At 61.4% G+C, this 47,949-nt stretch carries 48 protein-coding genes and 1 rRNA gene (1 of these 49 running past the window's edge); 21 read left to right on the forward strand and 28 right to left on the reverse strand.

Annotated features, from left to right (window positions below; all coding sequences use genetic code 11):
* The 5 genes from cysG to cysC form a co-directional block, all read left to right on the forward strand.
* Window positions 1–831 carry the 3' portion of a siroheme synthase CysG gene (gene cysG, locus OKC41_RS05595; RefSeq protein ID WP_029314805.1) on the forward strand. The gene continues 594 nt to the left of window position 1, outside the view, so 831 of the gene's 1,425 nt are visible here — the last part of the coding sequence; its start codon lies beyond the left edge, outside the window; the stop codon is at window positions 829–831.
* Window positions 832–935: 104 nt separating this feature from the next.
* A complete protein-coding gene (gene cysD, locus OKC41_RS05600) occupies window positions 936–1,904 on the forward strand; it encodes a sulfate adenylyltransferase subunit CysD (protein ID WP_104454738.1) in 969 nt (322 codons plus the stop codon).
* Window positions 1,905–1,927: 23 nt separating this feature from the next.
* Complete coding sequence (cysN, locus tag OKC41_RS05605; protein ID WP_270671776.1) at window positions 1,928–3,355, forward strand: sulfate adenylyltransferase subunit CysN; 1,428 nt, start codon at window positions 1,928–1,930, stop codon at window positions 3,353–3,355.
* A gap of 4 nt (window positions 3,356–3,359) precedes the next feature.
* Window positions 3,360–5,084, forward strand: coding sequence for an SLC13 family permease (locus tag OKC41_RS05610; RefSeq protein WP_261999482.1), 1,725 nt, complete (start codon window positions 3,360–3,362; stop codon window positions 5,082–5,084).
* A gap of 234 nt (window positions 5,085–5,318) precedes the next feature.
* Window positions 5,319–5,909: an adenylyl-sulfate kinase gene (gene cysC / locus OKC41_RS05615; RefSeq protein ID WP_270671777.1), complete on the forward strand. Its 591-nt coding sequence runs from the start codon at window positions 5,319–5,321 to the stop codon at window positions 5,907–5,909.
* A gap of 439 nt (window positions 5,910–6,348) precedes the next feature.
* Here cysC and OKC41_RS05620 read toward each other — a convergent pair whose 3' ends face one another.
* The 12 genes from OKC41_RS05620 to OKC41_RS05675 form a co-directional block, all read right to left on the reverse strand.
* Complete coding sequence (locus OKC41_RS05620) at window positions 6,349–8,046, reverse strand: AAA family ATPase (RefSeq protein WP_124812821.1); 1,698 nt, start codon at window positions 8,044–8,046, stop codon at window positions 6,349–6,351.
* A 386-nt stretch (window positions 8,047–8,432) separates the two neighbouring features.
* Window positions 8,433–9,386 carry a S9 family peptidase gene (locus tag OKC41_RS05625; RefSeq protein WP_270671778.1) on the reverse strand — a complete coding sequence of 318 codons (954 nt, stop codon included), beginning with the start codon at window positions 9,384–9,386 and terminating at the stop codon, window positions 8,433–8,435.
* A 144-nt stretch (window positions 9,387–9,530) separates the two neighbouring features.
* Window positions 9,531–9,878 (reverse strand): hypothetical protein, encoded by a 348-nt coding sequence (locus OKC41_RS05630; protein WP_104454733.1) that lies wholly within the window; start codon window positions 9,876–9,878, stop codon window positions 9,531–9,533.
* Between the two features lie 964 nt (window positions 9,879–10,842).
* Window positions 10,843–12,471 carry a PAS domain-containing methyl-accepting chemotaxis protein gene (locus tag OKC41_RS05635; RefSeq protein ID WP_270671779.1) on the reverse strand — a complete coding sequence of 543 codons (1,629 nt, stop codon included), beginning with the start codon at window positions 12,469–12,471 and terminating at the stop codon, window positions 10,843–10,845.
* 237 nt (window positions 12,472–12,708) lie between these two features.
* Window positions 12,709–13,557 (reverse strand): TIGR03899 family protein, encoded by an 849-nt coding sequence (locus OKC41_RS05640; RefSeq protein WP_270671780.1) that lies wholly within the window; start codon window positions 13,555–13,557, stop codon window positions 12,709–12,711.
* A gap of 120 nt (window positions 13,558–13,677) precedes the next feature.
* A complete protein-coding gene (locus OKC41_RS05645; protein ID WP_010675589.1) occupies window positions 13,678–14,154 on the reverse strand; it encodes a DUF3299 domain-containing protein in 477 nt (158 codons plus the stop codon).
* Window positions 14,155–14,185: 31 nt separating this feature from the next.
* Window positions 14,186–15,433 carry an ABC transporter permease gene (locus tag OKC41_RS05650; RefSeq protein WP_042880464.1) on the reverse strand — a complete coding sequence of 416 codons (1,248 nt, stop codon included), beginning with the start codon at window positions 15,431–15,433 and terminating at the stop codon, window positions 14,186–14,188.
* Window positions 15,434–15,491: 58 nt separating this feature from the next.
* Window positions 15,492–16,178 carry an ABC transporter ATP-binding protein gene (locus tag OKC41_RS05655; protein ID WP_039040841.1) on the reverse strand — a complete coding sequence of 229 codons (687 nt, stop codon included), beginning with the start codon at window positions 16,176–16,178 and terminating at the stop codon, window positions 15,492–15,494.
* A gap of 4 nt (window positions 16,179–16,182) precedes the next feature.
* Window positions 16,183–16,767, reverse strand: coding sequence for a DUF2796 domain-containing protein (locus OKC41_RS05660; RefSeq protein WP_270671781.1), 585 nt, complete (start codon window positions 16,765–16,767; stop codon window positions 16,183–16,185).
* Between the two features lie 36 nt (window positions 16,768–16,803).
* A complete protein-coding gene (locus OKC41_RS05665) occupies window positions 16,804–17,094 on the reverse strand; it encodes a hypothetical protein (RefSeq protein WP_080768013.1) in 291 nt (96 codons plus the stop codon).
* A gap of 43 nt (window positions 17,095–17,137) precedes the next feature.
* Window positions 17,138–17,680 (reverse strand): YtfJ family protein, encoded by a 543-nt coding sequence (locus OKC41_RS05670; RefSeq protein ID WP_010675585.1) that lies wholly within the window; start codon window positions 17,678–17,680, stop codon window positions 17,138–17,140.
* A gap of 204 nt (window positions 17,681–17,884) precedes the next feature.
* Window positions 17,885–18,763, reverse strand: a complete 879-nt coding sequence (locus OKC41_RS05675) for a hypothetical protein (protein WP_010675584.1) — start codon at window positions 18,761–18,763, stop codon at window positions 17,885–17,887.
* A 123-nt stretch (window positions 18,764–18,886) separates the two neighbouring features.
* On the opposite strand from OKC41_RS05675, the gene OKC41_RS05680 reads away from it, so the two are divergent.
* Entirely contained in the window at window positions 18,887–19,237 is a 351-nt protein-coding gene (locus OKC41_RS05680; protein ID WP_270671782.1) for a hypothetical protein, read from the forward strand.
* Between the two features lie 25 nt (window positions 19,238–19,262).
* Here OKC41_RS05680 and ppa read toward each other — a convergent pair whose 3' ends face one another.
* The gene (gene ppa / locus OKC41_RS05685; RefSeq protein ID WP_005335667.1) at window positions 19,263–19,793 is read right to left on the reverse strand and encodes an inorganic diphosphatase; all 531 of its coding nucleotides are present in this window, start codon (window positions 19,791–19,793) and stop codon (window positions 19,263–19,265) included.
* Between the two features lie 233 nt (window positions 19,794–20,026).
* On the opposite strand from ppa, the gene mpl reads away from it, so the two are divergent.
* Both mpl and OKC41_RS05695 read left to right on the forward strand, forming a co-directional pair.
* Window positions 20,027–21,397, forward strand: a complete 1,371-nt coding sequence (mpl, locus tag OKC41_RS05690) for a UDP-N-acetylmuramate:L-alanyl-gamma-D-glutamyl-meso-diaminopimelate ligase (RefSeq protein ID WP_270671783.1) — start codon at window positions 20,027–20,029, stop codon at window positions 21,395–21,397.
* Complete coding sequence (locus OKC41_RS05695; RefSeq protein WP_167826065.1) at window positions 21,394–22,005, forward strand: flavin prenyltransferase UbiX; 612 nt, start codon at window positions 21,394–21,396, stop codon at window positions 22,003–22,005. Before mpl ends, OKC41_RS05695 begins: the two co-directional genes overlap by 4 nt.
* A 73-nt stretch (window positions 22,006–22,078) precedes the next feature.
* Here OKC41_RS05695 and OKC41_RS05700 read toward each other — a convergent pair whose 3' ends face one another.
* Entirely contained in the window at window positions 22,079–22,693 is a 615-nt protein-coding gene (locus OKC41_RS05700) for a TetR/AcrR family transcriptional regulator (RefSeq protein ID WP_029314803.1), read from the reverse strand.
* A 201-nt stretch (window positions 22,694–22,894) separates the two neighbouring features.
* Here OKC41_RS05700 and hpt point away from each other — a divergent pair, with 201 nt between their 5' ends.
* The 3 genes from hpt to OKC41_RS05715 all read left to right on the forward strand — a co-directional run bounded on the left by hpt (window position 22,895) and on the right by OKC41_RS05715 (window position 25,225).
* Entirely contained in the window at window positions 22,895–23,425 is a 531-nt protein-coding gene (gene hpt, locus OKC41_RS05705; RefSeq protein ID WP_010675579.1) for a hypoxanthine phosphoribosyltransferase, read from the forward strand.
* A gap of 112 nt (window positions 23,426–23,537) precedes the next feature.
* Window positions 23,538–24,455: an ABC transporter ATP-binding protein gene (locus tag OKC41_RS05710; RefSeq protein ID WP_039040845.1), complete on the forward strand. Its 918-nt coding sequence runs from the start codon at window positions 23,538–23,540 to the stop codon at window positions 24,453–24,455.
* Window positions 24,452–25,225, forward strand: coding sequence for an ABC transporter permease (locus OKC41_RS05715; RefSeq protein WP_010675577.1), 774 nt, complete (start codon window positions 24,452–24,454; stop codon window positions 25,223–25,225). Before OKC41_RS05710 ends, OKC41_RS05715 begins: the two co-directional genes overlap by 4 nt.
* 60 nt (window positions 25,226–25,285) lie before the next feature.
* Here the strand turns inward: OKC41_RS05715 and OKC41_RS05720 are convergent, their stop codons facing one another.
* The 9 genes from OKC41_RS05720 to thpR all read right to left on the reverse strand — a co-directional run bounded on the left by OKC41_RS05720 (window position 25,286) and on the right by thpR (window position 32,385).
* Window positions 25,286–25,633, reverse strand: a complete 348-nt coding sequence (locus OKC41_RS05720; protein ID WP_010675576.1) for a putative quinol monooxygenase — start codon at window positions 25,631–25,633, stop codon at window positions 25,286–25,288.
* 20 nt (window positions 25,634–25,653) lie between these two features.
* Window positions 25,654–26,508, reverse strand: coding sequence for a pantoate--beta-alanine ligase (panC, locus tag OKC41_RS05725; RefSeq protein WP_270671784.1), 855 nt, complete (start codon window positions 26,506–26,508; stop codon window positions 25,654–25,656).
* A 96-nt stretch (window positions 26,509–26,604) separates the two neighbouring features.
* Window positions 26,605–27,399 (reverse strand): 3-methyl-2-oxobutanoate hydroxymethyltransferase, encoded by a 795-nt coding sequence (gene panB / locus OKC41_RS05730; RefSeq protein ID WP_039040847.1) that lies wholly within the window; start codon window positions 27,397–27,399, stop codon window positions 26,605–26,607.
* 20 nt (window positions 27,400–27,419) lie between these two features.
* The gene (gene folK, locus OKC41_RS05735; protein WP_039040848.1) at window positions 27,420–27,917 is read right to left on the reverse strand and encodes a 2-amino-4-hydroxy-6-hydroxymethyldihydropteridine diphosphokinase; all 498 of its coding nucleotides are present in this window, start codon (window positions 27,915–27,917) and stop codon (window positions 27,420–27,422) included.
* Window positions 27,918–27,927: 10 nt separating this feature from the next.
* Complete coding sequence (gene pcnB, locus OKC41_RS05740; protein ID WP_201894666.1) at window positions 27,928–29,418, reverse strand: polynucleotide adenylyltransferase PcnB; 1,491 nt, start codon at window positions 29,416–29,418, stop codon at window positions 27,928–27,930.
* Window positions 29,419–29,518: 100 nt separating this feature from the next.
* Window positions 29,519–30,421: a tRNA glutamyl-Q(34) synthetase GluQRS gene (gene gluQRS, locus OKC41_RS05745; protein ID WP_201894667.1), complete on the reverse strand. Its 903-nt coding sequence runs from the start codon at window positions 30,419–30,421 to the stop codon at window positions 29,519–29,521.
* Between the two features lie 109 nt (window positions 30,422–30,530).
* Complete coding sequence (gene dksA / locus OKC41_RS05750) at window positions 30,531–30,980, reverse strand: RNA polymerase-binding protein DksA (RefSeq protein WP_029314801.1); 450 nt, start codon at window positions 30,978–30,980, stop codon at window positions 30,531–30,533.
* A 119-nt stretch (window positions 30,981–31,099) separates the two neighbouring features.
* A complete protein-coding gene (gene sfsA / locus OKC41_RS05755; RefSeq protein WP_010675569.1) occupies window positions 31,100–31,843 on the reverse strand; it encodes a DNA/RNA nuclease SfsA in 744 nt (247 codons plus the stop codon).
* On the reverse strand, window positions 31,840–32,385 hold the full coding sequence (thpR, locus tag OKC41_RS05760; RefSeq protein ID WP_270671785.1) for an RNA 2',3'-cyclic phosphodiesterase: 546 nt from the start codon (window positions 32,383–32,385) through the stop codon (window positions 31,840–31,842). Before thpR ends, sfsA begins: the two co-directional genes overlap by 4 nt.
* Window positions 32,386–32,569: 184 nt before the next feature.
* Here thpR and hrpB point away from each other — a divergent pair, with 184 nt between their 5' ends.
* From hrpB to OKC41_RS05775, 3 genes are all read left to right on the forward strand, one after another.
* A complete protein-coding gene (gene hrpB / locus OKC41_RS05765) occupies window positions 32,570–35,023 on the forward strand; it encodes an ATP-dependent helicase HrpB (protein WP_270671789.1) in 2,454 nt (817 codons plus the stop codon).
* Between the two features lie 123 nt (window positions 35,024–35,146).
* Entirely contained in the window at window positions 35,147–37,468 is a 2,322-nt protein-coding gene (mrcB, locus tag OKC41_RS05770; RefSeq protein ID WP_010675566.1) for a penicillin-binding protein 1B, read from the forward strand.
* A 42-nt stretch (window positions 37,469–37,510) separates the two neighbouring features.
* Window positions 37,511–37,912: a VOC family protein gene (locus OKC41_RS05775; protein ID WP_270671786.1), complete on the forward strand. Its 402-nt coding sequence runs from the start codon at window positions 37,511–37,513 to the stop codon at window positions 37,910–37,912.
* Window positions 37,913–38,001: 89 nt separating this feature from the next.
* Here OKC41_RS05775 and OKC41_RS05780 read toward each other — a convergent pair whose 3' ends face one another.
* Window positions 38,002–38,322, reverse strand: coding sequence for an SMR family transporter (locus tag OKC41_RS05780; RefSeq protein ID WP_270671787.1), 321 nt, complete (start codon window positions 38,320–38,322; stop codon window positions 38,002–38,004).
* Window positions 38,310–38,702 carry a multidrug efflux SMR transporter gene (locus OKC41_RS05785; RefSeq protein WP_045521922.1) on the reverse strand — a complete coding sequence of 131 codons (393 nt, stop codon included), beginning with the start codon at window positions 38,700–38,702 and terminating at the stop codon, window positions 38,310–38,312. Before OKC41_RS05785 ends, OKC41_RS05780 begins: the two co-directional genes overlap by 13 nt.
* A gap of 157 nt (window positions 38,703–38,859) precedes the next feature.
* Between OKC41_RS05785 and OKC41_RS05790 the strand changes: the two genes are divergently transcribed.
* Window positions 38,860–39,741, forward strand: a complete 882-nt coding sequence (locus OKC41_RS05790; protein ID WP_039040858.1) for a LysR family transcriptional regulator — start codon at window positions 38,860–38,862, stop codon at window positions 39,739–39,741.
* A gap of 42 nt (window positions 39,742–39,783) precedes the next feature.
* Here the strand turns inward: OKC41_RS05790 and OKC41_RS05795 are convergent, their stop codons facing one another.
* Window positions 39,784–40,299 (reverse strand): DUF2937 family protein, encoded by a 516-nt coding sequence (locus tag OKC41_RS05795; RefSeq protein ID WP_010675561.1) that lies wholly within the window; start codon window positions 40,297–40,299, stop codon window positions 39,784–39,786.
* Window positions 40,300–40,501: 202 nt separating this feature from the next.
* On the opposite strand from OKC41_RS05795, the gene OKC41_RS05800 reads away from it, so the two are divergent.
* A complete protein-coding gene (locus OKC41_RS05800) occupies window positions 40,502–41,185 on the forward strand; it encodes a phosphatase PAP2 family protein (RefSeq protein ID WP_010675560.1) in 684 nt (227 codons plus the stop codon).
* 259 nt (window positions 41,186–41,444) lie between these two features.
* A complete protein-coding gene (locus OKC41_RS05805; protein ID WP_201894669.1) occupies window positions 41,445–42,347 on the forward strand; it encodes a sulfite exporter TauE/SafE family protein in 903 nt (300 codons plus the stop codon).
* On the opposite strand, the gene OKC41_RS05810 is transcribed toward OKC41_RS05805, so the two are convergent.
* Together OKC41_RS05810 and hemL are read right to left on the reverse strand one after the other, a co-directional pair.
* Window positions 42,262–43,083 (reverse strand): hypothetical protein, encoded by an 822-nt coding sequence (locus OKC41_RS05810; protein ID WP_201894670.1) that lies wholly within the window; start codon window positions 43,081–43,083, stop codon window positions 42,262–42,264. The two genes, OKC41_RS05805 and OKC41_RS05810, sit on opposite strands and share 86 nt — an antisense overlap.
* 199 nt (window positions 43,084–43,282) lie before the next feature.
* Entirely contained in the window at window positions 43,283–44,569 is a 1,287-nt protein-coding gene (hemL, locus tag OKC41_RS05815; RefSeq protein ID WP_103259584.1) for a glutamate-1-semialdehyde 2,1-aminomutase, read from the reverse strand.
* A 209-nt stretch (window positions 44,570–44,778) separates the two neighbouring features.
* Here hemL and clcA point away from each other — a divergent pair, with 209 nt between their 5' ends.
* From clcA to OKC41_RS05835, 4 genes are all read left to right on the forward strand, one after another.
* Window positions 44,779–46,173, forward strand: coding sequence for a H(+)/Cl(-) exchange transporter ClcA (gene clcA, locus OKC41_RS05820; protein ID WP_039040862.1), 1,395 nt, complete (start codon window positions 44,779–44,781; stop codon window positions 46,171–46,173).
* An 87-nt stretch (window positions 46,174–46,260) separates the two neighbouring features.
* Entirely contained in the window at window positions 46,261–46,953 is a 693-nt protein-coding gene (locus OKC41_RS05825) for a DUF6776 family protein (protein WP_201894671.1), read from the forward strand.
* A gap of 89 nt (window positions 46,954–47,042) precedes the next feature.
* Complete coding sequence (gene erpA / locus OKC41_RS05830) at window positions 47,043–47,393, forward strand: iron-sulfur cluster insertion protein ErpA (protein ID WP_010675554.1); 351 nt, start codon at window positions 47,043–47,045, stop codon at window positions 47,391–47,393.
* Window positions 47,394–47,884: 491 nt separating this feature from the next.
* Window positions 47,885–47,949: ribosomal RNA gene (locus tag OKC41_RS05835) — 16S ribosomal RNA — on the forward strand; the annotation flags it as partial.

Consider the following 47,949-nt stretch of genomic DNA (forward strand, 5'->3'; position numbering starts at 1 on the left):
GAGCAGTGGCTGAACGAGGGACTGGACAAAGCCCGTACCGAAGTGGGGGAAGTGGTGCTGGTGGGGGCGGGCCCGGGGGATCCTGGCCTGCTGACCCTCAAGGCGCTGCAACAGATTCAACAGGCCGAAGTGGTGCTCTATGACCAGCTGGTCTCCCCCGAGATCCTGGACCTGGTGCGCCGCGACGCCACCCTGGTGTCGGTCGGCAAGAAGGCGGGTGCCCACAGCGTGCCCCAGGAAGAGACCAACCGCCTCTTGGTGGAATACGCCAAAGCGGGCAACCGGGTGGTGCGCCTCAAGGGGGGCGATCCCTTCATGTTCGGTCGTGGCGGCGAGGAGCTGGAAGTGCTGGCCGAGGAGGGCATTCCTTTCTCCGTGGTGCCCGGCATCACCGCCGCCGCCGGTGCCACCGCCTATGCGGGCATTCCGCTCACCCACCGCGACCATGCCCAGAGCGCCGTCTTCATCACCGGCCACTGCCAGAAGGAGGGCAAGGAGCCCGACTGGCAGCAGCTTGCGGCCACCAACCAGACCCTGGTCATCTACATGGGGCTGATGCGCTCCGAGCATATCCAGCAGCAACTGGTGAGCCATGGCCGACGCGCCGCCACCCCTATCGCCATCATCGAGCGGGGCACCACGGCCCGCCAGCGGGTGCTGACCGGCACCCTGGCGGATCTGGCCGAACTGGCCCAGCAGGCGGTGAGCCCGTCGCTTATCGTCATCGGTGAAGTGGTGGCCCTGCGCCAGCAACTCGCCTGGTTTGGCGAGCAGGGGCAAGGGCAGGAGGCAGAAAGCGGCCACGAGCTCAAGCTGGTGAGCCTGGCCTGAGAGGCGAGACCCGAATCGATTTGACGGTGCGGCCAAGGCGGCACCGAACTGAACCAACACCGCGCCCTGACCAGGCGCGTTAGCAATGAACCGAGGACCCAGACATGGACCGTGAAAGACTGACCCAACTGCAGCCATCCGATGCACAGAGCATCCGTGCAGGTGTCACCCGCGAGCGACTGACTCACCTGCAGCAACTGGAAGCCGAGAGCATCCATATCATCCGCGAGGTGGCCGCCGAATTTGAAAACCCGGTGATGATGTACTCCATCGGCAAGGACTCCTCCGTCATGCTGCACCTGGCCCGCAAGGCCTTCTACCCGGGCAAGATCCCCTTCCCCCTGCTCCACGTGGACACCAACTGGAAGTTCAAGGAGATGATCAAGTTCCGGGACGAGACCGCCAAGAAGTACGGGCTGGATCTCATCGTCCACAAGAACCCGGACGGTCTGGCCATGGACATCAACCCCTTCGTGCACGGCAGCAGCAAGCACACCGACATCATGAAGACCGAGGGGCTCAAGCAGGCGCTCAACAAATACGGCTTTGATGCCGCCTTCGGTGGTGCCCGTCGCGACGAGGAGAAATCCCGTGCCAAGGAGCGCGTCTACTCCTTCCGTGACAAGTCCCACCGCTGGGATCCGAAGAACCAGCGCCCGGAGCTGTGGCGCGTCTACAACAGCCAGGTCAACAAGGGGGAGAGCATCCGTGTCTTCCCGCTCTCCAACTGGACCGAGCTGGACATCTGGCAATACATCTATCTCGAGAACATCGACATAGTCCCGCTCTACTTCGCGGCCATGCGCCCCGTGGTGGATCGCGGCGGCATCAAGATCATGGTGGATGACGATCGCATGCCCATCGGCCCGGAAGACGAAGTGAAGCAGGAGCTGGTGCGCTTCCGTACCCTCGGCTGCTACCCGCTGACCGGGGCCATCGAATCCAATGCCACCACCCTGCCGGAGATCATCGAAGAGATGCTGATCACCACCTCGAGCGAGCGGCAAGGGCGGCTCATCGACCACGATCAGGCCGGCTCCATGGAGCAGAAGAAGCGTCAGGGCTATTTCTAAAAAATGTTCTAAGGAATCGCAACATGAACAACCACATTCAGACCGCCATCAGCGAACAGGGCATTGAAGCCTACCTGCACGCCCAGCAGCACAAGAGCCTGCTGCGTTTTCTCACCTGCGGCAGCGTGGACGACGGCAAGAGCACCCTCATCGGCCGCCTGCTGCACGACTCCCAGCAGATCTATGAAGATCAGCTCAAAGCGCTGGAGTCCGACAGCCAGAAGCTCGGCACCACCGGCGAGAAGCTGGACCTGGCCCTGCTGGTGGACGGCCTGCAGGCGGAGCGCGAGCAGGGCATCACCATCGACGTGGCCTACCGCTATTTCTCCACCGCCAAGCGCAAATTCATCATCTCGGATACCCCGGGCCATGAGCAGTACACCCGCAACATGGCTACCGGCGCCTCCACCTGCGATCTGGCCATCATCCTGATCGACGCCCGCAAAGGGGTGCTGGATCAGACCCGCCGCCACAGCTTTATCGCGAGCCTGCTTGGCATCAAGCAGTTCGTGGTGGCAGTGAACAAGATGGATCTGGTGGAGTTCAGCCAGGAGGTGTTCGATCGCATCAGCTTGAAGTACCGCGAATTCGCCAAGAAGCTCAGCGTCGACACCATCCACATCGTGCCGGTCTCGGCCCTGGACGGTGACAACGTGGTGAACCCGAGCGACAAGCTGGCCTGGTACCAGGGCGAGACCCTGCTCTCCTTGCTGGAGTCTGCCGAAGTGGAGCGCGAGCTGGAGCGTCACCCGGTGCGCCTGCCGGTGCAGTACGTGAATCGCCCCAACCTCGATTTTCGCGGCTTCGCGGGCACCCTGGCCTCCGGCATCCTGCGGGTGGGCGACAAGCTTGCCGTGCTGCCGTCAGGCAAAGAGAGCACGGTGACCCGCATCGTCACCTTCGACGGGGATCTGGAGTACGCCCTGCCGGGTCAGGCCATCACGGTCACCTTCGCGGACGAAATCGACATCAGCCGGGGCGACCTGCTGGTGGATGCGGCGAAAAAGCCCCAGGTGACCCAGAACGTGCTGGCTCACATCGTCTGGATGGGGGAAGAGTCCCTGCAACCGGGCCGGGTCTATGACGTCAAGCTGGCCACCAAGAAGAGCCGTGGCCAGGTGGAGGCCATCCGCCACCGTATCGAGATCAACAAGCTCGACGAGCTGCCCGCCTCCGAGCTCAAGCTCAACGAGATCGGCCTGTGCGAATTCAGCCTGACCGACCCGGTGGCGTTCGACCCCTACAAGGAGATCCGCGACACCGGCAGCTTCATCCTCATCGACCGGCTGACCAACGTCACCGTGGGCGCGGGCATGATAGTGGAAGGGCTGGCGGCCAAGGTGATGGCAGGGCAATACAGCGAGTTCGAAGTGGAGCTCAACGCCCTGGTGCGCAAGCACTTCCCCCACTGGCAGGCGCTGACCATCAGCAACGATTCCGGCAAGGAGTAAGCCCATGACCTGGCAACAATCCCTGGTGCTGGGTCTGCTGGCTGCCCTCGTCGCCCTGCTGATCCAGGGCAAACTCCGGCCGGCGCTGCTCTTCTCGGGCGCCGTGCTCATCACCTACCTGAGCGGCCTGGCGGACATCAACGCCGTGGTGGCGGGCTACACCAACAGTGCCCTGCTGACCCTGGTGTTGCTGCTGCTGGTGTCGCTCGCGGTGGAGAAGACCCGGGTCATGAGCTGGTTTGCCAACCTGGTGGGCACCGGCTCCTTCAACAAGGTGCTGGTGAAGGTGTGGTTTTCCACCGCCTTCCTGTCGGCGTTCGTCAACAACACCGCCGTGGTGGCGTCCATGCTGGGGGCGGTCAAGCGCAACCCCAACCATGCGCCCTCCCGGCTGCTGCTGCCCATGTGCTTCGCGGCGACCTTTGGTGGCGTGCTGACCCTGATCGGCACCTCCACCAACCTCATCGTCAACAGCTTCCTCATCAAGATGGGGGCCAAGCCGCTCGGCATGTTCGACTTCTTCATGGTGGGGGCGGGGACCCTGCTGACCGGCCTTATCGCCGTGCTGCTGTTTGCCCGCCACCTGCCGGAGCAGGACACCGAGATGAGCCGGGAATCCGGCTATTTTCTCGAGGCCAAGGTGGGCCCCGGCTCGCCGATGGCCGGGCGCAGCGTCAAGGAGAACGGCCTGCGCAGCCTGAAAAGCCTCTATCTTGCCGAGATCATCCGGGGCAACCAGGTGATCTGCCCGGTGCAGCCGGAACACGAGCTGCACGAGGGGGACATGCTGCTGTTCTGTGGCGACGTGGAGAGCGTCGGCGTGTTGCAGGAGCTCAAGGGGCTGGATCTCTACGGCCAGCACCGCCTCAACGGCCAGCATCTGGTGGAGGTGATCGTCAGCCACAGCTCGCGCCTGGTGGGGCAGACCATCAAGGATGCGGAGTTTCGTACCCATTTCGATGCGGTAGTGCTGGCGGTGCGCCGGGGCGAGACCCAGCTCACCGGCGGCCTCGGCCAGATTGAACTGCACGCAGGGGACACCTTGCTGCTGGCCCCCGGCCCCAAGTTTGCGGGCAACAAGTCCCTCTCCCGCGAGTTCGTGGTGGTGAGCGGGCTGGAGGCCTCCACCCGGCTCGATGCCACACGCAGCGCCGCCGTGGTGGCGGGGTTCCTCGGGGTGCTGACCCTGTCGGTGCTCGATCTGGTGCCGCTCTTCAAGGGGCTGCTGGTGATGCTGGTGGCGCTGCTGTTTTCACGGATCCTGACCCTGGACGAGATCCGCCGCCGCTTTCCCCTGGATATCTGGCTGGTGGTGGGCGGGGCGCTCGCCATCGCCGATCAGCTGGAGAAGAGCGGCCTGGCCAAGCTCATCGCCGACTGGCTGATGGGGGAGTTCAACGGGGCCAGTCCCTTTATCGCCTTCGTGGGTATCTATCTGTTTACCCTGGTGCTGACGGAGCTGATGAGCAACAACGCGGCGGCGGCCCTGGCGTTCCCCATGGGATTCCAGCTGGCGCTCAGCATGGACGTCTCCACCATGCCGTTCATTCTGGCGGTGCTGTTCGGGGCGAGCTCCAGCTTTATCCTGCCCTACGGCTACCAGACCAACCTGATGGTCTATGCGGCGGGCAACTACAAGATGCCGGATTATCTCAAGCTGGCCCTGCCGGTCTCCCTGGCCTACAGCATCGGGGTGATCGTCATGGTGCCCCTGCTGTTTCCGTTTTAAGGTCTGATACCGGGGGATGTGTTAAGGGCTGCTTATGTTAACGCAGCTTTTATCAAGGCTGCTTATGATGCAGGGGAGTGCCAGGGCACTGGCATCCGGGCGTGAGCGCCAATCAGGGGGTGTTGCATGCGCAATATCAGGGCATCAGCACCTTGCCGCCTCATCGCGAGGCGGCTCCCCGCGGTAGCGGACAGTGTCAGTATTGAGGCGTGAGCGCCAATCAAGGAGTGTTGGATGAGCAATATCGTGTGGCATCAGCATGCCGTCGACAAACAGAGCCGGGCCGAGCAGAAGGGGCAAAAGCCCCTGGTGATCTGGTTCACCGGGCTCTCCGGGGCGGGCAAGTCCACCCTGGCGGGGGCACTGGAGCAGGCGCTGGCCGCCTCGGGCAAGCACACCTATCTGCTGGATGGGGACAATGTGCGCCACGGCCTGTGCGGCGATCTCGGCTTCGATGACGCCGCCCGCCAGGAGAATATCCGCCGGGTCGGCGAGGTGGCAAAACTCATGGTGGATGCGGGGCTTATCGTCCTCACCGCCTTTATCTCGCCGTTCCGTGCCGAGCGACAACTGGTGCGCAATCTCGTGGGTGAAGGGGAGTTCGTCGAGGTGTTTGTGGATGCGCCGCTTAGCGTCTGTGAAGAGCGTGACCCCAAGGGGCTCTACAAGAAGGCGCGGGCGGGGGAAATTCGCAACTTTACCGGTATCGACTCCGCCTACGAGGCGCCGGAAAATCCGGAAATCCATCTGCTGAATGCCGGCAAGCCGGTCGCTGCGCTGGTGGATGAGCTGCTGACCGCCCTGCGGCAGGGGAACTACCTGTAGTTGTTGAGTTGCGCCATCTTAGGAGCTGGGTTGTTATCCCGGCAACTGGGTAATCACCTGGGCAGTAAGCAGTAAATAGAGTGCAGGCGGGGGTCGCAAGGGTAAAGCGACCCTCTTTTTGTCTGAGCGTGTTATGGAATCGGTAGCACATCTGGCAAGCGACCTATGGCCGATAAGTGTGCCTCAACAAGCATTTGTGTGCTGGCGGCAACCACTATAGGCAAAAAATGGGTCATAGCGGAAAAACTATAAATTCAGCTTATAGTGGCACCGGTGAACCAAGAGCCACCTCAAGGCTGCCAATATCAGCCCCGCAAGGGGATTTCCCGATCCTTGCTGATGCCGTAGCGGGATTATTCGCGATTATCCGAATACGCTGCGCTATTCTACCCTAAGTACTGTGACGTCAGCTGTTGAAGCGTCCATCTCGACGCGTTTGTTAGCCATTTTGCGGCCATACCTCATTCTTAATTTCTTGAAGAATTGGTGCTGTTAGGGCGGGGCTGCTTGCCACTAACTTTGAATTAGCACCTGTTTTTGCACGCAGTGCAGAATTGACGGATCGCAGCAAGAGTTTTCCATGGGAGAAATCTATGGGACTATTGTTGAAGTTAGTTGTGCACTCCACCGCTACGGCTCCTTCGTTTACTTTTTCCCCTCTTTTTCGAAGCGCATCAATTCTTGTGTTTATTAACTTCTCGAGAAGTTCGGCCTTTTTTTCGTTAATTGATGCATCAATGATTTCATTGTAATCATCCGCCGTTAATTCAGGGTATACCGAAAGAAAATGATGCTGTCGCAAGAAAAATGCCTCTAAGTCATTCTTTTCTGGAACAAACAGACGTGTTTTATCGTCGCCAATGCGCAACGCATAGTCATCAAGCTCCTGTTGACTCAAGAAATCGCGGTCTCGATGAAGCATTATTAATTGCTCGGGTCTTTTCCGGCGTATGTACTTGATTAGAGCATTTGCGACCTGAACGTTAGAGCAACCTTGATAAGGCCATATTTCAATATCGTCCATGTTCCAGTCATTGGACGCCAGTAATAACTTTATGTAACTTGCCTCTTGGTCCTCTGTAATAACGGTTACCTTTGCGTCCTCCGCGCCGAGGTTTTCGCCTTCGGAAAGCGCACCTATTTCCATTAGAGACTTAAGAACATATGCCTCTTCACTGTTATCAATTTTGTCTACAACGGCACCTTTATTGATCCAGAAAATAGCAGCGCTATCTAAAAGTTCGTCAATTATATACTTTGAGTGTGTAGAAATAATAATCTGCGCGCCGTTTTTAGATTGTGCCTTTAACAATATTTCAACTAGCTTTCTCTGGTTGTTAGGGTGCAAATGGCTGTCTGGCTCATCCAGGATTAATAATTTTGGTTTGAATAGAAAAACATACGAAAGTATCTGTATTGCTTGGAGAACCCCTGTTCCTGATGCATCAATCGGCAATGTTATTCCAGCTTGAGTAGTGGTTGCATTTATGAATTCGTCTGCTTGTTCATCAAATGAGACCGCGACATCAATGCCAGGATATATTTCTTCAAGTAGTTCAGCGAATCCTTCCCAATCAGCAGGAAGCTTCTTTAACTGAAGTAAAATATTCCTGAATACGGAATTGGAGTCACCGCGTGCCGCTAGCCGCCTTACTACCGTTGGGGTTTTGTAGGTTTCTTGAGCAGGAATACCCGCGAGGCCAGGAACGATGATGCAGAACGGTTCCTCTAAATTTCTGAGCTGTTCACCGAGTACCCTTCCTTCTATGGCTATCGTAATATTCTTATTCCGGCCTTTACGAACTATTACTTTTGTTTGGTCGATTTCAGACTCAAATGCAATTTGAATTGCTTCGGCCAAATCTTCTTGGAGCAAACCATTGAATCCAAGTGAGTAGATGTCATTAATTGGGGAATAAATCAGGTCACTGGAGCTAAGCGACGAAGGCATACGATTCCCTGTCCATCGCGTATTTTGTGTACTGGTTGTCTGAGCCACGGATACAGCGAATTGAACTGCTTGGAGAACGGAGCTTTTGCCAGCATTGTTGCCGCCAACGAGAACATTGATTTCCCCAAGCTGTAGATCTATCTCGTGAATCCCCTTGAACTTTTGGATGTTTATTGATTTGAGCATATTTTTCCGTTGATGTGACTAACAATGATTAGATGGAAGATAGTATTAAAATGTTAGTACTGTCTCATGTATAACACCGTCTCGCTCTGGTAATTACACTGAAAAGTAAATTTCAAAACAACGTGTTATCAGTCAAGCTCTAAAGTAGGACGTGTTCGTTTGACGTTCTTTTTAATGCAACAATTACCGCAATATAAAAATTCATGTAGCCGGTCATGGGAAGCGAAGACATTGCTACGCCTTCTCCTCTGAGTTCCAGCCTCCAGTTTGCTGTGCTCTCCCTGTGGTGTGGCTCTTGTCTGACTCATAGCTGACTCCGGCGAGAGTGAATTAATAAATTTTTATCACAGTATAAATAGGGCAATTACCAGCCAGTCTAGCTTCAATCAGTTATCGCTGGATTTATTGGCTGGGTTACCTAGCTTCGACCTTAACCAAAAATTTATATCGCTCACGACTTTTTTGCGCAGGCTTTTCCCGTCGCGGTCTTTCAATCCATGATCGAGTGCTTCGTAACGCCGATATTCGATATTGTTCTTCCCGAGTTCTTTAAGGCGCTGCACCAACTCATCTGTTTTTTGCGGTGATACCGAAGTATCCATTCCACCCTGAATGATCAGTAAAGGAGAATTGACTTTTATAAGGGTATCCAGCTGATCGATGGAGAGCATCTGCTGCCACCAATGATAGCCATGCCCGCTGACGTCAATCTCAAAGGGGTTGCTGTGAAGAACATGCTCGGCAAACCCTTTAAAGTCATCGATCTCTTTTTTCGCCGCAGCGGGGTTTTTATGCTTTACCGCGATGCTGTGTGAGACGTCATCGATAAACCAGCGGCCACCGCCATTAAAGGAGATAGCGGCATCGATATAGTCAACTTCTGCGCTCACCCGGTTGGCGATAACGGCACCTTCACTGCCGCCCAAGAGGATAAATGTCTTGTATTGCCCATCTTTTCTAACGATATCGAGCACTGTTTTGATATCCGCGACCCGCTGCGCAGGATTGTCCTTTTCAAGGTACTGGGCAGGGCAATCCTTGCGTTCGGCACCTTTACTGTATTTTAATTTGCGATTAATGCCGTACTTTTCGATTAGCAACACATCAGCTTCTGGCCAGACATTTTTATACTCGGTGAGTATGGACTCTATTTTCAAGACACTATTGCAATCAGAGCCTTGCAGGATCAACAGCAGTGTATCTGTGTCATGGAGATGTTGGACAAGATAATAGGAGATAAACGAACCATCATCCCTGCTAACTGTGCGAGTCATGATCGCTGTTGCGCTTACCGAGCAGGAAAAAATGAGCAAGAGTAAAGATATTGTGCGGACTTGCATATTATTCCCTGATAGTCATGATAGAGGCAGTACGTTAATCAGTGCTGAAACCTTCATTCCTCTTGAATGGAAAAGGGCTGAGGAAGCGTAGTGAAAACCGCCCCAGCCCGGCTTTTATTGGTTCTCGCACCTTGTTATCAGTGATTAACCACCAAATTCACGGCTAATAATTTGTGTGGGGACCACATTCTCTGGCAAGTCACTCGACATTTTTTGAGCAAGTTCACCAGCCAAACCAAACGCGTTGTCAATGGGGTCGACCTTCATTCCGCTTTCGACAGCCAACTCCAAAAACTTCTTGCCAATCTGATTGCACGTATCAACCCAGTTTTTGGGCAGCTCCCCCATGGTGAGCTTGGGTTGACAGACCAGTTGAAATGTATTTTTTCCTTCTTGTATTTGAAATGCCACATCAACAAATTCACTTTTATATGGGTTGGCTAGCGCACTTGAACTAAGTAAAAACACAGCACCAATAGAGGATTTTTTCATGACACGTCCTTGTGAATAGTAATGCCCACCAAGGGGCTGATAACATACAACCGCTAAACTCTGCGGCAACAAAAATAACCATTTAGGTCAATGGGACTGAAAACACCGAGCGATGACAGTTTCTCTTGGCACATCGATTATGCATCCGTTTCTCGACCAGGTTCCCTCTGGATTTTGGTCTCATTGCCAATCAATATACTCTTGAGGTGGTCGTTCAATATCGATCATGTGTGCAGCAGAAAATAGAATTTCAACGCCAAAACCGAGAGGGACATCAACCTCACCATGAGCAATACAACGTGGCTGGAAGTCCAGTCTGACTTTGGTTGCATCACCAATTTTTAGTTACCGTTCGACCCCATCCATCTTTATCCCACTCTGGTTCATGTGACCATGCTCGTCTGTTGGGCGCCGCTGCGCTCTGCACCAACCGGCAGAAAACACGCTACCGCCCCTGAATTTCAGCCTCCAGCCTGCTGCGCTTTTCCTGTGGCTCCGGTCTGGTTCATGGCTGACTCCGACAAGAGGTGATCCCGATTGCCATGTTACCGAACGGAGCTGGTTAGGGAAGAGGGATCGGGCGATTTCTCGGGCAAGATCAATAAATTGGGGGGCCAGCGGGGCCTGCGTCAGGTTGGATAAGAGGGATCTCAAGGCGCAACGCTCAACGCTCAACGCTCAAGGCCCAACGCCCAACATTCACGGTGTATGGATGGGGGAGTGAGCGAGGTCATTGCCCTGCCGAGGGTCATGCGGTGCAGCCGAGAGGGTCGGCGTGGCAAGGGCGAGCAGGTGGTTGGGAGGGGGCGAAAGAGCCGCGAGTTCAGTCGAGGACTCGAATTTGAAACCCGCTCAGACTCCTATGCTCCACCCAAAAGAGGGGCCCGCTGCCGGTGACGGCAGGGGCCCGTTTTTATTGTTAGCGCACGGTCTTGATATGGGATTTGCTTTCCTCCGTGAAGGCTTAGCGGGCCAGCAGGGGTTGGCTGCTGGTCAGGGCGGTGCTGGTTGGTCGGGTGGCGGGATGCTGCTGGAACTGGCGTACCAGCCGCTCCAGATCCCCGAGCTGCTTCACGAGGGCAATGATGCCTTGCACGGCGTGGCGGCTGCCCTGGCTGGAGTCGTCGGCCAGACGCTTGATGTCCAGCACGCTGTGGTGGATGTCCTGGGTGACCAGGGACTGCTCCTGCACCGCCTGGGCTATCTGGTTGCTGCCTGCGGTCACCTGCAACAGGCGTTCGCTTATCTGTTGCAGGATATCGCCGGTGGCGGCGGCCTTGAGGCGGCAACTGGCGGAGAGCTGTTCCCCTTGCGCCATGGCCTGCTGGGCATCGTCGGCGCTGGCCTGCAAGAGGCTTATCATCTGCTGTATCTCGCCGGTGGAGGATTGGGTCTTGATGGCCAGGGTGCGGATTTCGTCCGCCACCACCGAGAAGCCGCGACCGGACTCGCCCGCCCGGGCCGCCTCGATGGCCGCATTGAGGGCCAGCAGGTTGGTCTGGTTGGCGATGTTGTTGATGACGTCCAGGATGCCGTCGATGGCGCGGCACTGGCTGGCTAGCGCCTCTATCACGGCGCGGGAGGTGAGCAGCTCGCCGTGAACCCCTTCCACGGCCGCCACGGTATCGAGCACGCTGCGATTGCCCTCCCGAAACAGCACGGCGGTGTTGTCCAGGCTGTCCGAGGAGGCACTCGAGCTGTGGGAGACCTCGCGAATGGACGCCGTCATCTCGGTGATGGCGGTCGCGACCTGGTTGGTCTGGGCCTGCTGTTGTTGCAGGTTGCCGGTGATGGACTCGGCATTGTTCAGATCCGTCTGCGCCGCCTGCACGATCTGCTGGCAGGTCTGCTGGGTGCGTGCCAGCACCGCATTGAACTCGGCCTGATTCATCTTCATGGCGAGCTCGACGGCAGCCAGACGATCGACCCGGCCGGTATACAGCAGTTGCATCAAGGGGTTGTCGAAACGGTGGCGGGCCAGGGTCTCCAGCCGGGCGAGGCGCCGGGAGAGGATCTGGCAGATGATGAGCGCAACCACCAGGGGCAGGGCGCCGATGAGCAGAGGCCAGCCCGGGCCGTGCTGATAGCCGAGGGTGACCAGGCTGGCCAGCAGCGCCATCAGGCAGAGGTGGATCCCCAGGGTGTGGCAGCAGGGAGGCAGGCGCAGGGCCCGGGGGGTCTTGCCGCGGCGCATCTCTTCATAGACCCGCTCCGCACGCTGCTTGATCGTGTCGTCCGGCGCCGTGCGCACCGACTGGTACTCCACCACCTTGCCGCTTGCGTCCTGAATGGGGGTGACGAAGGCGTTGACCCAGTAGTGCTCCCCGTTCTTGCAGCGGTTCTTGACCGGGCCCATCCAGCTTTTGCCTTCCCGCAGATGGCGCCACATGTCGGCAAACGCCTGGGGCGGCATGTCGGGGTGGCGGACCAGGTTGTGGGGCGCCCCTTGCAGCTCCTCCAGGGTGAAGCCGGCTATCTGGCAGAACTCGTCGTTGGCATAGGTGATGCGGCTCTCCAGATCCGTGGTGGAAATCAGGTTCTGGTGCGACGGGTAGAGGCGCTCACGCTGGGTAACGGGTTGATTGACTCTCATGGTACTTCCTGCCTGACAGAGGAAAGAGAGTCTGGTTGCAATTCGTACACCAGAGTGCCCAAAAACGCTTAAATTGCGCTCTATATGTCTCTTTTGCGCTCAAAACCCGCAGAGGGGGGAACATGGCCCGGGCTCGCGTCCGCCCCTGCCGTCAGGATTCGCTTTTTGGGAGCCGTTTTGGCAATGGCGTGGCGGGTTTCGCAATTTGGCAAGGCGGGGCCGGGGCCTCCGCCAGCCTCAGGCGGGCAGATCCGGCTCGCTGACCTGGGCCGGCATCTGGGTCTCTATCTGCAGGTGAGTGGAGAGCAGGGTCTTCAGATCCTGCAGGTACTCTTCCAGGGGGGGCTCGTCCAGCAGCAGGGCAAGCTCGTTGCCTACGGGGGTGAGCCGGTAATAGAGCAGGGTGAGGTTGCTCTGGCGTTGGCGCAGACGCCAGCGCTGGTTGCCAAAGGCCAGCTCAACCCCGTCGGCGGGCAGGGGACCGGATTCGAGCTCGCCACGGTGCAGCAGCCCGAGATCGCACAGCAGCAGCAGGGCGCTGTAGGGCACCCGGTATTTGCCGAGCCCCATCCGGGTGACCTTGGCGCGACTGAGCAGGCTGGCCCCCTTGTGCATGCCCAGCAGTAGGCGCTGCTCGTCGCTGCCCTCGTAGTGGCAGGAGAGGGCGCAGATGCGCTGGAACAGCTGGGCTTCGCGCTGGGTCATCTCCTTGAGGGTGTTGAGGGCCCGGATGGAGAAGCGGCCCGGGGTCGCCACTTCCAGGGCGAAGATGCGGCCCCACAACTGCTGCATGGGGGTCATGCTGATGTCTTCGGCCAGTTGCAGGAAGCGGGTGAGCCAGTCGCTGTCTATCTCGCCGCCGGCGGCGGTCTCTTCGCAGTGGCGCGCGGCCATCACCATGATGGATTCCAGATTGCGCTGGCGGGTGGCCTGCTCCGCCAGCTGGCGGAAGGTGGCGCGCTGCTCGAAGGTGCTGTCGCTGTTGCGGGTGAGCATGCCATCGATGCCGCGGCTGCGGGCCAGGCGCAGGGTCTGCTCCTGGCTGCTCAGGATGGAACTCTCTTTCTTGGGGGGCAGGTCAGCCATGCTGGCTCCGTGATGGCAAGGTCTGGTAGTGAATGTTACTCCAACCAGATCCATGAACAATCCCTTTGCCGGGGTCGTCACGGGATAAAAAATGGCCTCCCGGGGGAGGCCATCAGGGGCTCACTCTTCGTAGACGCTGACCTCGACCGCGTCCATGGAGTAGGAAGCGGTGGCCATCTCGTGGCTGGAGCTGACGGTGTGCATCTTGCCCTTGACCCAGATGGCGTCCCAGAGGTCATCCACCGGCGCTCCCTTGGGGTAGCTCACGTAGATCACCTGGTTGGTGGGCGGGGGCGGCACGTGAATGCAGGCACCGAAGTAGGGGACCAGCAGGAAGGCGGTGATGGTCTTGGCATCCCCTTCTAGGGGCACCACGAACCCGGGGATCCGTACCTCCTGATTGTCCAGCTTCTTGTTGACGCCCCCCACCGGCTGGGGCACCGAGGAGAAGTCGCCGTCATGGCTGACCTGGGGCGGTGGCAGCAGTTTTTCCCCCTCCGGGATGAGGATATCCCAGTCGATGGTCTTGTAATCTGCAGCCATGGCAGGCAGCACCAGCAGGCTGGCCAGCAGCGCCACTATTTTCCACTTCATCATCTGTTCTTCTCTCTTGGTCGGATGCGTCGGGTCAGACGCGAATGCTCATGCCGTCGCTCAGGCTGTAGCGGTAAGCGCGGGCGGCAGGCAGCAGCCCGATCACCATGCCCGCCAGCCAGACCAGGCCCAGCAGTTGCCACTCATAGGCGCTCGGCAGACCCAGGCTCATTTGCAGGCCATAGTGGCTGAGCAGCCAGGGGCTAGCAAGCCCCTGACCGAGATAGAGCGCGGCCACCCCGAGGGCGATGCCCGCCGTGGTGAGCGCCATCGCCTCCAGCGCCAACAGCAGGAAGAGGTGGGCAGGGCCCGCCCCCAGGGAGCGCAGAATGGCGAGCTCGCGGCGCCGCTCGTTGAGGCCGGCGAGCAGGGTGGTCAGCATGCCGATGAGGCCCGCCACCACCACGAAGCCCGCGATCACCGACAGGGCGGTCTCCGCCACGCTCATCAGCCCCCAGAGCTCCTGCAGAGCGGCTCCCGGCAGGATGGCCATTAGGGGCTCCCTGGGATAGGTGTTGACGCTGCGCTGCAACTGGAACGCCAGGATCCGGTTGCTCAGCCCCACCATGAAGGCGGTGATGGTCTTGGGGGTGAGATCCAGCGCCATCGCCTGTTCCGGGGTCACGTTCTTGCTGTGACGACCGGTGTCCCAGCCCAGGTGGATCGCCTCTATGCCCGCCAGCGGCACATGAATGGTGCGATCGATGGGGGTGCCGGTGGGGGCCAGGATCCCCACCACCTTGAACGGCATGTTGTCGTGCTGGCTGAACGAGGTGTTGCCGGCGCCATGGGCGATGACGATGGATTGATCCAGGTGATAGCCGAGCTTTTCGGCCACCTGGGCACCCAGCACCGCTTCAAACGGTGTTTCGAAGGGGCGGCCTTCGCGCAGGACGAGCGCCTGCTGCTTGCCGTACTTCAGGTGGGTGAAGTAGTCCCCGTTGGTGCCGAGCACGCGAAACCCCTTGTGGGAGTCGCCGAGGGAGAGGGGGATGGTCCAGGCGATACCGGGCCTGGCCTTGATTGCCTGGTAGGAGTCCCAGCCCACGTTGTTGGTGGGGTTGCCGATGCGAAACACCGAATAGAGCAGCAGGTTCACCTGGCCGGAGCGGGCGCCGACGATGAGATCGGTGCCGGAGACGGTGTTGGCGAAGCTGTCCCGTGCCTGACTGCGCACCCGCTCCACCCCGAGCAGCAGGGTGACGCTGATGGCGACGGCCAGCAGGGTGAGCCCGGCGGTGAGGCGACGGGCCCAGAGACTTTGCAGGGCGAGTTTCAGCATGAGAGCCTCCGCAGTGAAGGGGAGATGGCCGGACGGGCTGCGAAATGATGGCGTGTGGTCATGCCGCCCTCCGGTTGAGCTGTTGCAGGTTCTCCACCCGGGGGAAGAGGGGCTCCAGATAGGGATCGTGACTGACGAAGACCAGGGTAGACCCCTGCTTGTCGCACTCCTCGAACAGCAGTCGGATGAAGGCGGCCCGGTTGTCGGTGTCCAGGGCCGAGGTGGGCTCGTCGGCGATCACCAGAGGAGGGGAGCCTATCAGGGCGCGGGCGGCGGCAACCCGCTGCTGCTGGCCGATGCTGAGGGCGTGGACGGGGCGATGGAGCGCCTCATCCGGCAGTTGCAGTTCTGCCAGCAGGCGGCGCGCCTCCTGCTCGGGGCTCCCTGTCAGGCGGGCCCGCTTGGCGGGTGAAAAGGTGAGGGCAGCGGTGACGTTGTCCTGCACCGAGAGAAACGGCAGCAGATTGAACTGCTGGAAGATGTACCCCAGATTGGCCGCCCGGAACTGGTCACGGGCGCGGCCGGAAAGCCGGGCCAGGGGCTGGCCCAGCACCTCCAGGGTGCCGTGGTTGGCGGTCTGGATACCGGCCAGCAACCCGAGCAGGGTGGACTTGCCACAACCCGATGGGCCCTTGATGAAGACGCGCTCACCCTCGTGGATGCGAAGGGCGGGCAGATCGAGGACGGCTTCGTGACCCGGCCAGGCAAAGGCCAGATCACGGATCTCAACCACGGCATGTTTCATGGTGTTACCAGCCCAGTTTGTTGGCGGACGGAGTCAGTTCGGCGGCGGTCTGGCCGGTGGGCAGTATGCCCTGCACGCTCAGCTTCTCCAGGCTCGGGTAGAGGCTGAACAGGGTGGCCTCGAGACCGGTGAGCTTGGCCGGGGTAGCGCAGGTATAGGTGTACATGGCCCCCATATCCGCATGGCCCGCGTCGTCGTGATGGTGTTCATCGTGAGCGCCATCAGCCTTGTCGTGCTCGTGCTCGTGCTCGTGCTCATGGTCATGATCTTCCTTGGCGGCCTGCAGCTCCTGCTGGATCAGCTTGCAGCCGGCGGCCGGGTCGAAACGGAAGAGGGCGTCGGGCTGCTGGAGGCGGGCCACCGCCTTGGCATACTGCGCTTTCTCCTCATCGGTGTTGGCGGCATGCTCGAAGCCCACCAGATCGGCGGCAGGGGCCTGCAACTCGATCATCAGCTGGTTGCCGTCGAGTACCAGGTTGAGGTGACCGTGACCGTGCTCATGGGCACCGTGGCTGTGGCTTTCGTGTTCGTCGTGATGGGCCTGGGCGCCGAAGGCGGCAGCGGCCAGCAACAGGGTGACTGCTTTCATCGTTAATCCTTTTGAATAAATAGAGAAAAGATTGGTTCAAAAAAAGAAACAATGAAGGGGCGGCGGGGCGCGGATACGGCGATGTCCCGTGGTGCCGGTGGCCGCCCTCGGTTGGGGAGTGCCGATATACCGGTCGATGCCAGAGGAGAGGGGAGGGAGTACGGGGGTCGGCGTCAGTGCCAGCTTGCCATCCAGATGCAGGACGCAGAGGGTGCAGGCATGACCGTGATCGGGCAGGGCAGCTTCAAGAGGGTGCTGTGCCAGCGCCGGTTGCATCCACAACCAGCCCAGCAGCAACACCCAGATTGTCAGTGTGGAACGACCCATAGACCCTTGTGGAAAGGGCGCCATCAGCGCCCTTCTCTCTGATTCAGAGATGGGACTGGATGAGCCCCATCACCTTGGTTATCTCGGCGGCATCGAGCTGGCCATCTTTGGCAAACAGCACCTTGCCCTCTTTATCCAGCAGTATGATGGCCGAACTTTCCGGGGTGAGCGCCCAGGCGTTGCGGGCCATCCCCTTGGCATCCAGCACCATGGCGGACCAGGGGAACTCCTTCTTGCTGTCCTCGGCACTGCTCTTCACGAAACCGGACGTGCCCCAGATGGCGTCATTGCTGTTGATGATGGTGACGGTCTGGTACTTGTCGTGGGGCAGCTTGGCCGCCTTGATCGCCTCGATCATGGGGGCATTGAGCTCCTTGGCGCTGGAGCGACCCGCAATGTGCTGGATCAGGAAGACCTTGCCGGTCAGGACCTTGCTCTGCCAGGGCTGATAGCTGATCTCCTTCTCCTTGAGCACCAGCTCCCCCTTGTCGCTGATGTTGACCAGCGGCACCTGGGTTGATTCCTTGATGTTGTGGGCCATGACCAGGGTTGGCAGCAGCGCCAGAGTAAGCACGAGATGTTTCATCCGGATGACACTCCTTTGTGATGTTATAACGATTTTTGGGTCGAGGGAATGGGACCCTGAACATCCTAAACTGATCGGATCTGTTTAAAAAGTGTTAAATAATGCAGGGTGCGACGGTGATCTTGTCAACATGGGCGCCATCCCCCAATGACGGCGGCAAGGATGGCATGTCATCCATCAAAAGCAAGTGATGGTCAGAAGAGGCTAGTAGAGCGGTTCGCTGATCAAGGGAATCTGGGCCATGGTCATCTGCTGGGCCAGCAGGGGAGAACCGGTGAGCAGCACGTGGCGCTGATTGCCGATCACCAGGGTGTCTCCCTCAAGGCCGCTGTCGGCCGTGATGGCGAGCCAGGCCGGCGAGACGCTGCCGATGCTGATGTTCGGATAGATGATGCTGAGGCTGTACTGGGGCGCCAGCTCCGCCAGCAGACTGGCCATGAGCAGCGCCTTCTCGTCGCTGTCGGCCTTGTTGTCCTGCAGGGCCTGCAGGGGCGGAGCGAAGTGGTCCATCTGCTCGGGCGGGGTGGGGATGCCGCTCAGCCACTCCTGCAGCAGGGTGACGCTGGTGGCGAGATCCTTGGCCGAAAACTGCTGTGCCAGGGGTTTGAGGTCTCCCTTGAACTGATAGAACAGCTGGGAGTAGTTGGGGCGCACACAGGGCAGCTTCTGGTTGGCCGGGTGCACGCAGGGCTGGACCCGCATCTCGTAGAAGGCGTCCTCCTGATATTGCCGGTAGGCCTGCCAGAACTGGGCGGATTCGAGGCTGCTGTCGTGCAGGGTAAAGGCCTGTTCCAGGTTGCGGAACTTGGTGGCCGTCTCCGGGCTGTGCTGGTTGATCTGGTTGATGCTGTTGTAGAGGCGCGGACTGATGTAGGAGTAGAGTGTTTCCAGCGGGAAGTTGAGGGCGGTGTCGAGCTGTGTCATCTCGTGACGGCTGGCTGAAAAGGTGCGCTCATCCGCCGTCAATTGCAGGTGCTTTTGCTGACCATCCGCAGATTGCCACTGCCAGCTCAGGTTGATCTCGTTGGCCTGTGCCATGGTGCCGAAGAGCAGACTGCACAGAAAGCCTTGTGCCAGTTTCATGGTGCGCCTCCGCCTGGGTTGATAATAAACAACTAGGTGAGTGACCGGCATTTGGATTGGTCTGGTGACAGATATATTGGTAATTATCTGATCTGACTTTAAATTTAATTCAGGAAATAAGTCATGGGGGAAATCATCATGAAGCTTGTTTCACGGTTTCTGCTGATATTGGTGGCCACGCCGGCGCTGGCGGGGCAGGTCATCGTCAATCAGGGATTGTCCAGCGCGGATACCTTCGCCCTGCGGGATCAGCTGGCCCGGGAGCATGAATGGCAGGAGTGGCTGCGCTTCCAGCAGGCCATCAAGTGGCTGGAGGTGCTGCCGGTCAACTGCGATCTGGTGGGAAGTGCCGGTCAGGAATATCGCTGCGGCGATGACTATTACCGCCCCTATCGGCAAAACGGGCGCGACCTCTATATCCAGGGGGATCCCCCCGGAGCGTCCCCGCAACGACCAATAAAAAAGGCGCCATAAGGCGCCTTTTTTGCGAGGAATACGCTTATTTTGCAGCGTAACGCTCGGCAGAGGTCTTGATCTCGGCTTCGGCAGCGGCCTTGTCGCCCCAACCTTCCACCTTGACCCACTTGCCCGCTTCCAGCTCTTTGTAGCGCTCGAAGAAGTGCTGGATCTGGGCTTTCAGCAGCTCGGGCAGATCGTTCACATCCTGGATGTGATCGTACTGCTTGGTCAGCTTGGAGTGGGGAACGGCCACGATCTTGGCGTCTTCACCAGATTCGTCGGTCATCTTCAGCACACCGACCGGGCGGCAGCGGATGACGGAGCCGGCCAGCAGCGGGTAGGGAGTCGGAACCAGCACGTCGACCGGATCCCCGTCCAGGGACAGGGTGGCGTTCACGTAACCGTAGTTGCACGGGTAGAACATCGGGGTGGACATGAAACGGTCAACGAAGATGGCGCCGCTGTCCTTGTCGACTTCGTATTTGATCGGGTCGGCGTTCTGCGGGATTTCGATGATGACGTAGATGTCGTCAGGCAGGCTCTTGCCGGCCGGTACCAGGTTCAGGCTCATGACGTTTCCTTTGAGTGTTGGAGTCAAGTTTGCAGGCCGACATTATAGCGATGTCCCGTCAAATGACCATATTTCAAGGGCCGGGTGGCGTGCTGGAGGGTGGCTTTTCCCCGCGCTTGCCCGATTTCTGTCGTCTGCGGGCACCGATGCCTTCGCTCCCCATGGGCGCGGCTTGTGCCACCGGGTCAACAGACCCTAGAATGCGCACTCCCTTTACTGGAAAAGGCAGCGGTATGCACATTCACATTCTCGGGATCTGCGGCACCTTCATGGGTGGTCTGGCGGTGTTGGCAAAACAGCTTGGCTATCGGGTGACCGGCTCCGACGCCAACGTCTATCCCCCCATGAGCACCCAGCTCGAGCAACAGGGCATCGAACTGACCGAAGGCTACGACCCCTCCCAGCTCGATCCGGCGCCGGATCTGGTAGTGATCGGCAATGCCATGAGCCGTGGCAACCCCTGTGTGGAATATGTGCTGGACCGCAATCTGCCCTATATCTCCGGCCCCCAGTGGCTGCTGGAGCACGTGCTGAAAGATCGCTGGGTGCTGGCCGTCGCGGGCACCCATGGCAAGACCACCACCGCCAGCATGCTGGCCTGGGTGCTGGAGTATGCCAAGCTGGAACCCGGTTTCCTCATAGGCGGCGTGCCGGGCAACTTCCCGGTTTCCGCCCGTCTCGGCTCGGCTCCCTTCTTTGTGATTGAAGCGGACGAATATGACTGCGCCTTCTTCGACAAGCGATCCAAGTTTGTCCACTACCACCCGCGCACCCTGGTGATGAACAACCTGGAGTTCGACCACGCTGACATCTTCCCGGATCTCGCCGCCATCCAGCGCCAGTTCCACCACCTGATGCGCACCGTGCCGAGCAACGGCCGGGTGCTCTTCCCCAAAGGCGATGACAACCTTACCGCCGTGCGCGAGATGGGCTGCTGGAGCGAGGTGGAGCTGGTGGGCCAGGACGACGCCAAGTGGAAGGCGGTGAAGCTGGCCGATGACGGCTCCGCCTTCGAGGTGTGGCTGGATGGGGTCAAGCAGGGGGAGGTGCACTGGGAGTGCATCGGAGAGCACAACGTCAACAACGGTCTGATGGCCATCGCCGCCGCCCGTCATGCCGGTGTCATGGTGGAGCACGGGCTCAACGCCCTCTGCCAGTTCAAGTCCCCCAAGCGGCGCATGGAGCTGAAAGGGGAAGTGGCCGGCATCAGCGTCTACGATGACTTCGCCCACCACCCCACCGCCATCGAGACCACCCTGGGTGGACTGCGCGCCAAGGTGGGCAAGGCCCGCATCCTGGCAGTGCTGGAGCCCCGCTCCAACACCATGAAGCTCGGGGTTCACAAGGAGGAGCTGGCCGGTTGCTTCGACGGTGCCGACCAGGTGTTCTTCTTCCAGCCCCCCAACATCGGCTGGGATCTGGGGGAGGTGACGGCCCACATGACCCGGCCTGCCCGGGTATTCGAGGCCCTTGATGCCCTGATTGGCGCCCTGGTGGCCGAGAGCCGCCCAGGGGATCATATTCTGATCATGAGCAACGGCGGGTTCGGCGGCATTCACGACAAGCTGATCGCCCGCCTCAAGGAGCTGCAGAGCGCATCATGAACAAGGCCATCACCCTGGCGCTGACCGGCGCCTCCGGCGCTCCCTATGCCCTGCGCCTGCTGGAATGCCTGGTGCAGGCGGACTATCGGGTCTTCCTGCTCGCCTCCTCGGCGGCCAGGGTTGTGCTCAAGACCGAGCAGCAGCAGGATTGGCCGGGCTCCCCCAAGGAGCTGTCGGCGTACCTCTGTCGCCATTATGGTGCCAAAGAGGGTCAGATCGTCGCCTGTGGCAAGGAGGAGTGGTTCTCGCCGGTGGCTTCCGGCTCGGCGGCGCCCAAACAGATGGTGGTCTGCCCCTGCTCCATGGGTACCGTCTCGGCCATTGCCAACGGCACCTCGGACAACCTGCTGGAGCGCGCGGCGGACGTGGTGATCAAGGAGCGGGGCCAGCTGATTCTGGTGCCCCGGGAGAGCCCCTTCTCGGCGATCCATCTGGAGAACATGCTCAAGCTTGCCCGTCTTGGCGTGACCATCATGCCGGCGGCGCCAGGGTTCTACCATGAACCCAAAAGCATCGAAGATCTGGTGGACTTCATGGTCGCCCGCATCCTCGACCACCTGGGTGTCGAGCATGAGTTGACCAGTCGCTGGGGTTATGCAAACCACTGATACGGCGGGGAGCGGACAAAAAAGCGGCGCCGGGCTGTAAAGCCCGGCGCCGCTTTGTCAACATCTGCGCGAGTCAGCTGGCCTGGATGGGGGCCGTCACGTACTTGAACAGGAAATCCGTCACCTCTTCCCGGCTCGGACGCTGCGGCTGATTGATCATCTGCATCATCACATAGCCAAAACCGGTCAGGGAGCGGGCCAGATCCTGCGCCGACAGCACGCTCTGGATCTCGCCGTTGTCGATGGCCCGTTGCAGGTGGGGGGCAATGCGCTCCAGCGCCTTGTCCAGCAGCCGGGTGTAGCGAGGCCACACTTCTTCCCGCACCGAGGAGCTCCACTCCAGCCAGATGCTGGCGTGATCGGGCTTGTCATAGGCGGCGTCAACGAACAGCTTCACGTGGCGGTGAATGCTCTCCCTGGCGGAGCCCTGACCGTTGTAGGCCTGTTCGAGGATCTGCTGTACGAAGGCTTCGATTTCTGTCAGCACTTCGTCGACCAGATCTTCACGAGTATTGAAATAGTTAAAAACGGTCGCAACCGAGACCTTTGCCTGTTCGGCTATTTCGGCATGCCCCGCACGGCCGATGCCGCGACGGGAAAATACCTCGACGGCACACTCCATCAATTGATCACGGCGAGCCTCCGGCGAAAGCCGGGTTCGACGTCTTATTTCTGCGCGTGGTTCCATAGTTTTTTCATCTAATAGTTATTGATTATGGTGTTTATAGTATTGTCACCGATAATGCCCGAAGGCTTGCTAACTCTATCAATTAAAATAAGCCGATAAAAGCATCACGTATGCCTGACGCCCACTGGTTGGAGTGGTAGAATCCTCGGTTTTGACGTTAATGAACGGCCAATAACCCTTTGGTCATTATTGGAGTATGTGATGAAACACATTGTCGAGGTGATGATCCCCGAGGCCGAGGTTGCAGCCCGGATCGCCACGCTGGGTGAAGAGATTACCGCCCGTTACCAGGGCTCCGAGGAAGTGGTCATGATCGGCCTGCTGCGCGGCTCCTGCGTCTTCCTGGCGGATCTCTGCCGTCAGTGCCAGTTGCCCATCACTCTGGACTTTATGACTGCCTCCAGCTATGGCTCCGGCATGCACAGCACCCGTGACGTGCGCATCCTCAAGGATCTGGATGACGACATCAAAGGCAAGGACGTGGTGATCGTGGAGGACATCATCGACACCGGTTACACCCTCAACAAGGTGCGCGAGATCCTCTCCCTGCGCGAGCCGAAATCCCTGGCCATCTGCACCCTGCTGGACAAACCGTCCCGCCGCGAGGTTCAGGTACCGGTGGACTGGCTTGGCTTCTCCATCCCGGACGAGTTCGTGGTGGGCTGTGGCATTGACTACGCCCAGAAGTACCGTAACCTGCCTTTCATTGGCAAGGTGGTACCGCAAGAGTAAGCCGGGTCCGAAGTAGCAAGGCAGGCTGGCCGGCCCGCCATCGACTGTCTTCAGGCGGCGTCACAGCCGCCTTTTCTGTCTCGAGATGGGCTCATCCATCACAGGGGTTGCAATGAACGCATTGGAAATCAGCGGTCTGAAGAAGACCTATCAGGGGGGCGTCGAAGCCCTCAAGGGCATCGATCTCACCGTCAAACAGGGGGATTTCTTCGCCCTGCTCGGTCCCAACGGGGCGGGCAAATCCACCACCATCGGCGTGATCAGCTCACTGGTCAACAAGAGTGCCGGCAAGGTGAAGGTATTCGGTCATGACATCGATACCGATCTGGAGCTGGCCAAGTCCCAGCTCGGTCTGGTGCCCCAGGAGTTCAACTTCAGCCAGTTCGAGAAGGTGAGCCAGATAGTGACTCACCAGGCCGGTTTCTATGGAGTGCCGCGGGCCGAGGCCAAGGTGCGCGCCGAGAAGTACCTGCGCCAGCTCGATCTGTGGGACAAGCGCGACATGGCGGCTCGCACTCTCTCCGGTGGCATGAAGCGCCGATTGATGATCGCCCGCGCCCTGATGCATGAGCCCAAGCTGCTGATCCTGGATGAGCCGACCGCCGGGGTGGACATCGAGATCCGCCGTTCCATGTGGAGTTTCCTCAAGGATCTCAACGAGCAGGGGGTGACCATCATCCTGACCACCCACTACTTGGAAGAGGCCGAGATGCTGTGCCGCAACATCGGCATCATCGACAAGGGGCGCCTCATCGAGAACACCAGCATGAAGAGCCTGCTCGGCAAGCTGGGTCGCGAGACCTTCCTGCTGGATCTGGTGCCGGGTTCCACCGTACCGGCCCTGCCCGAGTTCAACGGCCGGATGCAGGATGAGAACACCCTGGAAGTGGAGCTGGAGAAGAGCCAGTCCCTCAACAGCCTGTTCGAGCAGCTCTCCGCCCAGGGGGTGAAGGTGCTCAGCATGCGCAACAAGGCGAACCGGCTGGAAGAGCTGTTCGTCAATCTGGTAGAGGAGGGTCGCAAAGCATGAACCCCATGACCTATTACATCGCCTTCAAGAGCATTCTGGCCAAGGAAGTGAGCCGCTTCACCCGGATCTGGATCCAGACCCTGGTGCCGCCCGCCATCACCATGAGCCTCTACTTCGTCATCTTCGGCAACCTCATCGGCTCGCGCATCGGTGACATGGGTGGCTTCAGCTACATGGAGTTCATCGTGCCCGGCCTCATCATGATGTCGGTCATCACCAACTCCTACTCCAACGTCGCCTCCTCCTTCTACAGCGCCAAGTTCCAGCGCAACGTTGAGGAGCTGCTGGTGGCGCCGGTGCCCAACTACATCATCATCGCGGGGTATGTGGGCGGTGGCGTGGCGCGCGGCCTCTGTGTCGGCCTCATCGTCACCCTGGTGTCGCTGTTCTTCGTGCCGCTGCAGATCCATCACCTGTTCAGCGTCTGCGTGACCGTGCTGCTCACCTCCATCCTCTTCTCCCTGGGGGGGCTCATCAACGCGGTGTTCGCGAAGTCGTTCGATGACATCAGCATCATCCCGACCTTCATCCTGACTCCCCTGACCTATCTGGGGGGCGTCTTCTACTCCATCACCCTGCTGCCGCCGTTCTGGCAGGGGGTTTCCCAGGTGAATCCCATCATCTACATGGTGAACGCGTTCCGCTACGGCTTCCTCGGGATCTCCGACGTGCCCCTCGGCACCGCCTATCTCATCATCATCGGCTTCATCCTGGTACTCTACGGGATGGCCTGGTGGCTCATCTCCCGCGGCACCGGTCTGCGCCACTGAGGCGCACACCTGCCAGCAAAAAGGCGCCCTCGGGCGCCTTTTTATTTGCACATGTCGGCCTCAGAGGGCCGGGGCATCGTAGTCCGCGGGCTCGTCGCTGTAGACGCAGACGTTCCACTTGGCCGCGAGGCCATCATCTGCGAGGCAGTAGCGCTCGAAGAAGGCCTTGATACCGGCGCGCTGGCAGTGGGCCTCGAAGCTCGCCATGTCGCGCCAGATCTCGTTGAAGACGATGGGGAAGCTCTCCCCCTCGGCAAAGGGGCTCTGGATATGGCGGGTGACGATGTACTGCAGGCAGCCATCTTCACGCAGGGTGTCGGGTTCGAGCCCTTGCAGGACGCGGAACAGGGCCTGCTCCTGGCCCGGCTTGGGCTGGAACTGGGCGATGCAGTAAACCTTCTTGGACATCGTGGTCTCCTTGCCGTGTCTCAACCCCGCAGGGCGACGACCCGGTTGTCGATGAGGCGGGCCTTGCCCAGATAGGCGGCCATCAGGATCACCAGGCGCTGGCTCTCGGCGCTGGCGGATTCCAGGGTGTCGGCATCGACGATGTCGATGGCATCCGTCCTGAATCCCGCGTTGTCGAGGCGTTGGCTGGCCTGGGCAACCTGGGAGGGGAGGTGACTGTTCCCCGCTTCAATCTGCTCGGCAATCCAGTTCATGGTGCGCGCGAGCTCGGGGGCGATGGCCCGTTCGGCAGCGGTCAGATAGCCGTTGCGCGAAGAGAGGGCCAGCCCGTCTTCGGCCCGCACGGTCGGCACGCCCACGATCTCGATGGGCATGGCCATGTCGGCCACCATCTTGCGAATGAGCGCGAGCTGCTGGTAATCCTTCTCGCCAAAGCAGGCCACGTTCGGTTGTACTAGATTGAACAGCTTGGTGACCACGGTACTGACCCCGCGAAAATGCCCCGGACGCAGCGCCCCTTCCAGCAGGCTGGAGATGCCGGGCACCTCGACGAAGGTGTGGCTGGCGAGCCCCTGGGGATACATGATCTCCGGCGTCGGGGTGAAGACCAAGTCCACACCGGCGGCCTCCAGGGCGGCGCAATCCTGCTCCAGGGTGCGGGGGTAGTTGGCGAGATCCTCGGCCTTGTCGAACTGCAAGGGGTTCACAAAGATGCTGACTACCACTTTGTCGCCATGGCGGCGGGCCTCCTCGACCAGGGTGAGATGACCCTGATGCAGATTGCCCATGGTGGGCACGAATGCGATGGCGCGGCCTTCGCGATGCCATTGACCGATCTGCTCGCGCAGCGCGGCGGGATTGTTCACAACCAACATCGTCAGTTCACCTTCAGATGAATCAATAAAAGAGGGGGTCGTCAGGGGGGAGGGCGAGACGGGGGCACAGCCCCCCGCGCTCATGACGACAGAAAGTCAGTTGAAGCAGTGCTCGGGGCCGGGGAAGGTCCCCTCGCTCACCTGCTGCACGTAGAGACGAATGGCGGCACGCATGTCACCGGTCTCGGCCAGGAAGTTCTTGGTGAACTTGGGCACATAACCGGAGGTGATGCCGAAGGCATCGTGCATCACCAGGATCTGGCCGTCGGTGGCAGGGCCGGCACCGATGCCGATCACCGGAATGCGCAGCGCCTTGGTGATGCGCTCTGCCAGAGAGACGGGCACGCACTCGAGTACCAGCAACTGGATGCCAGCCGCTTGCAGCTCCAGCGCCTGGCGGTAGATCTCCTGGGCATGGAACTCGTCGCGCCCCTGCACCTTGAAGCCGCCAAACACGTGGACGGATTGCGGGGTCAGGCCGAGATGGCCGCACACCGGCACCCCGTTACGGGTCAGGTGGCGGATGGAGTCGCACAGCCAGTCCCCCCCTTCCATCTTCACCATGCGGGCACCGGCCGCCATCAGGCGCGCCGCGTTCTGGTAGGTCTGCTCCGGGGTGGCGTAGCTCATGAACGGCATGTCGGTCACCACCAGGGCATTGGTGGTGCCGCGCACCACGCAGCGGGTGTGATAGACCATCTCGTCCATGCTGACCGCCAGGGTGTCGTCTCCGCCCTGCAATACCATGCCGAGGGAGTCGCCGATGAGCAGCACCTGGGCGCCCTCGTCGTCGAACAGCTTGGCGAAGGTGGCGTCATAGGCGGTGATGGCGGTGATTTTCTGTCCGTCCTGCTTCATCTTCTGCAGGTGGGTAGTGGTGATCTTGCTCATTACGTTGTTCCTACTCTTCTCTACTCGCCTGCTGCACCGGCCAGGATCGCGAGTCCATTGCGCGGGCAGCGGGCAACCAGTTCGGTGAGCGGGGTGCCGCAGGGCAGCACCAGGGAGGGGGCTATCTCGGCAAGGGGGAGCAGGACGAACTCCCGCTCCTTCATGCCATAGTGAGGCACCGTCAGGCGCTCATGCCGGATGACCTCGTCGCCGTACAGCAGCAGATCGAGATCCAGGGTCCGGGGGCCCCAGCGCTCATCCTTGCGCACTCGCCCCTGTGCCTGCTCGATGCGCTGCAGCTCGTCCAGCAGCGCCAGAGGGCTGAGGCGGGTGGCAAGGCGCGCCACGGCATTGACGTAGTCCGGCTGATCCGCAGGGCCCATGGGGCGGCTGCCGTAAAGGTGGGAGGTCTGCAGCAGCTCTGACTCGGGCAGGGTCGCCAGCGCGGCGATGGCGCGACGAGCCTGGCCGAGGGGGTCGGCCAGGTTGGAGCCGATGGCGACGAAGACCTCGATCATCGGCGGATCCTTACTCTGCCGACTTCGGCTTGCGGCGACGGGGGCGACGGCGGTTGCGGCCATTGCCGCTGCGCTTCTCGCCATCACCGCTGCGGGAGTCGGCGCGCTCGCCGCTCGCCGGGCGGCGGGTCGCCTCCCGTTGCAGTTGCGGGCGCACATCCGGGTTGGAGGCAACATAGCGCTCCCACCAGCTCGCCAGCTCGCCGAGGCCGCGCTCGACCCGGTTGCGCAGCAACAGGAAGTCGAAGGCCGCACGGAATTTCGGGTGCTCCATGGCGCGCTCGGGGTGCTTGCCCTGGCGGCGGGTCAGGCGCTGCTGCAGGGCCCAGATGTCGCGCACGTCCGTGGTGAAGCGGCGTGGCACGGCGATGATCCGCACCTGGTTGTCCAGCACCTCGTTGATGGCCAGCATGAAGGCGTCGTACCAGGGCAGACCGCTCTCGTTTTCCAGCACGCGGCCGCGGGCCTCGACGGCGCCCCACAGCAGGGTGGCGTAGAGGAAGGCGGGGGTGACGCGCTTATCTTCACGGACCCGGGTATCGGTGTCCATCAGCGCCTGCTCGATGAACTGCTCGTAGGGCGAGTTGCCGTGGGGCGTGAACAGGGCGGCTACCTGGGGGAACAGCGGCTGGAACAGCCCGTATTCCCGCAGCAGCTTGTAGGTGGCCAGACCGTCCCCCGCCAGGAACAGCTTGAGGGTCTCCTCGAACAGGCGGGCGGCCGGGATGTCCTGCAGCAGCGGGGCGAGCTCCCGGATGGGGGCGGCGGTGCGCGGGCTGATGGTCATGTCGAGCTTGGCGGCGAAGCGCACGGCGCGCAGCATGCGCACCGGATCTTCCCGGTAGCGGGTCTCGGGGTCGCCAATCAGCTCCAGTCTGCGCGCGGCCAGGTCTTCCAGCCCACCCTCGAAATCGTGCAGGGTGAAATCCTTGGCGCTGTAGTAGAGGGCGTTGACGGTAAAGTCGCGACGCTCGGCATCCTCTTCGATGGTGCCGTAGACGTTGTCCCGCAGCAGCATGCCTTCATCGGACTGGGCCGACACATGCTTGCTGGTATTGACCTGATGGTGGTGACCCCGGAAGGTGGCCACTTCGATCACGTCACGACCAAAGACGATGTGGGCCAGGCGGAAACGGCGGCCGATGAGGCGGCAGTTGCTGAACAGCGCCTTGATCTGCTCCGGCGTCGCGTCGGTGGCGATGTCGAAATCCTTGGGGGTCTTCCCGAGCAGCAGGTCACGGACACCGCCGCCGACCAGGTAGGCCTCATAGCCCCCCTTGTTCAGGCGATAGAGCACCTTGAGGGCATTCTCGCTGATCTCTTTGCGCGAAATCGGGTGCTGGTCACGGCTCAAGGTACGGCGCTGTCCGGCGACACGGGCCGGAATGGGGGACTCCACCGACTGCTCGCCGTCTTCCTTGCCGAGCACTTTGCGGCAAAAGTTTGCGATCTGGGAAAAAATGGTACACCTCGTTATGACTTCAAATTGACGGGAGGCCAAAAAAATAGCGGCCTATCATAGCTCAGCCCCAACCAAATGAGAAACGGTGTGGCCTGCTTCCCCTTGATTGGTCCTTTTGGGGCAAGAAATGCAGCCGGGGCTAGCTTTGCCCTTGCGGGCTCTTCTGCTGGCGGGGCACCCGGGCCAGCTGCCAGTGGGCGATGCCCCAGCCGATGATCTCGTCGATCCGGCTCGCCATCAGCTCGGGCGGCGGGCACTGACCGAGAAAGTGCAACGCCTGCCACAGGGCCGGTCGTACCTCGTCCTGCGACAGCGCCGGCGCATGGTTCTGCTTGGAGAGCTTGTTGCCATCCGCTTGCACCGCCAGCGGCAGGTGCACCCAATCGGGGACGGCAGCCCCCAGAGTCTGGTAGAGGGCAATCTGGCGCACCGTGGGTTCCAGCAGATCGGCGCCGCGGACGATCTCGGTGATGCCGCTGTCCATGTCATCCACCACCACCGCCAGGTTGTAGGCGTAGAGCCCGTCCCGGCGGCGCACGATGAAGTCCTCCTCCGCCAGCGCCGCGGGGACGGAGATCTCTCCCTGAAGCGCATCCTCGAACCGATAGACCGGGTGGTGCTGGCGCAAACGGGCGGCACACCCCTCGGCGGTCAGCCCCAGGGCGCGGCAATGACCGTTGTAGAATCCCCCTGCGGCCATGATTTCGCGCCGGGTACAGCGGCACCAGTAGAGATCCCCGGCCCGATAGAGCTGATCGATGATCTCGTCATAGCGGCCATGGCGCGCGCTCTGGAACATCACCTCCCCATCCCAGCCAAGACCGTGTGCCTCCAGGGTGGTGAGGATAAGGTCAGCCGCTCCCGGCATCTCCCGCGGGGGGTCGATGTCTTCGATGCGCACCAGCCAGCGGCCCTGCTGCGCCCTGGCCTGCAAGAAGCTGCCAAGGGCGGCGACCAGGGATCCGAAGTGGAGCGGACCGGACGGCGAGGGGGCGAAGCGGCCCACATAGGGGCGTCGGGAGGGGGGGGAGGTCATGACCATGGCAGTTCGGGTAGGCGATGCATTGAGGCTGCATTCTGGGACGGCCCGACCAAAAGCTCAATAAAAAAGGGAGCCTAGGCTCCCTTTTCGTTTCTGTGGATGGGCGGCATCAGCCAGCCATCTGTTTTTCCTTGATCTCGGCCAGCGTCTTGCAGTCCACGCAGAGGTCTGCGGTCGGACGGGCTTCCAGACGGCGGATGCCGATCTCGATGCCGCAATGCTCGCAGTAACCGAAGTCATCTTCTTCGAGCAGCAGCAAGGTTTTCTCGATCTTCTTGATCAGCTTGCGTTCACGGTCGCGGGTGCGCAGTTCGAGAGCAAACTCTTCTTCTTGCGCGGCGCGATCCACGGGATCCGGGAAGTTGGCAGCCTCATCCTTCATGTGGTCGACGGTGCGATCAACTTCCTGCATCAGTTGGTTGCGCCAGGCTCCCAGGATCTTGCGAAAATGTACCTTCTGTTGGTCATTCATGTACTCCTCACCGGCTTTCATCTGGTAAGGCTCTACACCCGCAATGGCCAGGGGGCCCAGAGATTTCCTGTTTTCGCCTGTTGGCATGCCCTGTCTCCTAATTCAGCACGCTACCCGTGCCATCCATAAATTGAGGGCGACATCTATAGCAGAAGGGTCAACGGGAGGCAAACAAGCCTTATCAATAATGTTACCCACTTCTGCATTTATTCTCTGCCCTCGGGTAGCATATGGTCAGATTCAAATGGGATAAAATCCTGAGCCACCATGCCCTGCACCCCAACATGGGGGCGATAGCATAAAATTTCAACCCCTGCCGCCATCGCCTGTTCAACAAGCTGACTATAGTGCGGATCGATATGGGCTGCAGGGCGCATTCTCGCGATGCCGGAGTGCAATACCATGAACAGCAGCACGGCCCGGTGCCCTGCCGCCTTCATGGCCATCAATTCACGCAAGTGCTTGGCGCCGCGGGTGGTGACCGCATCGGGGAAGTACCCCATGCCGGGTTGCTCCCGCTCGTCGAGCAGGGTGACGGATTTCACCTCGATGTAACAATCCGGCCTGTGGTCATCTTCCAGCAGCAAGTCGATGCGGCTGTTCTCTTCCCCGTATTTCACTTCGGTGCGCAGCCTGGCATAGCCTGCCAGGGGGGCGAGAGCGCCCTGTTCGATGAGCTCCCGGGCGATCTGGTTGGCACGGGCCGTGTTGACGCAGATGAAGTGACCCGCCGGGCTCTCGGCGATTTCCCAACTGTTTGGCAGCTTGCGCTTGGGGTTGTCGGATGTGGAGTACCAGACCCGGGTGCCCGGCAGGGCGCAGCCGGTCATGGCACCGGTATTGGCGCAGTGGATGGTGATCACCTCGCCGTTGTCGAGCGCGACATCCGTCAGAAAGCGCTTGTAGCGGGAGATCAGCTGCCCGGACTGCAGGGGGGGATCGAAGATCATGGGGTGAGCTCCTCGCGGTGCGGGTTTTTGACGCGGGCCCGCAGGGGCCAGCAGGCGAGCGGTTCGTAGTGGACGCCGTCCGGCGTGCTGACGGATTGATAGAGGCAGAAGCGATCGGCCCTGAGCAGAAAATCCGGCGCAGGCAGCTCGCCGGGGGCCTCGCCCGCCTTGCGCGACAGGGTGACGTGGGGGCGATAGCCCTGCTCGCCGTTGCCCAGCCCGAGTGTTTCTCCGTGGCGGCGCAGTGCCCTCGCGAGCACGGTCAGCTCGTTCGGCCACTCACCGGGGCCCACCCAGGCGGCTTTGGCGCGCTGAAACCAGCCGGTCTGATCCAGATGGACGCTGAAAGGGGGGCAGTGCTGTCGCTCGGCGGCCGCGATCAGGCGAGCCTGGGTCGTTTCGTCGGCCTCCCCGAGAAAGGCCAGGGTCAGATGCAGGTTGCTCTCGGGCACCGGCTGGCCGGGCCAGGGGCGCTGGTCTCGCCAGGTCGCAAGCTCGGGGGCAAGCTCTGGCAGGGGCAGGGCAAAGAAGAGTTTGGGCATGCGGCGTGTCGGTCCTCGTGATGGGCATCGGATAATGGCCATTCTATGGCAGCCGCTCCCGGGATGTCTTGCCGTGTTGCACCTGACGCTTCCTGCCCCTGCCCGGCAGGGGCGCTTACGATGGCCGGGAGGCTGTGGCAGAATGGACCCCTTTTCAGAAGTGTCACAGAAGGTGCCCATCGCTTTGTCTTCCCTCCCCATCGTCCCGGTGTTGCCCGAACTCTTTGCAGCCCTCGACAACCATACCAGCGTGATCCTGCAGGCGCCCCCCGGCGCGGGCAAATCGACCCTGCTGCCCCTGGAGCTGGTGCGCCAGCACCGGCTGCCCGGGCGCATCATCATGCTGGAGCCCAGGCGCCTTGCGGCGCGCAACATCGCGAGCTTCCTCGTGCGTCAGCTGGGGGAGAAGGTGGGCGAGCGCATCGGCCTGCGAGTGCGCGGGGAGAGCCGCACCAGCAGCCAGACCCGGCTCGAGATCGTGACCGAGGGGGTGCTGACCCGGATGCTGCAGCAGGATCCTGAGCTCACCGGCGTGTCGCTCGTCATCTTTGACGAGTTCCACGAGCGCAGCCTGCACGCCGATACCGCGCTGGCCTTCGCCATCGAAAGCCAGCAGGGGTTGCGTGATGATCTCAAGCTGCTGGTGATGTCCGCCACCCTGGATGGCATGGCCCTGGAGCGCCTGCTGCCAGGCGCCCCCGTGGTGCGTTCCGAGGGGCGCGGCTTTCCCATCGAGTACCACTATCGCCCCGCCAATCGCCAGCAGTGGTTGGAGCCCCAGGTCGGCGCCGTGGTGCTGGAGGCGCTCGCCAGTCAGGCTGGCAGTGCCCTGGTGTTCCTGCCGGGACAGGGGGAGATAGAGCGGCTGGCACAGTGGCTGGAAGGGCGGTTGCCAGGGGATGTGACCCTGGCTCCCCTCTATGGCCGTCTTGACCTCGCGGCCCAGCAAGCGGCCATCGAGCCTGCGCCTGCGGGTCGTCGCAAGCTGGTGCTCACCACCAACGTGGCGGAGACCTCCCTCACCATCGAGGGGATCTCCGTGGTCATCGACAGCGGATTGGAGCGGCGCGCCACCTTCGATATCAAGAGCGGCGTCACCCGGCTGGAGACCCGGCCCATCGCCAAAGCCTCCGCCACCCAGCGGGCGGGGCGGGCAGGGCGGCTTGGCCCCGGCGTCTGTTACCGCCTCTGGAGCAGCGAGGTGCAGGAGCGCCTCGCCGAGCAGAGTCCCCCCGACATCCTGACGCAAGAGCTCACCGGCCTGCTGATGGACGCCGCCCAGTGGGGGGCCCGGGTGGAGGCGCTGCCCCTGCTGGACATGCCTCCCGCCGCTGCGGTGGCCAGCGCCCGGCGGTTGCTGGTGGCCCTGGGCGCCATGGCCCCGGAGGGTGAGCAACAACTTACCCCGGCAGGCCGTGCCATGGCGGCCTTCGGCACCCATCCCCGCCTCGCCCGCATGTTGCTGCGGGCCCGGGAGCTGGAATCCGAGGGTCTGACAGGGATTGTCGCCGATGCGGCTTTCCTGGTGGCGCTGCTGGAAGAAGATCTGCGAGGATCGGAGCGCCTGTCCGTGCTGTTCCACCGCCGTCAGGGCGCCCTGCGCCAGGGGGCGGCCCGCTGGTTCGAGCGGCTCGGCGTGCGGGCAAGCAGCCCGCAGGGTCAATGGCTGGGGTTGCTGTGCGCCCTCGCCTGGCCCGATCGCATCGGCAAGCTGCGCAGTGGCAGCCGCTATCAGCTCAGTGGCGGGGTGAGCTGCGATCTGGTAGAAGGGCATCCCTGCCAGGGGCAGGGGGCCATCGTGGCCGTCGAAATGGGTCAGAACGAGCGCGGCAGCCGCATCTTCATCGCCGAGCCGGTGGCGCTGGATGAGCTGGTGCGCCAGCTGCCCGAGCTGGTCGGCGAGCGCCAGTGGTTCGACTGGGACGATCGGGAGGAACGGGTGCGTGCGGAGCGCCAGCAGGTGCTCGGCGAGCTGGTGCTCGGCCAGCGGCCGCTGACGGATCTCTCCGATGAACAGAAGGGGCGCTGCCTGCTGCAAGGCATCCGGCGCAAGGGGCTGCACGTGCTGCCCTGGGACGAGAGCAGCGAGGGGCTGCTGGCCCGCTTGCGCTGCGTCCGCGACTGGCTGCCCGACGAAGCCTGGCCCGCCACGGATGAGGAGAGCCTGCTGGCCGACCTCGAGCAGTGGCTGCTGCCGGCGGTGAGCGGCATGACCCGGCTGGAGCAGTTGAAGCGGCTCGACATGAGCGACATCCTGCGCCAGTCTCTGCCCTGGCCCCTGCCAAGGCGGCTGGACGAGGCGCTGCCGAGCCACTTCACCGCACCGACCGGCAGTCGGGTGCGGATCCGCTACCAGCCGGGTCAGGCGCCAGCGATCCCGGTGCGCATCCAGGAGATGTTCGGGCTGGGCGCCACCCCATGCGTGGCCGATGGCCGTGTGCCCCTGGTGGTGGAGCTGCTCTCCCCGGCCCAGCGCCCCTTGCAGATCACCGCGGATCTCGCCGCCTTCTGGGCGGGATCCTATGAGCAGGTGAAAAAAGAGATGAAGGGGCGCTACCCCCGTCACTACTGGCCGGACAACCCGCTGGAGGCGATGCCGACCCGGGTGACCAAGAAGAAGATGGGATTGCAGGAGTAGCCGACGGGACAGTGATCGGTCGGTACGATCAGAACAAGATGGCGGTGGCACAGTCCCCCTCCACAACAGGCATCGCAGGCCGCTCGCATCAGCGGGATGGCGAGGAGAACGACAAGAGGATTTATGGCAACCCAACGACGCAAGCGCACGCCCAAGAAGGCGGCGCCCAAACGCACCATCTGGCGCACCCTGTTCTGGCTGGGCTTCAAGCTCTCTCTGGTGGTGGCGGCCTTCATGGTGGTGTTTGGCATCTATCTCGACACCAAGGTGCGCGAGCGCTTCGACGGCGAGAAGTGGCAGTTGCCGGTGATGGTCTACAGCCGCCCGCTGGAGCTCTATCCCAGCCAGCGGCTCTCCCAGACCCAGATGCTGCGCGAGCTCAACATGCTGAGCTACAAGCAGGTGCGTCAGCCGCATACCCCGGGTGAGTACGCGGTGAGCGGCAATCGCATAGAGCTGGTGCGCCGGCCGTTCGAGTTCCACGACGGTGCCGACGGTGCCCGTGGCCTGCGCCTCACCTTCAACGGGGCGCGCCTCGAGGGGATCCAGTCCCTGGAGAACCAGCGCCAGCTCGGCTATGCCCAGATGGACCCGGTGCTGCTCGATCGCCTCAACACCGAGGATCGGGAAGACCGCCTGCTGGTGCGCCTTTCCGAGGTGCCGGACAGCCTGCTGGTGACGCTGCTCACCACGGAAGACAGGGACTTCTACCAGCACGGCGGCGTTTCGCCGGTGGCCATCATGCGCGCCATGGCAGCCAACCTGCTGGCGGGGCGCACCGTGCAGGGGGGCAGTACGCTCACCCAGCAGCTCGCCAAGAACTTCTTCCTGACCCGTGAGCGCAGCCTGTGGCGCAAACTGCAGGAAGCCTACATGGCGGTGCTCATCGACTACCGCTACAGCAAGGACGAGATCCTGGAGGCCTACCTCAACGAGGTCTATCTGGGGCAGAACTTCTCCCAGGGGGTCTACGGCTTCGGGCTCGCCTCCTACTTCTACTTCGGTATTCCGGTCAACGAGCTGGACATCGATCAGGTGGCCCTGCTGGTGGGCATGGTGAAGGGCCCTTCCTATTACGATCCCTGGCGCTTCCCGGACCGGGCCAAGGCGCGCCGGGATCTGGTGCTGAAACTGCTGGCGGATCACGGCAGCCTGACCCAGGCCGAGTATGACCTGGCCAGCAAGCAGCCCCTTGGCATCATCGCCCGCGGCCAGATGAGCTATGGCCGTACCCCGGCCTTCATGGGGCTGCTCAAGCGGGAGATCCAGAACCGCTTCGGCCCGGATCTGCTCAAGCAGTCCGGCCTCAAGATCTTCACCAGTCTGGATCCCATCGCCCAGCACGCCGCCGAGCAGGCGGTGGAGTCGGGTCTGGCCACCATCGAGAAGCAGCGTGGCAAGAAGAAGCTGGAGGCGGCCATGGTGGTCTCCGACTGGCACAAGGGCGAGGTGGTCGCCATGGTGGGGGGACGGGATCCCCGCTACGCCGGCTTCAACCGGGCGCTGGATGCCCGCCGTCAGATTGGCTCCCTGGTCAAACCGGCGGTCTACCTGACCGGCCTCTCCAACGGCCTGACCCTGGGCACGCCGCTTAAAGATCAGCCGATCCGCATTCGCGGCCAGGATGGCCAGATCTGGACGCCGCAGAATTACGACCGCAAGTTCCGCCAGAGCGTGCCCCTGATGGAGGCGCTCGCCAGCTCCCTCAACGTGCCGACCGTCAACCTCGGTATGCAGATAGGCCTGGACAAGGTGGTGGACACCCTGCACAAGCTGGGGGTGCAGCAGGAGATCCAGCCCTATCCGTCCCTGGTGCTGGGGGCGGTGGCGCTCTCGCCCATGGAGGTGAACCAGATGTACCTGCCCATTGCCAACCAGGGGTTGACCCAGCCCCTGTCGGCCATCCGGGCCGTGGTGAATGGCGAGGGACGCCAGCTCTACCAGCATGACGAAGCGGCCAAGCGAGTGACGGATCCTCAGGCAAGCTGGCTGACCCTGTTCGCCATGACCAAGACGGTGAGCCAGGGGACGGCCCGGGCGCTCGGTGCCAAGTTCCCCGGGGCCACCATGGCCGCCAAGACCGGTACCACCAACGAGCTGCGTGACTCCTGGTTTGCCGGGATGGACAACAACGAGCTGGTAAGCGTCTGGGTCGGCCGTGACGACAACACCCCGGCCGGGCTGACCGGTGCCAGTGGCGCCTTGCAGCTGTTCAGCGGCTACATGAGCCAGCGAGGGGTCAACAGCCTGGGGCTGAAGATGCCCGAAGGGGTGAGCTGGGCCAACTTCTCCCGCTCGAGCGGTGCCCGGGTGGCCAGTGATTGTCCCGGCAGTCTCCAGGTGCCGGCCAAGCTGGCCGGTCTGGCCGAGCCCATGAGCTGTGCCAGTCCGGTCTCGGACCCGGCGAATGCCCTGGACAACTGGTTCAACGGTTTCTTCAACTGACGAAGACGGGCAGCGCAGGCTGCCCGTTTTGCAAGGATTGCCATGACCCATCCCCTGTTTGAGGCCATCCATCACGTGGCCATCATCGCCAGCGACTATCCGCGCTCGCGCCACTTCTATCACCAGGTGCTGAGGTTGCCCATCATTGCCGAGACCCTGCGGGCCGAGCGTCAGTCGTGGAAGCTGGATCTGGCGCTGCCGGACGGCAGCCAGTTGGAGCTGTTCAGCTTCCCGGCGCCGCCACCGCGCCCCTCCCGGCCGGAGGCGTGCGGGTTGCGCCACCTGGCGTTTCGGGTGGCGGATCTCGACCGGGTCATCGCCCACCTGGAGCAGCACGGGGTGGAAGTGGAGCCGGTGCGGGTGGACGAGCTGACCGGCAAGCGCTTTACCTTCTTCGCCGACCCCGACGGCCTGCCGCTGGAGCTGTACGAGGTAGCGCGTTAGGCTGCCTGCAGCAATCTGGGTGATCGGTTTGACCATGAAAAGGCCGCCCTGGGAACAGGGCGGCTTTTTTCATGGGGTTGGAGAGGGGATCATGCTGTGGTCAGCAGGGCGACCGCCACCGCCATCACCACCATGCCGAGCCAGCCGACGGGTCTGAGGCGCTCGCCGAACAGCAGCAGGCCCCCGAGGGCGGTGCCCAGAATGCCGATGGCGCCCCAGGTGGCATAGGCCACGACCAGATCGATCTTGCCGGTACTGACCGCCTCGCTGAGCAGAGTGAAGGCACAGAGCACCAGCAGAATGCCGAGGACGCCCCACCCCTTGTCGCGAAAACCGATGGAGCGGTTGATTGCCATGTTGGCGCCGATATCCAGCAGGGCGGCGCCCAGTACGATGATCAACGGGTGCATGGGGCTTCCCTCCTCTGGCGGGTGGGGGCTGGTGCATCATGGGTCTCGCCCAGGGTCACCATGACAATCCCCACTATGGCCAGCGCCAGTCCGATCCACTCCTGGATGCTCAGCTCGTAGCCGAGGAACAGGACGGAGACGGCGGTGATGAGGGCGATCCCCAGCCCTTCCCACAGCGCAAACGCGATACCAATGGAGATTGTCCTGGCGGCCTTGGCGAGCAGCAGGTAGGAGAGGGTGATGAGGAGCCACATCGGCAGATAGTGGATCCAGCCGCTCTCGCTCTTTGGGATCAGGGCCATGGAGGAGGTGCCGGCGACCTCGGTCAGGATGGCCCCCGTCAGGAAGAGGCGGGCCAAAAGCAGGGGACGGGATGACATGCAGTTTCCTTCTGTTGCTGCGACGATGAGAGGATAACGGCACCCGAAACGGGCAAGGTTATCGCTGAGCGTCGAAAAAGCTGTCGCTGCTAGTTTGCCTTGGGGGCGAGTCAGGGGATAAGGTGGTGATGGAATAATCTGCCGCCAGTTTGAAGCCATGAAGCTAAATCAGATACAACTCTTTGTAGAAACAGCAGACAGTGGTTCGATAGCCAATGCCGCCAGACGACTTGGCAAGAGTCGCAGCGCCGTGAGCTCGGCGATTGCTACCCTGGAAGTGGAGCTTGGCGTCGAACTTTTCGAACGAGGGGCGAATCAGAGCCGGCTGACCGAAATCGGCGAGCAAGTGCTGGACGACTGTCGGCGGCTGTTGCAGGCCGCCAACAGCCTGAAGCTCAAGTGCGAGCACCATGCCTCCGGTGCCGAGGTGGCGCTGCGGGTAGCCCGGGACGACGCCATTCCCGAGGTGGTATGGCGCGAGATGCTGGGGGCGCTGCGTCGCCAGTTTCCGGGCACCAGCATCTCCCTGGTGCTGGCCTCACCGCCGGAGCTGCCGGCCCTGGTGGAAGAGGGGTTCGTGGATGCCGCCTTCGGCCTCATCACCGAGGAACAGGAGCGCAGCGGTCTTTGCATCGACGTGCTCAACCCGATCCGCACCCTGATGGTGGTGGCGCCAAGCCACCCGCTGGCTGGGCTGAAGCGGGTGTTGCAGCAGGATCTGACCGATCACACCCAGGTCACCCTCTCCTATGTGGACGCGTTTTCGGTCAAGAGCCTGCTGCCCATCGGGGGGCAGCATATCGGGTTGTCGAGTTTCGAACTGATGCGGGATGCGGTGCTGGATGGTCTGGGCTGGGCGGTGCTGCCTTCACCCCTTATCCAGAGCCAGCTGCGCCAGGGGGAGCTGCTGACCCTGAAGCACAAGTTCAGTCTGCAGTGGCGCGATTACGGAGTCTATCTGTCGGAGAACGCCCATCACGGCAAGGTGCTGGCCTGGCTGAAGAAGGCCATAGAAGCCTATCTCGAACCCTTCGAGTAGCCGCTAACCGGGGTGGGCACCCCGGTTGGCAGTGAGAGGGGATCAGCGCAGGCCGTGACGGGGGACGCGCTGGCGGGAGCGAAATGGCAGCAGCAGGAGGCCGAGCAGCAGATCCCCCGCCAGGGAGGCCAGCAGACCCGCCGCCACGCCGCAGAAAATGGCGGCCTGTTTGAGGGGGACCACATAGCCGTAGTTGTGCAGGGTATCCTGCCAGAGGGCGGGATCGGCGCGCAGCAACAGGTGGGAGAGCTGCTGGTACCAGGGGCTCTCCCGCACGGCGATCTCCCCCTGAAGGTGCTGCTGCTGGTTCACCAGTTGCTGGAGGCTGGTGGCATCCTGGGTGAAGACGGGATCCTGGCTGGCACCGTAATGGGCGACCAGCGCCTGCAGATCGCCATTGAAGTGCTGGTCCGCCGTGCGCTGGAAGGGGGCCAGCGCCAGACCTGCCTGCTGCAGCCGGGCATCCAGCCGCTGGAAGTAGAGATCGACCAGCCCGGGGATCTGTACACCTGCCAGCAAACCGAGGGCAAACAACATCATGCGAAGGTAGCTGCGCATCATCATCATCCTGAACGAAGGGAGCGCCCATACTAGCCGCAACCGGTGGGTGAGCCAAGGAGGGGGCGCGCTTGCCTACCCGGTCGGCGGAGCCAAAAGAAGATCCAATGGAATACCTTTGTTACACGAATTCTTACACTTTTGTGATGCAAGTCATCTTGCGGCTGGCCTAGAATGAGCGTTTTTCGAAGGAAACGTCGGCATGAGCAAGTTCATTCCTTTCTATCTGGCCGGAGGCCTCATCGCCTTCAGTTGGGGCGCCCTGCCTGAGCACGGCCCCTGGGATGGGTGGGATCTCGCCCTCTTCCAGCTGGTCAATGGCTGGATTGGCCACTCCCCCCGTTGGGCCGATCTGGTGGCCATCACCAACAACCGCCTGTTCGATCTGGCCGCGCTGGCCTGCATGGGCGGGATCCTCGCCAGTTGCTTCTTCCGTGCCGACGGGCAGGAGCGCCGTCGTCTGGTGGCCATGGGGGTCGTGATGCTGCTGGGGGCCCTGGTGATCAATCAGCTCGGGCATCTGTTGCCGGTCAGCCGTCCCAGCCCCACCTTGATGGTGGACGGAGCATTGCGCCTGACCGAGATCAGTGCGATTCCCACCAAGGACTCCGCCGGTGACAGCTTCCCCGGTGATCACGCCCTCTTCCTGATGATCTTCGCCGGTTTTGCCCTGCGCTATCTGCCGCGCTGGGCCGGGGTGGTTGCGGTGGTGATGGTGCCCCTGTTTTCGGCGCCCCGCATCCTGGCGGGTGCGCACTGGATGACGGACGTCTATGTGGGCGCTCTTTGCCTCTCCCTGATCTGCCTGCCGCTGCTGTTGCTCACTCCCGTGTCGGATCGCCTGATCGACCGCCTGGCTCCCCGGCTGCCACGCTGGATTGCCTGACGGAGAATGAAAAAAGAAGGCGGGTCACCCCGCCTTCTTTCGTTTACGCCTCACCGGTGCTGTGGTCGTCGCGAAATGACCAGGACTACGCCCGATGAGCCCGGGCTGTCGCCCTCCCAACCAGTATGGATAGCCCCATTCGGGTTCTGCCAGCCAAAATAGTCGCGGCCAAACGTTTGCATCCGTCCTCTCATGATCCTGGCCAGGATTTTTTCCCTCCGCTGCCTTAGAATCGCCGCCCGTTGTTGGAGGTCTCCCCATGCTTGTCACTTTTCTGCGTCTCTTGTTTATCGGTTGTGCCCTGGTCTTTCTCGTTATGCTGGTCCGTGCCTGGTGGCACAAACGGCGTCATGGCCAGCTCGAAGCCACCCCTTTCTGGCCGGTGGCGGCCATCGGCTTTGTGGCCAATTTTCTCGATACCCTGGGGGTAGGGAGCTTTGCGGTGAAGACCGCCTGCTACAAGCAGTTCAGGTTGATCGATGATCGGGTGCTGCCCGGTACCCTCAACGGCCAGTGCGTGCTGCCGACCGTGACCCAGGCTCTCATCTTCATCGGCGTGGTCAACGTGGATCCCGTCACCCTCATCAGCATGATGGCGGCTGCGGCGGCCGGTGCGGCCTGGGGCGCCCGTTACGTGGCCTCCTTTGATCGCCAGACCATCCGGCTGGTCATGGCGGTCTCCCTACTGGTGGTCGCCGGTCTCATCTTTGCCGGCCTGCTCGGGCTCTTCCCCCTCGGTGGCGAGGCCATGGGGCTGAGCGGTTACAAGCTGGGGATCGCCCTTGCCGGCAACTTCCTGTTCGGAGCCCTGATGAACGTCGGTATCGGCCTGTTCGCCCCCTGCATGACCCTGGTCTATCTGCTCGGCATGAACCCGCTGGTGGCCTTCCCCATCATGATGGGATCCACCGCCGTTCTCAGCGTCTTCTCGGCGGGGACCTTCATTCGCAAGGGGGCTTTCGATGCGCGGGCCGTGCTGGCGGTGGCCATCTTCGGCCCCATCGGCGTGGTGCTGGCGGCCATGCTGGTCAAATCCATGGAGATGGAGATGCTCAAATGGCTGGTGGCCTTCATCGTCATCTATACCTCCTGGACCATGTACGCCTCCTGGCGGGCGGCTCGTCGCCCCACCGCGCAGCTGGCTGCGGATATCGCTGGTTAGCCTGCACCAGCGCGGCTTCCGCCCTGGCACCGAGAAACACATAGAGCCCCAGCGCCAGCAGCAACCCCACGGCGCAGCCCATCACCCCCACCGCAGGCCAGAGCAGTTCGCTCTGGCCGAGGGATCCCTTGAACAGCAGCAGCAACCCCTCGATGGAGACCGCGATCAGGATGGCGGCGATAAAGCGGGTAATGGTGCGCCGGATGGCGCTGTGGCGGAAGATGTCCTTATGCAGCAGCACTTCCTCTTCGAGGATGGTCTTGCCGAGATCGAACACCGCCAGCGCGAGCGTGAGGAAGATGATGGCGCTGAAGGCGCCGAGCCGGTTCTGCTGGGTGCCGCACAGCAGCAGATAGAGCTGTTCCAGCCCGTGCCAGATGAGGGTGCCGACGATGAGAAACAGGGCCAGACTCAGGACGACGTAGACGGCCCTGAACCAGGGAATGGCGCGCCGCCGCTCTCTGTCCCCCATCAGCCAGGCGATCAGCTGGTGCAGGTTGATCTCCAGCTCCCGGCCATGGCCCTGCACCAGCAGGCGCAGCTGCCCCTGGGCCGCCGGAACGGGCGCCAGTATGGCTGGCCTGATCTGGGGGGGCAGGCTCTTCACCTCCTCGACGAAGGCATAGGTCTTGAGAGACGCCTCGGGGAGGGTGAGGAGCCCCAGCAGCAGGGGGGCCAGCTCGGTTTCGTACTCCTGATAGCGCCGCAGCACATCGATGGGGCTCATCTCTGCCATATACACCTCGGTCCAATGGGCTCCTGAGCAGGGGCCTGCAAATTGTGGGCCCGATTTATGACAGCCCGTGTACGGCGCGGCGCACCAGCAGGTGGCAAGGTTCCGGTGAGGGACTTAAGGATGCACCACTATGGTGCCTTGTCGGGACGAGCAAACAAAAAAGGGCCCCATCGGGGCCCTCTGCACATCTTGCTGCTTGTCAGCCAGCCAGCTTGGCGAAGCTGCGCTCGGCGGCGGCCAGGGTGTGTTCAATCTCCTTGTCGCCGTGCGCCAGCGACAGGAAGCCCGCCTCGTAGGCGCTCGGTGCCAGATAGATACCCTCTTCCAGCATCAGATGATAGAAGCGCTTGAAGCGTTCCATGTCGCAGCGGGTCACCTGCTCGTAGCGGGTGATCTCGGTCTCGTCGGTGAAGAAGAAGCCGAACATGCCGCCCACGTAGTTGATGGCAAGCGGGATGCCGTGCCTGGCGGCGGCCGCTTTCAGCCCTTCGGCGACACGGGCGGTCTTGGCGCTCAGCTGCTCATAGAGGCCCGGCTCCAGCAGCAGATCCAGCATGGTGAGGCCGGCGGCCATGGCCACCGGGTTGCCGGAGAGGGTACCAGCCTGATAGACGGGGCCGGTCGGGGCGATGTGCTGCATCACCTTCTTCTTGCCGCCGAAGGCGCCCACCGGCATGCCAGCACCGATGATCTTGCCGAGGGTGGTGAGATCCGGGTCGATGTTGTAGTGGCCCTGGGCACCACGCAGGGAGACGCGAAAGCCGGTCATCACCTCATCCAGGATCAGCAGGGCGCCGAACTCGTCACAAATGGCGCGCAGCCCTTCCAGGAAGCCGGGCACCGGCGGGATGCAGTTCATGTTGCCAGCGACCGGCTCGACGATGATACAGGCGATCTCGCTGCCGTACTGGGTAAAGGCTTCGCGCACCGAATCCAGATCGTTAAAGACACAGGTGAGCGTGTGTTTGGCGAAATCGGCCGGTACGCCCGGGCTGTTGGGCTGACCCAGGGTGAGGGCACCGGAGCCAGCCTTGACCAGCAGGGAGTCGGCGTGGCCGTGGTAGCAGCCTTCAAACTTGACGATCTTGTCGCGACCGGTATAGCCGCGGGCCAGCCGGATGGCGCTCATGGTCGCCTCGGTGCCGGAGTTGACCATCCGCACCTGCTCCATGGAGGGGACGATCTGGCGCACCTTCTCGGCCATCAGCACTTCGATCTCGGTCGGGGCACCGTAGCTCAGCCCTTTTTCCACCGCCTTGATGACGGCGGCCTTGATGGCCGGGTGGTTGTGGCCCAGCAGCATGGGGCCCCAGGAACCGATGTAATCCACATAGGCCTGGCCGTCCACGTCATAGAGGTAGGCGCCATCGGCGTGATCGATGAAGCGGGGTGTGCCGCCGACCCCGTTGAAGGCGCGGACCGGTGAGTTGACGCCGCCCGGAATGGTCTGGCGGGCCTGTTCAAACAGCTGATCTGATTTTGACATGGATCATCCTTAATGGGATTTTGGTCGTTACCCGGGCGCAGGCTGCCGATTGCGGCTCGGCAGGGGATGGCGGGAGGAGTATGCTTTGCGCTCTCGCCCCGGACTCTCGCCCGTGATACATGAAACGGGCCGACTATAGCAGAAAGGCCCAGAGCTGGGCAGCCGAGGCCGAGGTGTGTCTGGTCCTCGTTAGATGAGCGTGATTATCCATGGAGCAACAAGCCATTCCTTCCGCCGACGCGGCCTCGCTGCGTCGTCCTCCAGTCTTGCAGCGCCTGATACGGCGGGACAAGATGCCGCTGCTGGTGCTCCTGTTGGCGGCCCTGGTCGGCCTGCTGGCAGGCCTGGTGTGCGGATTGTTCGAGTCTTGCGTTCACTGGCTGGCCCAGCAGCGTGTCGACTTGCTGGCCGATCGCCCCTGGTGGCAGCTCGGCCTGCTCGGCTTTGGTTTCAGCGCCCTGCTGGGGTTGGTCGGCTATTTCCTCACTCATGCCTTTGCCCCCGAGGCGGGGGGATCCGGTATCCCGGAAATTGAAGGGGCCATGGACGACCTGCGTCCGGTACGCTGGTGGCGGGTGTTGCCGGTGAAGTTTTTTGGCGGGGTCTGTACCCTGAGTTCCGGCATGGTGCTGGGGCGGGAGGGGCCCTCGGTGCAGATTGGGGGCAACCTCGGCAAGATGGTGGCGGATATCTTCCGGTTGCCCAAGGAGCATGGCCACGCCCTGCTGGCTGCCGGTGCGGCGGGTGGTCTCGCTGCGGCCTTCAATGCCCCGCTGGCAGGGATACTGTTTGTCATGGAAGAGATGCGACCGCAATTTCGCTACTCCTTCCTCGCCATCAAGGCGGTCGGGATTTCGGCCGTCATGGCGACCCTGATGCTGCAGAACATGAAAGGGCAATCCCCCGTCATCATGCTGCCTCACTACGACGCGCCGGCCTTGAAGGCGCTCTGGCTGTTTCTCTTCATGGGGGGCTGCTTTGGTGTGCTGGGGTTCGTCTTCAACAAGCTGGTGCTCGCCTGTCAGGATGGTTACCTGGCATTGCATCAGAACAAGCGCCACCGCTTCGTCATCATCGGCATGGGGGTGGCTGGAACCTTTGGCATGCTGTCGCTGTTCGCCCCTTCGGTCACTGGAGGGGGAATCGAGCTCATCCCGCATCTGACGGGGGGAGACTATGCGATGGCGACGCTCTTCATCATCTTCTCGGTGCGACTGGTGGGTACCCTCATCTGCTTTTGCTCGGGGGCCCCTGGTGGTGTCTTTGCGCCGACCCTGGCGCTGGGCACCCTGTTCGGTGTGATCTTTGGTCACCTGTTCCACTCTGCATTTCCCGATCTCGGCATCGAACCGGGCGCCTTTGCCATCGCCGGCATGGGGGCGCTCTTCGCCGCCACCGTGCGTGCCCCCATTACAGGCATCGTGCTGGTGACAGAGATGACAGACAACTATCAGCTGATCCTGCCCATGATGATCACCACCATAGGGGCAACCCTGGTGGCGCAATGGTTGGGGGGGCGCCCTATCTATTCCCAGATCCTGGAGCGAACTTTACGGCTTGCTGCGCGTCAAAACCGGGGTGAAAGCAGCATCGCGACCGGTTAACTCTTTGTTTATCCGTATCAATCCGGCATGGTCGCGTATAGTGAAAAGAAACCGGCCGTGTTGATGTCGGCATATAGAAGAGGCCTTATGTCCCAAATCGTGAAGTTATTGGTGGTGCTGGCCGTGGGGGCATGTATCGGTTATGTCGTCGGGAACAGACAGGAGCTGGCTCAGAGCAGCCTGATGACGGTGCAGCAAGAGACGTTGGAGCGTCAGAGCAAGGCCATTGCACAACTGAAGACGGATCTCGGCGTCAGGGAGACCCTGCTGGCGACCCAGAAGGCCGCCTTCGAGCAACTTCAGCAGACGCTCAAGGATCAGGAAGCCCAGGTACAGGAGCAGAAACGCCAGCTGGCCTTCTTCGAGCGCATCATGCGTCCCACCGGCGAACAGGTGGGGGTATCCATCGACAATCTGACATTGCAGGAGACGAGTGTGCCGGGTCGCTACCACTATCGTCTGGCGCTCACACAACCCGCCAAGAAGCGGGAGTTGTTTCGGGGGCAGGTGCAGATCCGGCTCGAAGGCAGTCTGGCTGACAAGCCCAGGATCCTCAGTGGCCGGGATCTTGGCATGAAGGTGGGGGAGGGACACTACGCGTTGCGATACTTCCAGCTCTTGGAGGGCAATTGGCAGCTTCCCTCAGGCTTCATCCCGGACAGGGTGAGAATCCTCATCCCGAAGGCGGGTCGGCAACCGGCCCAGGAGCTGGTTGCTGAGTGGAACGAGGTGCTCAAGCCTCTGGTCGCTCAACCAGCCCCCTTGCCGGCAGCGCAGTAAGAGAGTGGTGAATACTTGAACTAAATGGTCGGGTATTGGATAATTTCGCGGTTTCCATGTTTGTGGATGTAACGGTTGTGAGGTCAGCAATGAGTGCAGTAGCAGAAGCCCCCTTGCCCATCCAGATGACGGATGCGGCAGCCAACAAGGTAAAGACCTTGATCACCGAAGAAGAGAATCCCGAACTCAAGTTGCGGGTCTACATCACTGGGGGGGGCTGCTCCGGTTTCCAGTACGGTTTCACGTTTGACGAGAAAATCAATGATGGCGATACCGTGGTCGAGAAGAGCGGCGTCACCATGGTGATCGATCCCATGAGCCTGCAATACCTGGTCGGCGGCAGCGTGGATTACACCGAAGGCCTGGAAGGTTCCCGTTTCACCGTGACCAACCCCAACGCCACGACGACCTGCGGTTGCGGTTCCAGTTTCTCCATCTGATCTACAAGCAGCGTGATGTGAAGGGCCCCGAGGGGCCCTTTTCATTTTTGTGTGCCTGGCGTGGCTGGCATGTAGATCTTGATGTGGCGAAAACGGGTACCGATTGGTAGCGATAGAGAAGGTGTGCAGGCTCATTTAGATGAATCGTTGATGGTTTTTTAGTCTGGTTGGTTGTTGATTAAACACCTGAACGTCTTTTTCAAATAAACACGTAGTTTTCGCTTGTCAGCGAGAATCATATCCCTATAATGCGCCTCCATCAGCACGGCGCAGTGCGTGTCTGGTCCACCTTGCAAAGCAAGCAGGTGAGGGTTATAGTTTCAGACCCTGCTCTTTAACAATTTGAATCAAGCAATCTGTGTGGGCACTCACAGCATCGAGCATCAAAAACAATTTTTGATATCAATGTCTGATGAAGTGACCAAAGCAACTGAAAGTTGCAGCAGTTAATTCAGCAATTCATTGAGCCGCTTTTCGAAGCAACCAAACTTAAATTGAAGAGTTTGATCATGGCTCAGATTGAACGCTGGCGGCAGGCCTAACACATGCAAGTCGA

Origin of the sequence: Aeromonas sp. QDB17 (genome assembly GCF_027705305.1) — a bacterium.
Classification (GTDB): Bacteria; Pseudomonadota; Gammaproteobacteria; order Enterobacterales; family Aeromonadaceae; genus Aeromonas; species Aeromonas caviae.

Bases quoted from the DNA above. Each gene is read 5' to 3' on its own strand.
- cysD (WP_104454738.1), top strand. From the start codon at position 936: ATGGACCGTGAAAGACTGACCCAACTGCAGCCATCCGATGCACAGAGC.
- cysN (WP_270671776.1), top strand. From the start codon at position 1,928: ATGAACAACCACATTCAGACCGCCATCAGCGAACAGGGCATTGAAGCC.
- OKC41_RS05610 (WP_261999482.1), top strand. From the start codon at position 3,360: ATGACCTGGCAACAATCCCTGGTGCTGGGTCTGCTGGCTGCCCTCGTC.
- cysC (WP_270671777.1), top strand. From the start codon at position 5,319: ATGAGCAATATCGTGTGGCATCAGCATGCCGTCGACAAACAGAGCCGG.
- OKC41_RS05620 (WP_124812821.1), bottom strand. From the start codon at position 8,046: ATGCTCAAATCAATAAACATCCAAAAGTTCAAGGGGATTCACGAGATA.
- OKC41_RS05625 (WP_270671778.1), bottom strand. From the start codon at position 9,386: ATGCAAGTCCGCACAATATCTTTACTCTTGCTCATTTTTTCCTGCTCG.
- OKC41_RS05630 (WP_104454733.1), bottom strand. From the start codon at position 9,878: ATGAAAAAATCCTCTATTGGTGCTGTGTTTTTACTTAGTTCAAGTGCG.
- OKC41_RS05635 (WP_270671779.1), bottom strand. From the start codon at position 12,471: ATGAGAGTCAATCAACCCGTTACCCAGCGTGAGCGCCTCTACCCGTCG.
- OKC41_RS05640 (WP_270671780.1), bottom strand. From the start codon at position 13,557: ATGGCTGACCTGCCCCCCAAGAAAGAGAGTTCCATCCTGAGCAGCCAG.
- OKC41_RS05645 (WP_010675589.1), bottom strand. From the start codon at position 14,154: ATGATGAAGTGGAAAATAGTGGCGCTGCTGGCCAGCCTGCTGGTGCTG.
- OKC41_RS05650 (WP_042880464.1), bottom strand. From the start codon at position 15,433: ATGCTGAAACTCGCCCTGCAAAGTCTCTGGGCCCGTCGCCTCACCGCC.
- OKC41_RS05655 (WP_039040841.1), bottom strand. From the start codon at position 16,178: ATGAAACATGCCGTGGTTGAGATCCGTGATCTGGCCTTTGCCTGGCCG.
- OKC41_RS05660 (WP_270671781.1), bottom strand. From the start codon at position 16,767: ATGAAAGCAGTCACCCTGTTGCTGGCCGCTGCCGCCTTCGGCGCCCAG.
- OKC41_RS05665 (WP_080768013.1), bottom strand. From the start codon at position 17,094: ATGGGTCGTTCCACACTGACAATCTGGGTGTTGCTGCTGGGCTGGTTG.
- OKC41_RS05670 (WP_010675585.1), bottom strand. From the start codon at position 17,680: ATGAAACATCTCGTGCTTACTCTGGCGCTGCTGCCAACCCTGGTCATG.
- OKC41_RS05675 (WP_010675584.1), bottom strand. From the start codon at position 18,763: ATGAAACTGGCACAAGGCTTTCTGTGCAGTCTGCTCTTCGGCACCATG.
- OKC41_RS05680 (WP_270671782.1), top strand. From the start codon at position 18,887: ATGGGGGAAATCATCATGAAGCTTGTTTCACGGTTTCTGCTGATATTG.
- ppa (WP_005335667.1), bottom strand. From the start codon at position 19,793: ATGAGCCTGAACCTGGTACCGGCCGGCAAGAGCCTGCCTGACGACATC.
- mpl (WP_270671783.1), top strand. From the start codon at position 20,027: ATGCACATTCACATTCTCGGGATCTGCGGCACCTTCATGGGTGGTCTG.
- OKC41_RS05695 (WP_167826065.1), top strand. From the start codon at position 21,394: ATGAACAAGGCCATCACCCTGGCGCTGACCGGCGCCTCCGGCGCTCCC.
- OKC41_RS05700 (WP_029314803.1), bottom strand. From the start codon at position 22,693: ATGGAACCACGCGCAGAAATAAGACGTCGAACCCGGCTTTCGCCGGAG.
- hpt (WP_010675579.1), top strand. From the start codon at position 22,895: ATGAAACACATTGTCGAGGTGATGATCCCCGAGGCCGAGGTTGCAGCC.
- OKC41_RS05710 (WP_039040845.1), top strand. From the start codon at position 23,538: ATGAACGCATTGGAAATCAGCGGTCTGAAGAAGACCTATCAGGGGGGC.
- OKC41_RS05715 (WP_010675577.1), top strand. From the start codon at position 24,452: ATGAACCCCATGACCTATTACATCGCCTTCAAGAGCATTCTGGCCAAG.
- OKC41_RS05720 (WP_010675576.1), bottom strand. From the start codon at position 25,633: ATGTCCAAGAAGGTTTACTGCATCGCCCAGTTCCAGCCCAAGCCGGGC.
- panC (WP_270671784.1), bottom strand. From the start codon at position 26,508: ATGTTGGTTGTGAACAATCCCGCCGCGCTGCGCGAGCAGATCGGTCAA.
- panB (WP_039040847.1), bottom strand. From the start codon at position 27,399: ATGAGCAAGATCACCACTACCCACCTGCAGAAGATGAAGCAGGACGGA.
- folK (WP_039040848.1), bottom strand. From the start codon at position 27,917: ATGATCGAGGTCTTCGTCGCCATCGGCTCCAACCTGGCCGACCCCCTC.
- gluQRS (WP_201894667.1), bottom strand. From the start codon at position 30,421: ATGGTCATGACCTCCCCCCCCTCCCGACGCCCCTATGTGGGCCGCTTC.
- dksA (WP_029314801.1), bottom strand. From the start codon at position 30,980: ATGCCAACAGGCGAAAACAGGAAATCTCTGGGCCCCCTGGCCATTGCG.
- sfsA (WP_010675569.1), bottom strand. From the start codon at position 31,843: ATGATCTTCGATCCCCCCCTGCAGTCCGGGCAGCTGATCTCCCGCTAC.
- thpR (WP_270671785.1), bottom strand. From the start codon at position 32,385: ATGCCCAAACTCTTCTTTGCCCTGCCCCTGCCAGAGCTTGCCCCCGAG.
- mrcB (WP_010675566.1), top strand. From the start codon at position 35,147: ATGGCAACCCAACGACGCAAGCGCACGCCCAAGAAGGCGGCGCCCAAA.
- OKC41_RS05775 (WP_270671786.1), top strand. From the start codon at position 37,511: ATGACCCATCCCCTGTTTGAGGCCATCCATCACGTGGCCATCATCGCC.
- OKC41_RS05780 (WP_270671787.1), bottom strand. From the start codon at position 38,322: ATGCACCCGTTGATCATCGTACTGGGCGCCGCCCTGCTGGATATCGGC.
- OKC41_RS05785 (WP_045521922.1), bottom strand. From the start codon at position 38,702: ATGTCATCCCGTCCCCTGCTTTTGGCCCGCCTCTTCCTGACGGGGGCC.
- OKC41_RS05790 (WP_039040858.1), top strand. From the start codon at position 38,860: ATGAAGCTAAATCAGATACAACTCTTTGTAGAAACAGCAGACAGTGGT.
- OKC41_RS05795 (WP_010675561.1), bottom strand. From the start codon at position 40,299: ATGCGCAGCTACCTTCGCATGATGTTGTTTGCCCTCGGTTTGCTGGCA.
- OKC41_RS05800 (WP_010675560.1), top strand. From the start codon at position 40,502: ATGAGCAAGTTCATTCCTTTCTATCTGGCCGGAGGCCTCATCGCCTTC.
- OKC41_RS05805 (WP_201894669.1), top strand. From the start codon at position 41,445: ATGCTTGTCACTTTTCTGCGTCTCTTGTTTATCGGTTGTGCCCTGGTC.
- OKC41_RS05810 (WP_201894670.1), bottom strand. From the start codon at position 43,083: ATGGCAGAGATGAGCCCCATCGATGTGCTGCGGCGCTATCAGGAGTAC.
- hemL (WP_103259584.1), bottom strand. From the start codon at position 44,569: ATGTCAAAATCAGATCAGCTGTTTGAACAGGCCCGCCAGACCATTCCG.
- clcA (WP_039040862.1), top strand. From the start codon at position 44,779: ATGGAGCAACAAGCCATTCCTTCCGCCGACGCGGCCTCGCTGCGTCGT.
- OKC41_RS05825 (WP_201894671.1), top strand. From the start codon at position 46,261: ATGTCCCAAATCGTGAAGTTATTGGTGGTGCTGGCCGTGGGGGCATGT.
- erpA (WP_010675554.1), top strand. From the start codon at position 47,043: ATGAGTGCAGTAGCAGAAGCCCCCTTGCCCATCCAGATGACGGATGCG.